At 66.3% G+C, this 57,269-nt stretch carries 55 protein-coding genes, 2 tRNA genes and 1 pseudogene (1 of these 58 running past the window's edge); 20 read left to right on the top strand and 38 right to left on the bottom strand.

From position 1 onward, the window contains the following. From BKY59_RS08555 to BKY59_RS08565, 3 genes and pseudogenes are all read left to right on the top strand, one after another. Positions 1-1,354: pseudogene (locus BKY59_RS08555) on the top strand (hypothetical protein); the annotation flags it as partial. 72 nt (positions 1,355-1,426) lie between these two features. Beyond that, a complete protein-coding gene (locus BKY59_RS08560) occupies positions 1,427-1,870 on the top strand; it encodes a DUF3597 domain-containing protein (RefSeq protein WP_076070643.1) in 444 nt (147 codons plus the stop codon). Positions 1,871-1,909: 39 nt separating this feature from the next. Further along, a complete protein-coding gene (locus BKY59_RS08565; RefSeq protein WP_076070645.1) occupies positions 1,910-2,368 on the top strand; it encodes a PA2169 family four-helix-bundle protein in 459 nt (152 codons plus the stop codon). A gap of 93 nt (positions 2,369-2,461) precedes the next feature. On the opposite strand, the gene BKY59_RS17660 is transcribed toward BKY59_RS08565, so the two are convergent. Then, positions 2,462-2,617: a hypothetical protein gene (locus tag BKY59_RS17660; protein WP_165374815.1), complete on the bottom strand. Its 156-nt coding sequence runs from the start codon at positions 2,615-2,617 to the stop codon at positions 2,462-2,464. 115 nt (positions 2,618-2,732) lie between these two features. Here BKY59_RS17660 and BKY59_RS08570 point away from each other — a divergent pair, with 115 nt between their 5' ends. From BKY59_RS08570 to BKY59_RS08595, 6 genes are all read left to right on the top strand, one after another. Next, entirely contained in the window at positions 2,733-4,025 is a 1,293-nt protein-coding gene (locus tag BKY59_RS08570) for a homoserine dehydrogenase (RefSeq protein WP_076070647.1), read from the top strand. A gap of 208 nt (positions 4,026-4,233) precedes the next feature. Then, positions 4,234-5,202 (top strand): class II fructose-bisphosphatase, encoded by a 969-nt coding sequence (glpX, locus tag BKY59_RS08575; protein WP_076070648.1) that lies wholly within the window; start codon positions 4,234-4,236, stop codon positions 5,200-5,202. A gap of 50 nt (positions 5,203-5,252) precedes the next feature. Continuing rightward, entirely contained in the window at positions 5,253-7,028 is a 1,776-nt protein-coding gene (recJ, locus tag BKY59_RS08580; protein WP_076070650.1) for a single-stranded-DNA-specific exonuclease RecJ, read from the top strand. A 57-nt stretch (positions 7,029-7,085) separates the two neighbouring features. Then, positions 7,086-7,161: transfer RNA gene (locus tag BKY59_RS08585), tRNA-Glu, on the top strand. 245 nt (positions 7,162-7,406) lie between these two features. Continuing rightward, entirely contained in the window at positions 7,407-9,758 is a 2,352-nt protein-coding gene (locus BKY59_RS08590) for a TonB-dependent receptor (RefSeq protein WP_129586305.1), read from the top strand. Between the two features lie 22 nt (positions 9,759-9,780). Further along, entirely contained in the window at positions 9,781-11,409 is a 1,629-nt protein-coding gene (locus BKY59_RS08595) for an alkaline phosphatase D family protein (RefSeq protein ID WP_076070654.1), read from the top strand. Between the two features lie 162 nt (positions 11,410-11,571). On the opposite strand, the gene BKY59_RS17365 is transcribed toward BKY59_RS08595, so the two are convergent. The 5 genes from BKY59_RS17365 to BKY59_RS17370 all read right to left on the bottom strand — a co-directional run bounded on the left by BKY59_RS17365 (position 11,572) and on the right by BKY59_RS17370 (position 16,024). Next, positions 11,572-11,838, bottom strand: a complete 267-nt coding sequence (locus tag BKY59_RS17365; RefSeq protein ID WP_129586306.1) for a hypothetical protein — start codon at positions 11,836-11,838, stop codon at positions 11,572-11,574. A gap of 680 nt (positions 11,839-12,518) precedes the next feature. Then, positions 12,519-12,695, bottom strand: coding sequence for a hypothetical protein (locus tag BKY59_RS17665; protein ID WP_165374816.1), 177 nt, complete (start codon positions 12,693-12,695; stop codon positions 12,519-12,521). Positions 12,696-13,994: 1,299 nt separating this feature from the next. Then, positions 13,995-14,519: a CAP domain-containing protein gene (locus BKY59_RS08600; protein WP_076070656.1), complete on the bottom strand. Its 525-nt coding sequence runs from the start codon at positions 14,517-14,519 to the stop codon at positions 13,995-13,997. Between the two features lie 90 nt (positions 14,520-14,609). Continuing rightward, positions 14,610-15,200, bottom strand: a complete 591-nt coding sequence (locus tag BKY59_RS08605; RefSeq protein ID WP_240500034.1) for a L,D-transpeptidase family protein — start codon at positions 15,198-15,200, stop codon at positions 14,610-14,612. Between the two features lie 14 nt (positions 15,201-15,214). Then, a complete protein-coding gene (locus BKY59_RS17370; RefSeq protein WP_129586307.1) occupies positions 15,215-16,024 on the bottom strand; it encodes a PEP-CTERM sorting domain-containing protein in 810 nt (269 codons plus the stop codon). Between the two features lie 220 nt (positions 16,025-16,244). On the opposite strand from BKY59_RS17370, the gene xrtV reads away from it, so the two are divergent. Together xrtV and BKY59_RS08620 are read left to right on the top strand one after the other, a co-directional pair. Next, the gene (xrtV, locus tag BKY59_RS08615; protein ID WP_165374817.1) at positions 16,245-17,117 is read left to right on the top strand and encodes an exosortase V; all 873 of its coding nucleotides are present in this window, start codon (positions 16,245-16,247) and stop codon (positions 17,115-17,117) included. A gap of 43 nt (positions 17,118-17,160) precedes the next feature. Next, positions 17,161-17,811 (top strand): exosortase C-terminal domain/associated protein EpsI, encoded by a 651-nt coding sequence (locus tag BKY59_RS08620; RefSeq protein ID WP_276205499.1) that lies wholly within the window; start codon positions 17,161-17,163, stop codon positions 17,809-17,811. On the opposite strand, the gene BKY59_RS08625 is transcribed toward BKY59_RS08620, so the two are convergent. Further along, a complete protein-coding gene (locus BKY59_RS08625; protein ID WP_076070664.1) occupies positions 17,808-18,065 on the bottom strand; it encodes an XrtV sorting system accessory protein in 258 nt (85 codons plus the stop codon). The two genes, BKY59_RS08620 and BKY59_RS08625, sit on opposite strands and share 4 nt — an antisense overlap. Positions 18,066-18,120: 55 nt before the next feature. Here BKY59_RS08625 and BKY59_RS17375 point away from each other — a divergent pair, with 55 nt between their 5' ends. Together BKY59_RS17375 and BKY59_RS17380 are read left to right on the top strand one after the other, a co-directional pair. Beyond that, positions 18,121-18,930 (top strand): hypothetical protein, encoded by an 810-nt coding sequence (locus tag BKY59_RS17375; protein ID WP_129586308.1) that lies wholly within the window; start codon positions 18,121-18,123, stop codon positions 18,928-18,930. Between the two features lie 116 nt (positions 18,931-19,046). Next, a complete protein-coding gene (locus BKY59_RS17380) occupies positions 19,047-19,250 on the top strand; it encodes a hypothetical protein (RefSeq protein ID WP_129586309.1) in 204 nt (67 codons plus the stop codon). Positions 19,251-19,676: 426 nt separating this feature from the next. Here BKY59_RS17380 and BKY59_RS08630 read toward each other — a convergent pair whose 3' ends face one another. Both BKY59_RS08630 and BKY59_RS08635 read right to left on the bottom strand, forming a co-directional pair. Beyond that, positions 19,677-20,048: a hypothetical protein gene (locus tag BKY59_RS08630; protein WP_076070666.1), complete on the bottom strand. Its 372-nt coding sequence runs from the start codon at positions 20,046-20,048 to the stop codon at positions 19,677-19,679. A 481-nt stretch (positions 20,049-20,529) separates the two neighbouring features. Further along, a tRNA-Thr gene (locus BKY59_RS08635) sits at positions 20,530-20,605 on the bottom strand. A gap of 134 nt (positions 20,606-20,739) precedes the next feature. Between BKY59_RS08635 and BKY59_RS08640 the strand changes: the two genes are divergently transcribed. Both BKY59_RS08640 and BKY59_RS08645 read left to right on the top strand, forming a co-directional pair. Then, positions 20,740-21,759, top strand: coding sequence for a PAS domain-containing protein (locus tag BKY59_RS08640; protein WP_076070667.1), 1,020 nt, complete (start codon positions 20,740-20,742; stop codon positions 21,757-21,759). Positions 21,760-22,018: 259 nt separating this feature from the next. Further along, positions 22,019-26,665, top strand: a complete 4,647-nt coding sequence (locus BKY59_RS08645; RefSeq protein ID WP_076070800.1) for an NAD-glutamate dehydrogenase domain-containing protein — start codon at positions 22,019-22,021, stop codon at positions 26,663-26,665. A gap of 226 nt (positions 26,666-26,891) precedes the next feature. On the opposite strand, the gene BKY59_RS08650 is transcribed toward BKY59_RS08645, so the two are convergent. The 5 genes from BKY59_RS08650 to BKY59_RS08670 form a co-directional block, all read right to left on the bottom strand. Then, positions 26,892-27,119 (bottom strand): ribbon-helix-helix domain-containing protein, encoded by a 228-nt coding sequence (locus BKY59_RS08650; RefSeq protein WP_076070669.1) that lies wholly within the window; start codon positions 27,117-27,119, stop codon positions 26,892-26,894. An 11-nt stretch (positions 27,120-27,130) separates the two neighbouring features. Beyond that, positions 27,131-27,853 (bottom strand): acetoacetyl-CoA reductase, encoded by a 723-nt coding sequence (phbB, locus tag BKY59_RS08655; RefSeq protein WP_076070671.1) that lies wholly within the window; start codon positions 27,851-27,853, stop codon positions 27,131-27,133. A gap of 30 nt (positions 27,854-27,883) precedes the next feature. Continuing rightward, complete coding sequence (hemH, locus tag BKY59_RS08660) at positions 27,884-28,891, bottom strand: ferrochelatase (protein ID WP_076070673.1); 1,008 nt, start codon at positions 28,889-28,891, stop codon at positions 27,884-27,886. Between the two features lie 72 nt (positions 28,892-28,963). Further along, positions 28,964-31,171 carry a xanthine dehydrogenase family protein molybdopterin-binding subunit gene (locus tag BKY59_RS08665; protein WP_076070675.1) on the bottom strand — a complete coding sequence of 736 codons (2,208 nt, stop codon included), beginning with the start codon at positions 31,169-31,171 and terminating at the stop codon, positions 28,964-28,966. A 97-nt stretch (positions 31,172-31,268) separates the two neighbouring features. Beyond that, the gene (locus BKY59_RS08670) at positions 31,269-32,966 is read right to left on the bottom strand and encodes a class I adenylate-forming enzyme family protein (RefSeq protein ID WP_076070678.1); all 1,698 of its coding nucleotides are present in this window, start codon (positions 32,964-32,966) and stop codon (positions 31,269-31,271) included. Between the two features lie 70 nt (positions 32,967-33,036). Between BKY59_RS08670 and lgt the strand changes: the two genes are divergently transcribed. The 4 genes from lgt to BKY59_RS08690 all read left to right on the top strand — a co-directional run bounded on the left by lgt (position 33,037) and on the right by BKY59_RS08690 (position 36,504). Next, positions 33,037-33,927, top strand: a complete 891-nt coding sequence (gene lgt / locus BKY59_RS08675) for a prolipoprotein diacylglyceryl transferase (RefSeq protein ID WP_076070680.1) — start codon at positions 33,037-33,039, stop codon at positions 33,925-33,927. Between the two features lie 46 nt (positions 33,928-33,973). Then, a complete protein-coding gene (locus BKY59_RS08680; RefSeq protein WP_083672007.1) occupies positions 33,974-34,942 on the top strand; it encodes a class I SAM-dependent methyltransferase in 969 nt (322 codons plus the stop codon). A gap of 64 nt (positions 34,943-35,006) precedes the next feature. After that, entirely contained in the window at positions 35,007-35,888 is an 882-nt protein-coding gene (locus tag BKY59_RS08685) for a dienelactone hydrolase family protein (RefSeq protein ID WP_076070684.1), read from the top strand. A gap of 28 nt (positions 35,889-35,916) precedes the next feature. Further along, positions 35,917-36,504, top strand: a complete 588-nt coding sequence (locus tag BKY59_RS08690; RefSeq protein ID WP_076070686.1) for a glutathione S-transferase N-terminal domain-containing protein — start codon at positions 35,917-35,919, stop codon at positions 36,502-36,504. 58 nt (positions 36,505-36,562) lie between these two features. On the opposite strand, the gene BKY59_RS08695 is transcribed toward BKY59_RS08690, so the two are convergent. Next, positions 36,563-37,288, bottom strand: coding sequence for a Bax inhibitor-1/YccA family protein (locus tag BKY59_RS08695; protein WP_076070688.1), 726 nt, complete (start codon positions 37,286-37,288; stop codon positions 36,563-36,565). 214 nt (positions 37,289-37,502) lie between these two features. Here BKY59_RS08695 and BKY59_RS08700 point away from each other — a divergent pair, with 214 nt between their 5' ends. Beyond that, entirely contained in the window at positions 37,503-39,107 is a 1,605-nt protein-coding gene (locus BKY59_RS08700) for a spinster family MFS transporter (RefSeq protein ID WP_076070690.1), read from the top strand. 3 nt (positions 39,108-39,110) lie between these two features. Here BKY59_RS08700 and BKY59_RS08705 read toward each other — a convergent pair whose 3' ends face one another. From BKY59_RS08705 to BKY59_RS08820, 23 genes are all read right to left on the bottom strand, one after another. Then, positions 39,111-39,662, bottom strand: a complete 552-nt coding sequence (locus BKY59_RS08705) for a superoxide dismutase family protein (RefSeq protein WP_165374819.1) — start codon at positions 39,660-39,662, stop codon at positions 39,111-39,113. Positions 39,663-40,423: 761 nt separating this feature from the next. After that, positions 40,424-41,533 (bottom strand): OmpA family protein, encoded by a 1,110-nt coding sequence (locus BKY59_RS08710; protein ID WP_076070693.1) that lies wholly within the window; start codon positions 41,531-41,533, stop codon positions 40,424-40,426. Between the two features lie 198 nt (positions 41,534-41,731). Continuing rightward, on the bottom strand, positions 41,732-42,232 hold the full coding sequence (locus BKY59_RS08715; protein WP_076070695.1) for a DUF2793 domain-containing protein: 501 nt from the start codon (positions 42,230-42,232) through the stop codon (positions 41,732-41,734). 18 nt (positions 42,233-42,250) lie between these two features. After that, positions 42,251-44,449: a phage tail protein gene (locus tag BKY59_RS08720; RefSeq protein ID WP_076070697.1), complete on the bottom strand. Its 2,199-nt coding sequence runs from the start codon at positions 44,447-44,449 to the stop codon at positions 42,251-42,253. Positions 44,450-44,452: 3 nt separating this feature from the next. Continuing rightward, positions 44,453-44,860: an NlpC/P60 family protein gene (locus BKY59_RS08725; protein WP_240500035.1), complete on the bottom strand. Its 408-nt coding sequence runs from the start codon at positions 44,858-44,860 to the stop codon at positions 44,453-44,455. A 1-nt stretch (position 44,861) separates the two neighbouring features. After that, complete coding sequence (locus tag BKY59_RS08730; protein ID WP_076070699.1) at positions 44,862-45,680, bottom strand: DUF2163 domain-containing protein; 819 nt, start codon at positions 45,678-45,680, stop codon at positions 44,862-44,864. An 11-nt stretch (positions 45,681-45,691) separates the two neighbouring features. After that, the gene (locus BKY59_RS08735; RefSeq protein ID WP_083671994.1) at positions 45,692-48,004 is read right to left on the bottom strand and encodes a DUF2460 domain-containing protein; all 2,313 of its coding nucleotides are present in this window, start codon (positions 48,002-48,004) and stop codon (positions 45,692-45,694) included. A gap of 109 nt (positions 48,005-48,113) precedes the next feature. Continuing rightward, a complete protein-coding gene (locus BKY59_RS08740; RefSeq protein ID WP_076070702.1) occupies positions 48,114-48,701 on the bottom strand; it encodes a tail tape measure protein in 588 nt (195 codons plus the stop codon). Then, positions 48,694-48,960, bottom strand: a complete 267-nt coding sequence (locus BKY59_RS18350) for a phage tail assembly chaperone (protein WP_083671995.1) — start codon at positions 48,958-48,960, stop codon at positions 48,694-48,696. Before BKY59_RS18350 ends, BKY59_RS08740 begins: the two co-directional genes overlap by 8 nt. Further along, positions 48,961-49,269, bottom strand: coding sequence for a gene transfer agent family protein (locus tag BKY59_RS08750; protein WP_129586311.1), 309 nt, complete (start codon positions 49,267-49,269; stop codon positions 48,961-48,963). It lies immediately after the preceding gene. Continuing rightward, a complete protein-coding gene (locus tag BKY59_RS08755) occupies positions 49,260-49,667 on the bottom strand; it encodes a phage tail tube protein (RefSeq protein ID WP_076070707.1) in 408 nt (135 codons plus the stop codon). Before BKY59_RS08755 ends, BKY59_RS08750 begins: the two co-directional genes overlap by 10 nt. 56 nt (positions 49,668-49,723) lie before the next feature. Further along, entirely contained in the window at positions 49,724-50,119 is a 396-nt protein-coding gene (locus BKY59_RS08760; protein WP_076070709.1) for a DUF3168 domain-containing protein, read from the bottom strand. After that, positions 50,116-50,322, bottom strand: coding sequence for a hypothetical protein (locus BKY59_RS08765; protein WP_076070711.1), 207 nt, complete (start codon positions 50,320-50,322; stop codon positions 50,116-50,118). The genes BKY59_RS08760 and BKY59_RS08765 overlap by 4 nt, the downstream gene beginning before the upstream one ends. Next, on the bottom strand, positions 50,319-50,627 hold the full coding sequence (locus tag BKY59_RS08770) for a head-tail adaptor protein (protein WP_083671996.1): 309 nt from the start codon (positions 50,625-50,627) through the stop codon (positions 50,319-50,321). The genes BKY59_RS08765 and BKY59_RS08770 overlap by 4 nt, the downstream gene beginning before the upstream one ends. Further along, positions 50,624-50,890, bottom strand: coding sequence for a head-tail connector protein (locus tag BKY59_RS17105; protein WP_129586312.1), 267 nt, complete (start codon positions 50,888-50,890; stop codon positions 50,624-50,626). The genes BKY59_RS08770 and BKY59_RS17105 overlap by 4 nt, the downstream gene beginning before the upstream one ends. 129 nt (positions 50,891-51,019) lie before the next feature. Next, positions 51,020-52,045: a phage major capsid protein gene (locus tag BKY59_RS08785; protein ID WP_083671998.1), complete on the bottom strand. Its 1,026-nt coding sequence runs from the start codon at positions 52,043-52,045 to the stop codon at positions 51,020-51,022. A gap of 43 nt (positions 52,046-52,088) precedes the next feature. Next, positions 52,089-52,475, bottom strand: coding sequence for an HK97 family phage prohead protease (locus BKY59_RS08790; RefSeq protein WP_240500036.1), 387 nt, complete (start codon positions 52,473-52,475; stop codon positions 52,089-52,091). 14 nt (positions 52,476-52,489) lie between these two features. Further along, positions 52,490-52,801 (bottom strand): DUF6127 family protein, encoded by a 312-nt coding sequence (locus BKY59_RS08795; protein WP_076070717.1) that lies wholly within the window; start codon positions 52,799-52,801, stop codon positions 52,490-52,492. 67 nt (positions 52,802-52,868) lie between these two features. Beyond that, positions 52,869-54,008, bottom strand: a complete 1,140-nt coding sequence (locus tag BKY59_RS08800; RefSeq protein ID WP_076070719.1) for a phage portal protein — start codon at positions 54,006-54,008, stop codon at positions 52,869-52,871. Positions 54,009-54,099: 91 nt separating this feature from the next. Continuing rightward, positions 54,100-55,410, bottom strand: a complete 1,311-nt coding sequence (locus tag BKY59_RS08805; RefSeq protein ID WP_420822088.1) for a DNA-packaging protein — start codon at positions 55,408-55,410, stop codon at positions 54,100-54,102. 12 nt (positions 55,411-55,422) lie between these two features. Next, positions 55,423-55,896: a hypothetical protein gene (locus tag BKY59_RS08810; RefSeq protein ID WP_076070721.1), complete on the bottom strand. Its 474-nt coding sequence runs from the start codon at positions 55,894-55,896 to the stop codon at positions 55,423-55,425. Between the two features lie 143 nt (positions 55,897-56,039). Further along, positions 56,040-56,633 (bottom strand): SOUL family heme-binding protein, encoded by a 594-nt coding sequence (locus BKY59_RS08815; protein ID WP_076070723.1) that lies wholly within the window; start codon positions 56,631-56,633, stop codon positions 56,040-56,042. 159 nt (positions 56,634-56,792) lie between these two features. After that, positions 56,793-57,269, bottom strand: partial view of an ABC-F family ATP-binding cassette domain-containing protein gene (locus BKY59_RS08820; RefSeq protein ID WP_076070725.1) — the final stretch only. It continues 1,401 nt past the right edge of the window; 477 of the gene's 1,878 nt are visible here — the last part of the coding sequence; the start codon falls outside the window, past its right edge; its stop codon occupies positions 56,793-56,795.

Here is a 57,269-nt window from a genome sequence, read left to right on the forward strand (position 1 = left end):
CCGCGCCGCGCTCTTCCTGACCGCCGCCCCGCCGCAGGCCGGCCCCGCGACCCCCCTCGCCCATGCCGACCTCTGGCTACGCAGCGCTGCCGGCCCGGCGCACGACCTGGCGATGGCACGCGGTCCCGCCGCACCGGCAGCGCCCCCCGGCCCAGGCTCCGGCTTCGCCGCTGGTCAGGCCTCGGGTGACGGCGCGTCACTTCCCCCCGGTGCCGCCCTCGCCCCTGCCCCCGACCGTCATCCAGACGACAGCCGGGATCCCGATCCGGCTGGCGCCGACACGTCACCGGACGGATATTCCGGTCCCCGCCGGGACGACGCCGGCGGTATCGAAGGTGCGGATGACGCGGGTGGTCAGGACGGCGCGAACCATGCGCTTGTCCCTGACCCAGACCACCCCGCCACGAACCGTCATCCCGGCGAAAGCCGGAATTTCGCTCCGGTCGGGGACGCCCGCACCATGAACACCCACGCCTACACCGCAACTTCGACAACTTCGGCCCCGCGCGCCGTGCCGCTCCACCCCGACTACCGCGCGCACTGGACCGCGGAGGACTGGGCGCGGGCGGAGGCGGCGGGGCTGCTCGTGCTGGCCGTCCCCGTAGCGCCGACCTGCCCGACCGCCGCGGCCGAGGCGGTGTCCGACCGCACCTTCGGGCTCGGCTCCGAAACCGTATCCGAACTGATGGAGACCTTCCCCGGCCGGCTGCAGCTGCTGTCGCGCGCCATGGCCCGGCTGAACCCGCCAGATCCCGACGCCCCGCCCCGGGCGCCGGTCGTCCCCGCCCCGGCCCCGCACGTCTGGCGCGAGGAAGGCGGTATCTGGCGCACCACCTTCCCGCCGCCGCCCGGTTTCACCGGCGAGGAACAGTGCGACTATGGCGACGAGGATTATGAACGCGCGCTCACCGATGAGGAACAGGACATCGCCGAGGCATTCGAACTGCGCGATCCCGCCCGCGTCGCCCACAGCGCTCAACGCGACGCGTGGTTCGCCGGCGCCGGAGACCCCGGCCCGTCCCTGGCCGATCAAGCCGAAGAGCCTCCAGCGCAAGACACCCCAACCCCGGCCCCGAACCCGAACCGTCATTCCGGCGAAAGCCGGGATCGCCCTTCGCTCGGGGGCAACCTGTCACCAATGGAAGATCCCGGCCACCGCCGGGATGACGCATCCGGTCAGGCCGCGCCGCTCCACCATCCCGATGACCCCCGCGACGCCGAAACCCACAACCTTCCCCGGATCGGACCCGACCCCGCCACCACCGCCCACACCCCCCGTCGCGGCACGCAGAACGAAGCGGTCACGCAACATTCCTCATCCCCGGAACCGATACCCGCGCCCACCCGTCATTAAAGCGCGCCGGCCTGTGCATCCTTCACCGGTGCGGGTCGTTACGCACCCATCTCAATCGGGCAAGGGATTTCCATGAGCATCTTCGACAAGATCCAGCACGCCATCTTCGGCGACAAGGGCCTGCTCGGCACCGGCATCGGCGCGACCAAGGCCCCGGCCCCCGCCGCCGCGCCGGCATCCGCGGCACCCCGCGCGCCCGGCGTCTCGCCCGCGCCCGCCGCACCGGTCATTCCGGTGGCACCCGCCGCCGCCCCGCATCCCGTCGACGTCGAAGCCGTACTGACCGCAAAGGCCGCCGCGCTCGGCAAGCCCAGCAACTGGCGCACCTCGATCGTCGATCTCATGATGCTGCTCGGCCTCGACAGCAGCCGCCAGAACCGGACCGAACTGGCGCGCGAACTCGGCTACACCGGCAGCACGGAAGACAGCGCGGCGATGAACATCTGGCTTCATCGCCAGGTCATGACCAAGCTCGCCCAGAATGGCGGCGTCGTCCCGCCCGCGCTGCGCGACTGATTTAGCCACATCCACTCCCTACAGAACAGGAACAGACACATGGTCGACACCAGCCACGACATCCGCACCCTCAACGGCCTGATCGCCACCGTCATCGACAGTGCGGAAGGCTATAGCGAATCCGCAAAGGACATCGAAGGCGGCCGGTTCGGCGCGATCTTCACCAGCCGCGCCGCGGAACGCCGTCAGGTCGCCGCCAGCCTGCAGGGCGAAGTCGTCCGGCTCGGCGGCAATCCGGAGGATGACGGCACGATCCTCGCATCCGCACACCGCCTGTTCGTCAATCTGAAGTCTACCGTCACCGGATCGGACGACAAGGCGATCGTCGACGAGGTCGAGCGCGGCGAAGACCACATCAAGGCCAAGTTCGAGGCAGCGATGCAGGACGGCGACGTATCCCCGCAGGTTCAGTCCGTCATCAAGGACGCCTACGCCTCGGTCCGCCAGGGTCACGACCAAATGCGTGACATCAAGCACGCGATGGAAGGCCAGGCCTGACGAAAAGGGGCGGTGTCGCACAACGCGGCACCGCCCCTCTCGTTATTTCAACATCCCGGACCCGATATGGGATCTGGGGTTTTTTATTCCTCTTTACTTGCCGTCTTCTTTCTCTTCCCCCTTCACCCCGTTCACGCCCTCGACCGCCTGCTGTCCTGCCGAACCATAATCGGCCTGCCCGCCTTCCAGCATGGCGTCCTTGTCTTCCGGTTTCGGCTCGGTATCCGGGGTCGTCTTCGGATCGGTCATCGCGTCGCTCCTCTTTGGGTCACCGCAACGAAACGAGCCCCCCGCCTCGCCGTTCCGGCTTGCACCCGCCGTCCACCGCTTTAGGAAGCGGCACGAGATATCAGGGGATGACCATATGACCACGCCGCTCAGGATCGCGCTCGCCGGGCTCGGCACCGTCGGCGGTGGCGTGGTGAAGCTGCTCGATGCGAACCGCGCGCTCATCGAACGCCGCGCCGGCCGCGAAATCCGCATCGTCGCCGTCTCCGCGCGCGACCGCACCCGCGATCGCGGCGTCGACCTGTCCCGCTTCGACTGGGTCGACGACGCCGCCACGCTGTCCGCCCGCGACGATATCGACGCGGTGGTCGAACTGATCGGCGGTTCGGACGGCCCCGCCCTCACCCTCGCCCGCACCACGCTAGCCAGCGGCCGCGCCTTCGTCACCGCCAACAAGGCGATGATCGCGCATCACGGCCTCGAACTTGCCGAAACCGCCGAACGGACCGGCGCCGCGCTGAAATATGAAGCCGCGGTGGCCGGCGGCATCCCGGTCATCAAGGGCCTGCGGGAAGGGGCGGCTGCCAACGAGATCGCCCGCGTCTACGGAATCCTGAACGGCACCTGCAACTACATCCTCACCACCATGGAGTCCGAGGGCCGCGATTTCGCCGACGTCCTGGCCGACGCGCAGGCGCTCGGCTATGCCGAAACCGATCCCAGCTTCGATATCGACGGCATTGACGCGGCCCACAAATTGTCGATCCTCGCCAGCCTTTGCTTCGGCACCGCAATCGACTTCTCCGCCGTTACTGTCTCCGGCATCCGCACCATCATCGCCGCCGACATCGCGGAGGCCGCTGCCCTGGGCTACCGCGTCCGCCTGATCGGGCTTGGCGAATCAAACGCGCATGGCCTGTTCCAGCGCGTCCACCCCTGCCTCGTCCCGCTTGGCCACCCGCTGGCCCATGTCGCCGGCTCGCTCAACGCGGTGGTGGCGGAGGGCAATTTCGTCGGTCGCCTGCTGTTCGAAGGGCGCGGTGCCGGCGAAGGCCCCACCGCCTCCGCGGTCGTCGCCGACCTGATCGACGTGGCCCGCGGCGAAACCGGCCCGGCCTTCGCGATGCCGGTCGCCGCATTGACGGTCTCCGCTCCGGCCGCCCCCGGCGACCGCCGCGGACGGGCCTATCTGCGCTTCACGGTGGCGGATCGCCCGGGCGTGCTTGCCGAAATCACGGCCGCAATGCGCGACGCGGGTGTTTCCATCGAAAGCATGGTGCAGCGCGGCGCCGACACCGACGGCCGCGTCCTGCTTGTCATGGTCACTCATGTCTGTCCGGAACGTGCGGTGACGGACGCCCTCGACCGTCTGGACGGATCGCAAAGCATTACCGGCCGACCGATGCTGATGCATATTCTCGACGTCTGACCGCTTTTCCGGGTTTTCACCTTTGGTGGCCGTCACGAATTCCGATGATTTCCATCACTCGGAACGGTCGGGGTGTCGGGGGCCGACAAAGTCGCGCCTCGGCGGACACCGCTGTCATCGTCGGTCAGGCCGGGGGTAACAGCCTCGACAACTCGGACCCCCGCCTTTATCGCCACGTCCAAGAAACAGATGCGAGGATGGCAGACACATGGTGAAAGCAAGCAAGGCCCTCGATCGGGTTCTCGTCCTCGAAATGGTTCGCGTCACCGAAGCGGCGGCGATCGCCGCATCGACACTCGTCGGGCGTGGCGATGAAAAAGCCGCCGATGCCGCCGCAGTTGAAGCGATGCGCGCCGCCTTCAACGAACTGGAATTTGACGGCACCGTCGTGATCGGCGAAGGGGAACGCGACGAGGCACCGATGCTGTTCATCGGCGAAAAGGTCGGCACCGGCCGCGGTCCTAAGATCGACATTGCGCTGGATCCGCTCGAAGGCACCACCATCACGGCGAAGAACGGTCCCAACGCCCTTGCGGTTCTCGCCATTGCCGAGGAAGGCGGCCTGCTGAACGCACCGGACGTCTACATGGACAAGCTGGCGATCGGGCCGGGCTATGCGGCCGACCTCGTCTCGCTCGACAAGACACCGACCCAGAACATCACCGCGCTCGCCGCCGCCAAGGGTGTCGAGCCAAGCGAGATCATCGCCTGCGTCCTCGATCGGCCCCGTCATGAAAAACTGATCGCGGAACTCCGCGCGCTCGGTTGCGGCATCATGCTGATCCCCGACGGCGACGTGGCCGGCGTCATCGCCGTTACCGATCCGGATACCACCATCGATATCTACCTCGGCTCCGGCGGCGCTCCGGAAGGTGTGCTGGCAGCGGCGGCGCTCGCCTGCGTCGGTGGTCAGTTCCAGGGCCGGCTGCTGTTCCGCAACGATGACGAACGCGCCCGCGCTGCCAAATGGGGGGTGACCGATCTCGACCGGATCTATCACTTGCCGGATCTGGTGCGCGGCGACGCGATCTTCGCCGCCACCGGCGTCACCGACGGCTCGTTGCTGGCTGGCGTCAAGCGCAAGAAGGGCGGCGTCATGACCACGGAAAGCGTCGTGATGCGGGCCAGCTCCGGCACGGTCCGCTGGGTGAAGGGCGAACATCACAAGACGACCTGATCCGGCGCGTTAACATTTCCTAACGGACATCCATTCGCTAAGGCGGGTGGATGTCCGTTTCGGTTTTAGGCGTCGATCAATCCATTCTCGGCCAGGCGTGGCGCTGGCGCAGCACCGACAGCGGGTTCGGTACGGAGCCCGACGCCGGGTTCCGGCCCGATGATCTCGTCACGCAGTTGCTGCTGGCCCGCGGCTGCCCCCGCGATGCGGTCGAAAGCCACCGACTGCCGACCATCCGTGGTTTCATGCCCGACCCATCGATCTTCCGCGACATGGATCATGCGGCGGAACGATTGGCCGACGCGGTCTGCAAATCCGAGACCGTGGCGGTTTTTGGCGACTACGACGTCGACGGCGCAACCTCCGCCGCGCTGATGGTCCGGCTGTTACGTACGCTCGGCCTTGCCCCCACCGCCTATATCCCGGACCGCATGACCGAAGGCTACGGCCCCACGTCGACCGCGCTGCTCCGGATGGGAACGGCGGGCGCAACGCTGATAGTCACGGTCGATTGCGGTGCGCAGGCGTATGAACCGCTTGCCGCCGCGCATTCCGCCGGGATCGACGTGATCGTCGTCGATCATCACAAATGCGCGTCCGAACTACCCGTCGCCCATTCGGTCGTGAACCCGAACCGGCTGGATGAGGACGAAGGGGCCGCATTCGGTCATATGGCCGCGGTCGGCGTCGCCTTCTTGCTCGGCACCGCACTGCTGCGCACATTGCGGGCACGAAACTACTTCAACTCCCGCCCGGAACCCCGATTGCTCGACCTGCTCGATCTCGTTGCGCTCGGCACGGTCGCCGATGTCGCCTCGCTGAAGGGCATCAACCGCGCCTTCGTAACGCAAGGGCTGAAGATCATGGCCGCGCGGCGCAACATCGGCCTCTCCGCGCTGGTCGATGTCTCGCGCCTGTCGCGTGCGCCGACCTGTACCGATCTCGGCTTCGCGCTGGGCCCGCGCATCAATGCCGGCGGCCGCGTCGGACGGTCTGACCTTGGCGTCCGTTTGCTGACGACCGACGATCCTGGCGAGGCGGCCGATCTGGCGCTCGAACTTGACCGGCTGAACGGCGATCGTCGACTGATCGAGACAGCGGTCAACGAAGCAGCGGAGGCCGCGCTTCAGGGTCTGTCCGACCAGTCCGTCGCGATCGTCGCCGGGCGAACCTGGCACCCCGGCGTCATCGGGATCGTGGCCGGACGGTTGAAGGAGCGACTTGGGCGTCCGGTGATCGTCATCGCCATCGATGATGCCGGTATTGGCAAAGGGTCGGGCCGGTCGATCGCCGGTGTGGATCTGGGCGCAGCGGTTTTGGCCGCAAAGGATGCGGGCCTGCTGATCGCGGGTGGCGGGCATGCAATGGCGGCCGGCCTGTCGATCGACGCCGAACGCATACCAGCGCTGGGCGCTTTCCTGCACGACCGGCTTGGGGAACGTGTCGATCGGTCGCGGCAGGATCGGACGATGCTGTTCGACGCCGTGCTGGCCCCCGGCGGCATCACGCCGGACCTCGCCACATCACTGGATGCGGCCGGTCCTTACGGCATGGGGTGGCCGGCCCCGCGGATTGCGGCCGGCCCGGTCCGGATCGTTCGGGCCGACACGGTGGGCAATGGGCATGTCCGGGTGATCGTCGCCGGGGCCGATGGAAAATCGGTGAAAGCGGTCGCGTTCCGCCATGCCGATACGCCGCTCGGCCAGGCCCTGCTCGGGGCCCGCCCCGAACGTCGACTCTGGGTGGCGGGACGCGTCAAGGCCGATGACTGGAACGGCCGCGCGAGCGCCGAAATGCATCTGGAAGACGCCGCATGGGCCGATTGATCCGATAGCGGCTTGACCGGCCGGACAGTTGCCCCTAATCGGCGGACCTCGCTGAACGGCCCCATCGTCTAGCGGTCTAGGACGTCGCCCTTTCACGGCGAAAACACGGGTTCGATTCCCGTTGGGGTCACCATCGAAACTGTTGCACCGGCATGGTCGAGCGTCGCTCCCCCGCCCGCTTATCCGATATTTTATAGAGCAGTTAGCGTCGAGCCGGCCGCTTTTGGTCAGTCCCGCCGCCGTCACGGCGGGTCCCAACTCAATGTAATATGTCCGTCATAGAACCGCATCCGAACTGCCACATGCTCGTCGTCGAACTGAAGTTAACCACACCTACGCGCCTACCTGACGGCGAACGGCCGGTTCGGGGGAATTTGAATGTCATCTGCCTTTTGCTTGCGCGCCTGCGCCAGCCTTCTTGCGCTTGCCACCGCTTCGAACGTTAATGCAGCGGATTTACCGGTCGAAAATGAAGAAATTCTGGTGACCGCCCAGAAAATTGAGCAACGCGCCGTTGATGTGCCGATCACCATTACCGCGATCAGTGGCGAGCGTCTGCGTGAACTGGGCGTGTCGGACCTGGACGAGCTTTCAAACTATGTTCCGGGCCTGAACATTCAGGAACAGAGCGCCAACAATCCCGGTATCGTTATTCGCGGTATCACATCCGACAGCGGATCCGCGCAGCAGGCAGCCCGCGTGACGCTCTATTATAACGGCGTCGATATCTCGCGCTCCCGCGGGTCGTATCAGGACATTTACGACGTCGAACGGATCGAGGTGGTCAAGGGACCGCAGGCGACGCTTTTCGGCACGGCATCGGCGGTCGGCGCGATCAGCATCATCTCCGCCCGCCCGAAACCGGGCGTCTCGGGGCAGCTGACCGCAGGACTCGGCAATTTCGATCAGCGGTTGCTGTCCGGGTTCCTGAACGCCGGCTCCGACAAGGTTGCCGGCCGGATCGCCTTCGCGTTCAAGAAGCGCGACGGATACGTCAACAACCTGTCGACGGTGCAGGACGATCTGAACGGACAGGATCAGTTCGGCGCCCGCGCGTCGCTGCGCTTCATGCCGACGGAGACCCTGACGATCGACCTGATCGGCACCTATGACCGGCAGCGTAATCCCGGCACCGCCTTCATCAACCGTGCACTCCCGCCTGCGGGACCGAGCGGCAACGTGTTCGGCGACGCTTGGCTCGACGGATCGCCCGTCTCGCGTGCAAAGCTCGGCCTGGACAAGCTCGGCCTGCGCCGCGACGTCTATGACGGCAACGTCACACTGAACTGGGAAATGGCCGATGACTGGCAGGCGACGGCCATCGCCGGCTACCGCAAGTTCGATTCGCTCGAAGTGTTCGACGCCGATGGATCGCGCGCCTCGTGGCTTGAATTCGCAGAGGACTCGCGCGGCTGGCAGGGCAATCTCGAAGCGCGCTTCACCTACACCAGCGACACGCTGCGCGCCTCGTTCGGCGGCAACGTCTTCCACGAAAAGAACTTGCAACGCGTTCCGTTCGCGACGGAGGAAGGCACGTTCGTCAGCTGCACCGTCAACGCGCTGTTTGCGCAGGCGCAGGCCACGGTGCGGGCCAGGCTGAACCTTCCGACCACCGCATCGACCTGCATCGCGCCGGACAACAGCGTGCGGGCTCTGGCGGCGACGTCCATCCTGACCGGCGGTCGGGCCACCGCTCTGCCCTACGCCTCAGAAACTACGAACTTCGGCCGCAACGACAGCTATTCGGTATTCGCGGACGCGACCTGGATCCCGACACCGTCGGTGGAGGTCACCGGTGGCATCCGTGCGCTGATCGAGAAACGCCGCAGCGGCTATTCCGCGATCCAGCCGCTGTCCACGCTGCTGCTCGCCTCCGGCCAGCGCCGCAGCCTGACGGGCGCGGTCGATACCGGCGGCGCGATCTTCCGTACGGAAAACAGCTTCCAGGCGTTCCTGCCGCGGTTCAACATCCTCTACCGCTTCTCGGACAAGGTGAACGGGTTCGCGACGATCTCGAAGGGCCGCCGTTCGCCGACGGTCGCGCTGAGTTCGGCTGCATCGGCCACCGGCCCCGTTCCGTCGATCAATCCGATCGCAGCCGAAACTGTCTGGAACTACGAAGTCGGCCTGAAGGGCGCGGCCGGCATGGCGTCCGGTTCGATCGGGGTCTTCTACCAGACCTATGACAGCTTCCAGGTATCGATCGTCGATCCCACGACGGGGCTGTCACGCACCGCAAGTGCCGGCTCCGCCAAGAATTTCGGTGTCGAGGCCGAGCTACTCGTCAAGCCGGCCCGCTGGTTGAGCCTGTTCGGCAACATCGGCTATATCGACGGCGGTATCGACAACAAGCAGAGCATCGCGCCCAACTTCCGCAACGCGCGCTTCCGCCTGCAACCGGAAATCCAGGCATCCGGCGGCTTCACCGTCGATACGCCACTCGGCAACGGCATGCGCCTGTTCGCGACGCCCAGCATCACTCACCGCAGCCGCATCTTCTTCGAAGTGCCGAACAATTTGGCGATCAGCCAGTCCAAGGTGACCCTGGTCAACGTCCGTGCCGGCCTGTCCTTCGCCGACGAGGCGTTCGAGATCGCGGCCTTCGCGCGCAACCTGACGAACAAGGATTATCTGCTGGATGCGGGCAACACCGGCGGGTCGTTCGGCTATCCCACCTATATCCCCGCCGAACCGCGCCTGTTCGGTGCACAACTGACCGCGCGTTTTTAATGTCGGATCGAAGGACCAGACCATGACACTTTCGATCGATCGCCGGTTGCTCGTCAAGGCTTCGCTGCTGGGCCTGGCCGCACTCGCGGTACCCGGAACAGCGGCCATACTCGCCGCGCGCGGCTTCACCCACGGAGTCGCCAGCGGCGAGCCCGGACCGCGGTCCGTCCTTCTATGGACGCGCCATGTGGCCGCCAACGACAGCCGCCTGCAATGCGAAGTCGCCACCGATGCAGCGTTCACCCGCATCGTCGGCGGCGGTAGCGTCACGGCGCGCGGCATGGCCGACCACACCGCCAAGATCGTCATCGACGGTCTTTCGCCTGACACCTGGTATCACTACCGCTTCATCGCACCGGACGGCACCAAGAGTCCCGCTGGCCGCACGCGCACCCTTCCGATCGGCGACGTCGCACGCTTCGGCATCGGCCTGTTTTCCTGTTCGAACATGCCCTTCGGGCGGTTCAATGCCTATGCGCACGCTGCGGCGCGGGACGATCTCGATCTGGTCGTGCATGTCGGCGACTACATCTACGAATATGGAAACGACACCTACCCCGCGCCGGGCAAGCGCATGCCCGGCCGTGAACCGGAACCGGCACACGAAATGGTGACGCTTGCCGACTATCGCCTGCGCCATGCGTCATACCGCGCGGATCCGGATCTGCTCGCGCTGCACCAGCGTTTTCCGATGATCGCCCAGTGGGACGATCACGAATTCGCCAACGACAGTTGGGAAGGCGGCGCGCAGAACCACCAGCCTGCGACGGAAGGCGCTTGGGCCACGCGCAAGGCCATCGCGGAACGGGTTTACCGCGAATGGATGCCGGTTTCGGATCGCCTGTACGACAGTTTCCAGATCGGTACGCTTGCCACCCTGTTCCGGCCCGAAACGCGCGTGACCGGTCGAACCAAGCAGCTCGAGCTGGCCGAGGCGATCGCCGGGCGGGGTGATCTCGCACGTGCCCTGGTAGAGTTTCGCGACGGCCCATGGAGCGCTCCGGAGCGGACGTTGATGGGCATGAAGCAGGAACGCTGGCTGGACACCGAACTTGCCCGTTCGGTATCCAGCGGGACGCGCTGGCAGGTACTCGCCCAGCAGCTTGTCATGGGCACGGTCCGTTTCCCCGTCGAGGCCGAAGGCTGGATCCCCGCTACGGCACCGGAAGCCATTCGGCGCCGCACGCTGGGCCTGGCCGCCGCTTCACGCGCAGGGCTTCCGTTGAACCTCGACGCTTGGGACGGCTATCCAGCAGCACGCAGCCGCCTGCTACGTCGCGCGCAATCGACGGGCAGCAACCTCGTCGTGCTGTCGGGCGACAGTCACAACGCATGGGGCAACAACCTGATGGAAGACGGCCGCCCCGCCGGCGTCGAATTCGCAGGCCACAGCGTCACATCGCCCGGTTTCGAAGCGGCCATACCGCACATCCCGCCGGCAGACGTCGCCAAGGCGCTGCGAGCGACCAATCCCGGACTGCTGTTCGCCGATACAGCACGGCGCGGCTATGTCGCGCTGACCATGACACCGGAAAAGGTCACCGGCGAATGGCTGTTTCTCAAGGACATTCGAACCGCCGACACGACGATGGCCGCATCGCACTCCATGCACGTCCGCCACGGACGGAGGGCCTTCGACGGGTCCGCGTGAACTCCGTCGTTTAAAACAAATTGAGGGGCGTAAACTCTGGAACTACGCCCCTCCCCGCAAAAGCTTTTGACGTTCGGCGCCTTCGAAAGGCGACATTTTCCATATCGGTTCCAGCGTTGGGCATATGCCTTGGAATTATGGCCTGTAGACGTCCAGGCGGCGTCAGATGCAACGACTAGAGGCATCTGCGCCAGCTAGCCAGAGCGCCATTACCCCCAAAAACTTAGAATGCATCCAAGCGCTTGCCGCCGAGAAGCTCAGTCCATAGACGACCCTCAATATCCTTAGATACGCGCCATCCTTCTCAGCAGAAATATCGCGGCGGCTGCGAAGACATAATAGCTCCAAAGTCGAACTCGGATTGCCGGTACAGGTCTGCGCCATGCCTGCTAACGCGAAATTGAGCAGGCATACCAACTGGTCGCTCATTGCCCAGACTACAGCAGTAGCTCGAACCGTCTACTTAGCAGACGGATGAAACGCACGATATGCTCGGCGGCGCGGCCAGCTTTTTGACCACGACCTAGCCTGCTCGGTGGGTGACGCCCCGCCAACGGGTACCTTCCGGGGTGAACTTGATGACAGGGCGCGGACCGAGCGCTAACGAATACTTGTCAACGCCGGGTTAAAGTTGCTCCGCTGAATCCTTCCGGGACATTCAGCGGAGCGGCCTTCATGATTGCGTGCAGACGCTCGGATGGCAAGCAGGTCTCGGTACCGAATTGGAACGTTGCGCCGGCTCAATGTCGTTTTCCCGCTTACGGTCGGCGAAACCATTACGAGCATCACCCGCCGAACAGTATGCCATCAGTCGAGCCGTCTCACCAAGTTTAGTAGGCACAGGCCTACTGGCAGCCGGGGCTGGGTCGTCAAGATATACTGTTCGCTTGGACGCTCCTGCCACGGGCGCCCGCCCGCTGCTGCAAATGCACGCAAATGCCGCGTTCGCAGCCGGTCTTCTTCCGTTTTGTACGCGTCCGCTGAATTGATCTGCCGCTGTTCCAAAGCCCTCTCCAATCAGGGCCTTGGTACGACGGCGGCCTGAAAACATGGTTCAGGGATGTGGTTACCGAGTCAGTAACAGTTTGCACACGCACCCCCGCGCGTCGTTACGTCGCCCGCGTCCCCGGCCCATCGATGCCGACCGCGATCGTCATCAGGAACGCCAGCGCCAGCAGCTCGGCGACGCACGCCGCGAAGATCGCACCCGGCGTTGCTCGCCGGCCAGGTGGGTCTTGGGCACGGTCTCCAGCAACGGGGCGCTTGGTCGTTTTGGGGTAGATCACGGCCGCAGCGTGTCACAGTCAGATTTTACCGTCCCACTCCTAAGACCATTGCGTTGAACCGGACAGGCTGCACATGCAAAGCCACGGATTGTGTGCTGGCTGGATTTAGCTTCCTGAACGAGCACCCGTTCCTCACAGATATTCGTATAATGTCGTGAGTGTATCGTCCTAGTACGCTAGGTGGTCACAAGAGGTTCGTATATGGTAATAAGTCTCCTGCCGGGGAACGGCTACGATGTTCAAATATCGGGGCCGGTGATACACCAGTCACTGGGAGAGTGCATTGTTCTTAGCTGTGACGCTCGCGACGCAGATTGCGGTTGGCCCGTTGCTCGACGAAGGCCTGCGCCCTCCTCGTAGTGCTGAGCTCCGTGCAGTTGAGCAGCGGAATCGTCACCGGTTTGCCACCATTGTTCGTATCTGTCGGGAGGCCCTTCAAAGCGGTAAATTAGATGATCGCGTGGCGAGCTACGCCGACCAGCACGGACTTTCGACGTACGCACGGCTTGCACTTACGATGGATTGCAATCTCTACAACCAGGGACTGCAAGATGCTAAGCACCCTCCTCGTTAGCGGGGTGACCGTTTACCCGAACAACATGGCCCGCCGGATCGACGAGGCCTCCAAAACATGCCACCGAGCCGCAGACCAACGCCACGTTGGCTATGGATGCGGCCTGTCTGTCAGGGTCACCGGGATGGCGTCCCGGCAAGATCGCACCGTTCTGACGGGCTCATTACACGGTCAGTGCGCGCCATGCGCTCGGGCAACGTTGCCGTGACTGGTGATGTTCATCGTGTCATTCCAATGGCAAGGTCGCGTGGTCTTCGCTTTCAACACGCCAGCCACTTCCGCCTACATCCTGCAAAATGTTGCTGCCGCATCGCTTGCAGCGCGTGTGCCACTGGTTCGAGCTAGCCATGGCGTGACGCCAGTCCCCCTTGTGACCTAACAGCCTGCAAATACGTCCCATCACCGCTCCCTCGAATAAGATCGGCTTATGGCAGTCTCGAGTGAATGCTGGATTAAGCTCTTGTAAGCCACGCAGCGGCCTTCCCGTTGCGACCGCGACTGCGCTTGCTACATTCGTGAGATCAGTTGAGACGAGCATGTCTACGGACTGCCATTCCGATCAAAACGAAGACCGGTAACGATCTTTTTACATGCTCACGCTTGTCAGGTTTCAGCCTTCACCTGACAACAGCCTTAACCGATTTTTCGTCTTTAATGAATTAGTCGCACTAGTTACCGCTTAAAAATAAAATCAGTTAGATTACTACAATATTTACAACTATCGTTTAATACACCTTCTGTCCTATAACGTTGCCGGGATTACGATATCGGCAAACCAATATTTCTTCCGATGCACCCCGACTTAGCGCGCAACCAACCTCACCGGTCGATCTCCAGATCATCTGAGTATAATGCGCAACATCTCTGACATTACCCGTGCGACTGTTGGTCGGGAACGTCCCGGTTCGAAATTCACGCTTCTCCGACACCCATAAGTTTATCATGGATTCCGGCGTAAATGAATCTGGATCTCCACCCCAAATGTTCTCACCCAACAACTCCTCACCCTGTCTATTCGGAGAATGTGCGAACTGCCCGGTACGTGCGAGTGTGCTGGACCAATTCCGGGCTCCGACTGCAAGATCGGAACTCCATCGAAGTGCGGGAAGCCCAAGTACCGCACGCTCACCGTTATGCGCAGCAAGTATCCGACTGTCGAAGTTGCTCCTGTACCCCATGGCGCCTGTAAGACAGGACCATGCCAAAATACTACCTGCTACGACCCCAAACCGTTTCGTGATAGAAGTCATCGCCTGCTCCCATAACCAGGAACAGCGATGACAGTTTGACGTAACTGATTAGTGCATGAGGATCGTTAGCAGGCCGGTAAGTATGGCGACTCACCTGAGGATCAGGACCATATCTCCACGCTTGGCCTGTTGAAACAATCGGCGAGCAAACTCCAGCGGCAGTCCTATACATCCGTGAGTTGCTCTGCCGGATGCAACATTGCTGCCGTGGATCGCAACGCCGTCCGCGGTCAAGCGCAAGGTGTAAGGCATTGGCGCATCGTAGGTCCGGGAATGATAATCTGCTGCCTTGGAGAGAATCGGGAATTGGCCGACCGGGGTCTCGTGAGTCGCGGCACCATAGAGGATTACCGACGTGCCAATCTCATGCCCTCCGCGGAACACAGATATCAATTGCGTCCCAAGATCGACACGGACGGTCGTGCGTCCCGGACCGACGCCGCGATCATTCCAAATCCATTGACCATAGCCGAGCGGTCGATCGATGCGGAGCAGGGACCGCATCACGACCGGCCACTTGGTAGGATCTCGGGTTTCCGCCATCTGCGGCGCAGTTAGAAATACACGGCCGCCTATAGCCGGGCTGGACAACGATCTTGTGATGTCCTCGACGGATGGCTCAGCCAACACCTGCCGCTTGTGAATAACGACCGGTATTGCAAGGCTGGAGACGACAGCCATCGTCACGAGTATCGCTAAGCCTGCTCGCATGCCGACTTTGCTACCGGAGAGCGCCGGTTACGACGGAGCATGTAGCCGCAGGATCCGAAAGCAATGATCATAAGCAACCACGTTCCAGGCTCCGGAACAGCTGCGACCGGCGCGTTAGGCGTGATCCCGCCGCCGCCTCCCGGAGAACCCGAATCGCCACCGCCACTGCCGCCGCCACCGCCACTACCGCCGCCGCCGGGAGCCCCACCGCCACCGCCACCGCCACCGCCACCGCCTGGACCCCCGGCGCCCACCGGAAGGTTGCCGCCGTTGACCAGTGTGGGATTGTCGTCGGCACCGATCGTATCCGGTTGAAACGGCGGACTGAACGGAACACCGTCACCGGTCGGCACGACATCCGTCGGCGGGAAAATCTTTCCGAGCGCGCGCTGCCTGGGCGGGTTGAACACTTTGCCAAGTGCGCGGGGCTGCGTTGGCGTGGCAACGCGCGCAGTCTTGATATTGACAAGCACGCCGCCAACCCGCTCACCCGGCGAGCGAAGATTCAACATCGCCAGCACGCTGTCCAGTTGGCCCACTGGACTCATGCCCGCAGGCCGCGACACAACGACGAGAGCCGACAGTCCGACTAACAGTATTACGAGCGCCAGGCTCCAACGCAGCGCTCCCCCACGCCGCGCATCACCGGCAGCCAGAACACCGGCTTGCGCCCGCTTCAGACCGTCTTCGGACGCCGGGACAGCGGTCGGCGAACTGACGACAGGCGAATCAGCGCCGAGGCCCTTCGAAAAACACTCGCGCCACATTCGGGCGATGATCTTATCTGGTCGCATATCCGCTGAACGTCCGTTACCGGGCTGACGGCCAGCGGCAGTGCCCTGATTATGAAATTATGATGACTAGACCGCCGCGGAACTGCGTCAAGTGTAGCGTATCGCCAACTGCCCTGAAATGATGCAATTTTCGTGCAGTTTGGTCGCGTCGGGCGCATGGGGTGGAAATGGGAAACGTTTCGCTGCGCTTGCCCGTGTTCCTCGGACAATGCGAACCGTCATGATGATCCAGTTTGCGGGTATGATCCGCCGGCCCCTTCCCTTCGCCCGGCTGCTGGCGATTTCGGGCATGCTTGCCATTGCGGTCCCCACCATGCTGACGGTCGCTCGGGTGCATTGGACAAGCCAGGAAGGCACGCAGGGACCAATCATTCTGGCGACTACTGCGTGGCTGCTGTGGCGGCTGCGAACCGTCCTGTCGTCGGAGTCAGCACCCCCCGTCGGGATGGCCTGGGTAATGGCGTTGGTTCCACTGGTCCTCGTTCACGCATTCTCGCGCATCTACTCGATCCTGCCAATCGAAACGGCGAGCACGTACCTGATCGGCCTTGTCGCCGCGACGGCTTATTTTGGGCTGTCGATTGTTCGCAGGTTCTGGTTTCCGTTCCTTTATCCCGCCTTCCTGATCGTCCCGCCGGTCTCCTTCGCCGCCGAACTGACCCTTCCGTTGAAACTTTGGATTTCAGCCAAATGCGTCGGCATGCTCCACGCGCTCGGCTATCCCGTCGCCCTATCCGGCGCGACGATCCAGATCGGCCAGTATGAACTTCTGGTGCGGCAGGCCTGCGCCGGGCTCGGTTCCCTCGTGACGCTCTGCGCTGTAGGCCTGTTTTACGTCCATCTTCGGCGCGAGGCGGATCTGCGTTCAAGTGTTGTCCTGCTTGTTGCGATCGTCCCGGTCGCGATCGCGGCCAATGCGGTCCGGGTGGCGATGCTGGTGCTGCTCACCTGGTATTTCGGCAACGGAGTTGGGCAGGGCGTGGCGCATGAAGCCGCCGGCCTGCTCATGTTCTGCGTCGCGATGGCGCTTATGTTTGGCATCAGCAGTGCCCTGGATGCCCTCGCCAGCGACCGCGACCCGCGCAATGGGTGACAGGCTTGCAACCGTGGCGAGGCCGACGCGACGGGATGTCATCATGGGGGCGACGTGCGGCGCGGGCGGCATACTTGCGGGACTGGTCGCCGGTGCCGATACCCCCCGCATGCTCCCCCCCGGGGGACTGGCACGATTGATACCGAAGCAGATCGGACCATGGACTTTGACCCGGACCGATGGTGTGGTGAAGGCGGACGAACCCGGCGGCCGCCGCGGCCCCTATGACGACCTGTCGACTCGCATCTATCAGGCAGACGCGTTCCTGCCTGTGACGCTGCTGGTCGCCTATGTCAGTTCGCAGCGTGGCGACGTTCGGCTTCATCGTCCGGAGACCTGTTATCCAGCCGCGGGCTTTTCATTGTCGAAACCCGAGCCGGTCCAGCTATCCTTCCCCGATACCCCGGTTGTTTCAGCGCAGATGATGTATGCGGAGTCCGCAATGCGCGACGAGTGGCTGCTGTACTGGACACGGGTCGGCGCGGCGTTCCCCACCAGCAACGTCGAGCAGGTTGAAGCAGCGGTCCGTGAGAATCTCTCGGGTCGCGTGCCGGACGGCGTCCTCGTCCGCCTGTCTGTACCTGGTCACGACCGCAGGCTTGCCGGGACCCTGTTCCAAATCTTCCTGACGGCGTTGTTAAACCGGCAGCCCGAGCTCGGCAATCTGCTGTGCGGCACACGCAGCGGACCCTAACGCCCTTCGCTGCGGGACGATCCAAACGGCGCGAGGACGTAAATGATGAAACCCAACGTCAACGCTAACGCGGTGATCGCAAGGCCATGGTGCCCCCCGTTTCCAAGCCAGTTGGCAATAGCGCATCCGGCAGATGCGACGAGATATTGCCAGAGCGCGTCGCCGGGTTCTTCGACATCGACGGATCGGTGGAGATAGAGCGTGATCAACGCGCAGAAGATGCCTACCGTCACCCAGTCGTAGATTGTCTGCATTCAGGAACCCTCCCACGGCATTCTGCCTACACGCCGCCTCTGCAGGAGAAAATCATTGAGTTTCCGGGAACTGACGAAAGTCGGGACTGTCTGCGTCCTGCTGCTGCTGTCGGCTTGTGGCAAGGCGGTTCCGAGCGGTCAGGTCGTCGCGATCGCGAATGGCGAAGAGATCACAATTGCAGAACTCCGCGCCGAAGCAGCCGATCAAAACGTTGGAACTGCCGATATCAAAGCGTCCATGCCGGAGCTGCTCAGGCAGATAGTAAACCGTAAATTATGGGCGCAAGAAGCAAAACGCGGCGAGCTAGACCGACAGATCATGTTCATCCTCGCCAAGCGTCGCGCCGAAGACCGTTTACTTGCAGATATGCAGATGCAGACAGTCAGGAATGCCGTCCAGCCGCCATCCAACAAAGAGATTGAATTATTTCTGAAAAACAATCCCAACGTTTTCGCCAGTCGGACGATCTTCGACATTGACCAAGTCAGTGTTCGACCTGCCAATCATCCGTTTCTCGAACAGAAGCTGGCGAATGCCAGCTCATTGAACGAGGTCACGCGCATCCTTGTCGACTTGGGCATCGTCAGCCAGCGAAGTCGGACGCAGTGGAACAGCATGTTCATGCCAAAGAATCTCGATGCAAAGCTGACGCGACTTCCGCCAGGCAATATATTTTTTCAACATGCGGATGATCGGCTGATCATTGCGACAGTAAACAGTATCCGTAAAAACGCGATATCTCAACGTGAGCGTTTCAATTTTGCTCGCGATAGCATCTTTAGAGAAAACTATTCTACTGCTATCGCACAGCACTTACAATATCTTCAAAGTTCAGCAGAAATTCGCATTCAACAAAACTTTTAGTCTATCTTCGAACGCCGCCTGGTTCCGCGCGATGTGCCAACGGTCACAATGCGACCCTTGACGTTGACACCTCTCGATGGGCGGCGGCAGATATCGAAAATATTGGGAGCGTATCAATGTCGAGAAAGTCCACATCGCTTTTGACGCGAATGAACTTCATGGTTCTTGGCTTTATGGTGATCGCGTTTTTGGGAATTCTGGCATTGGGCGTGCTGCCGGAAACCGGGGGAAAGCCGGCCAACGGTACGGACCCGGCCGCGCCTGCGGCATCGGCACCGGCTGCAGGTGGAGAACCGCCTGCAACTGCACCGACGCCGTAGCCGGTCCTGTCATGCGTCCTAGCGCCTGCCCGTGACTCAAGAACGGTGGAGGAAACCGATTTGCCGTCCCTCGATCGCGGAAGGATCGATACGTCAAGTGGCAGACCTGCGACCTCACATGATCCACGACGTAGCATTTTGCCAGAACCAGCATTTTGCAGCGTCATGGGCCGACGGGCGGGAAACGACCCTGCAGGTCGCCCCCCCCCCCCGACCGGATTAAAGAGCAGACAGGTGGACCATTCCGGCATCAAGGCCGCATGGTCGTCGTTTCGATGCTCCTGCCTTACGCCAATTCCCTTTTCAGCTTCGCGGCAGGCCCCTGCCCGCTTGCCGGTGCGGCCGGCGCACGGATGAGACCGGATGAGCCGCCTGACCGAACTCAAAGCCAGAAAGCCATAAGGAGCTTGTTCGTCGCGTTGCCAGCTATACCTCGCCGGTTGCTTCCCGTGCCCTGCCCCAGGGCAGGGCCACATGACGTGGGTTCAGGCCCAACCGCTTACCGATCGCGATGATGCTCGATCCGGCGGGAACTCCGTAACTGATCGAAGCGGTGATGAGAACGACGGCTTGATCGTGCTTGTTGAGACCCGCGCCGTCGGTCAGCGCCCGATGGCGCAGCTTCTTAAAGGTCAGTTCGCTAACCGAACGCCCCTTGCCGTAGTTGATGTAGCACTGGTCTTTCGACCGGACGCCTTCCTGAACCGTGAAGTCCTCGACGTCGTGGCGCGCCATGGTGGCCACCCGGTTGCACGTCTGCAACGCGCGCGGCAGCTCGCGCAGCGGGAATATGCTCATATAGTTTCTCTGGTATGAACGGGTTGTTTGCGACTAATTAAGGGAGCATCGCGTACTAATCATGCGTGCGGTAACCGACTTGCCGCGCTCCCGTCGGCGACGGTTCATCCGGCCGGCGGGGTTAATTCACGTTATGATTTGTAATAATTCGGACGTACCATTGCTCCACCGCGGGTGAGTCGGTCGCCTGCGCAGTCCCCGCCAGACCGCCCTCGTCGCGCAGGGCTGGCGGGGCATCTTTAGGTTGTGAACGGTTCAGGTGATGTGCTGCAAAGGTTGCAAGCGCAGCCGCGTTGTTGGTGCGTGTCCCGCCGGTGCCCTCGGACCGGCGGGACTTGCCCGGTCAGTCGCTCCGAACCCTGCTGAACTGCGCTGCGATCTGTTGCGTCATCTGCGATCCCTCGATGATCCCAAAATCATCGACCCGGCGCGGCTCGCGCAGAGCGTTCCAAAACATTCCAAAAATACAAATGGGTTCCGGTGGTGCCGCCTATAGGATTCGAACCTACGACCCCCGCATTACGAATGCGATGCTCTACCAACTGAGCTAAGGCGGCCCGTGCGTCGGGTGTGGGGGCCTTACCAAGGGTGGAGCGGATAGACAAGGTCCGGTTTTGCGACCGCTCTTAATGCTTCGGCAACCACGGTTGGGGCATGTCGTCTGTGAAACGCCTGGGGCCGGGACGACGACATGGATACGCTCAACAGCATGGACGCCGGTGTCCGCCGGGACGGGTCGGACGCGGAACCGTCCATGGATCCGCCGCCCGCCATCGGCAAGGACGAGCGGCGGATGCACGTCCGCGCCTATAACTATTGGGCGTCGCTGTTGCAGGGCCGGGTTTTCCCCGCGATCGACGACCTCAACCCGGAGACGATCGGCGACTTCGGTCCGCACGGCGTGCTGCTTGATTTCTCGGCCGGGAACCACGATCCGGCGATCCCCTGGCTGGGGCGTGCGCTGGCGGAGGAAGGGCGTCATGACAACGCCATCACCCGATTGCGCGACGTGCCGGACGGGTCGCTGCTGTCCCGGTTGTCGGATCATTATTCGGACGTCGTTGCCAACCGCGCGCCGATCGGGTTCGAGGCAGAATTCGACAACGTTCACGGCAACCACACGCTCTACCGCGGTATACTGATGCCCTTCTCGTCGGATGGCGCGACGATCGACTATATCTACGGTGTCATCAACTGGAAGGAAGTGGCGGACGCCGCCCTCGTCGCCGGCATTGCAGCGGAGGTCGCCAGCACCACCACCCCACCGAAACGGCCGGTGGCTGCGGCCCCCGCCTGGGCGGACGGCCCCAGCCGCCAGACGAGCGGTGTCATCAGCGACCCAGACGGCGGGACCGACCTGCTGAAAGCGGCGGTCGACGGCGCGGACCTCGCGCGGTCGACCGGCTCGCGCGCCCAGACGGCGTTATACCGTGCGCTCGGGCTGGCCTACGACCTGGCGATTGCCGAAGAGGCGACTGGCGCCGAACCCGCAAACGATCGGACGAGCCGGATCGCCGCGATTGTTGCACGAGTGTTCGGTTCGCACGCGACAATCCGCGAGCGTGCCGACTATTGCGCAGTGCTCGCGTTCGGCATGCGGACGGGGGTCGGCGCAGGCGCGCTCCGCATGGTTCTCGAACAGTATCCGGGCGGGCTGCGCGCGATGGCGCGCGCGGAGCGTCACGCCAGGCGGTCCGGGTTGGCCAACTGACGGCGGCGCTTCCTTCCAAGGATCGGCCTCGCATATCGGGGGGGTAGATACGTACCAATTCGTTGGTGCACGAGGTGATCTCACTCCCTGTCAGACGCCGCGTCCGCCGATCTGGCGCTGTCCGCCGACACGTCGCCTTTCGCCGTTGCGAACGGAACGCCGCCATCTGCCGCGACTTGTATGGCCTTGCCCGCGGGCGCATAGGCTGCCCCAAAACAGACCAGGCGGGCCCGGCCCGCGCTTGAAGGAGCGGACCGCGATGTCCATTCAACCTGAGCCGACCACCTCCGTCGAAAGCCAGCGCGACGCCATCGCCGCAGCCTTGGTAGGCGGCGCCCTGCCCGGCGAAACGGATGGGTTCGACTCCGACGCCCGCCTGTCCGCTGCCAGTTTCGTTGCCGAAGTCGCTGCGCGCCGCTTGCCGGGCGAGGCGGTCGTCCGGATCGAGTCGGCCGGATCGGATGCCGGCCGCCGCCGCATGCGTCTGGTCACGGTCAATGCGGATATGCCCTTCCTGGTCGATTCGATCGCCGGCGCGGTCGCGGCACGCGGGCTGGCCGTGCACCGCCTGCTGCATCCGGTCGTGTCGGTCCGACGGGATTCAGACGGCGTGCTGGATGCGATCCTGCCGCCCGGCACCGCCGGCGAACGCCGCGAATCGATCGTCTACATGGAGATCGAACGCGCCGATGCGCGCGACCGGCGTGGGATCGAGGACGAAATCCGTGCCGTCCTGGCCGATGTCCGCGCTGCGGTGCAGGACTGGCCGAAACTGCAGGTCGCGTTGCGCGACGAAGGCGAACGGATGCCCGATGGGGAGGGGGCGGCGCTGTTGCGCTGGCTGCTCGACCGCCATTTCACGCTGCTGGGTGCCGCGGTGGAAACGCAGGACGGGATCATCAGCGATCCGTTGGGCATCTTGCGCATTGCCCCGCGGATCATCTGGAACGACGCCGACCGCCGCAGCGCCATCGCGCATTTCGAAGGGGGTGGCGAAGCGCCGCTCGTGCTGAAGTCGGACAGCATCGCGACCGTGCACCGTCGTGCCCCGCTGGACCTGATCGTGGTGCCGGTGCGTGACGGCGGCCGTGTCGTTGCGCTGTCGATCCATGTCGGCCTGTGGACCAGTTCCGCCTTGCGCGCGCCGTCCGACAAGGTGCCCGTGCTGCGCGCGCGGTTGTCGGCGCTGGAGGAGAAATACGGGTTCGATCCTGCCGGCCACGCGGGCAAGGCGCTGCGCCATGCGCTGTCCGCGCTGCCGCACGACCTGCTGACCGGGCTGGACCGCAGTTCGCTCGAACGGGTGGCGCTGACCGCCATGTCGCTGGCGGATCGCCCCCGGCCGAAGCTCGTCCTCGTCACCACCCCGCTGCGCCGGCATGTGGTCGCCTTCGTCTGGTTGCCGCGCGACGAACTGACGACGCAACGCCGCGTCGCGGTCACCGACATGATCGCAAGCGCAGTCGGATCGCCACCGGTCAACTGGTCGCTCGATCTGGATGACGGCGATCTGGCGTTGCTGCGCCTGACCTTCGCCAGCACCGAGGCCGGCCTCGTGCCCGACGATGCGGCGCTCGATACGCAACTGGAAACGATGCTGCGTGGTTGGGCACCGGCGATCGAGAGCAGCCTGGCCGCCAGCGAAGGCGCAAGTCGCGGCGCACGCCTGGCGATCACCTATGCCAACGCCTTCCCCATCGGCTATCGCAACCGGACCGACCCTGCGGAAGGCGCGGTCGATATTCTGCGCATGGCGGCGCTTGCCGGCCCCGATGCGCGCGACGTGCGGATCAGCCGCCGCGATGGCGAACCAGCCAGCGCGCTCCACCTGAAGACATACCGGATCGGCGGGATGATTCCGCTGTCCGATGCCGTCCCGGTGCTGGAGAACTTCGGCTTCCGCGTGCTCGGGGAGACCGCGACCGCGCTGGACGAGGGCCGCGCCGGCTACATTCACGATTTCCTGCTCGACGTCGGATCGGGCGAGATCGCCGAACGCATCGCACGCGACGCGGAGGTCGCCGAAACCGCGATCGCCGCGGTGCTTGAAAGCAGGGCGGAAAATGACGAATTCAACACCCTGATCGTCGCGGTCGGCCTGCCACCGCGTGCCGTCGTGCTGCTGCGCGCTTGGTTCCGCTATCTGCGCCAGACCGGACTGTCCTACGGCCTGGCCACCGTGGTCGAGGCGTTGAAACGCGCACCACAGGCGGCGACCGGACTGATCGCACTGTTCGACGCGCTCCACGACCCGGCAGGTTCGGGCGATGCGGACGCGGCCGCGGCTGCGATCGACGCCGCGCTCGCCAATGTCGGTGCGATCGACGACGACCGCATCCTGCGTCGCATCCGCGCCGTGATCCAGGCGACGCTGCGCACCAACGCCTTCTCCCCCGCGGCGGACGAGGCGCTGGCGTTCAAGCTGGAAAGCCGTCTCATCCCCGGCCTGCCCGCCCCCGTGCCGTGGCGCGAGATCTGGGTCTATTCCCCTCGGATCGAGGGTATCCATCTGCGCGGCGGACCGATCGCGCGCGGCGGCCTGCGCTGGTCGGATCGGCGCGACGACTTCCGCACCGAAATTCTCGGTCTGATGAAGGCGCAGGTCGTCAAGAACGCTGTCATCGTGCCGACCGGGGCGAAAGGCGGCTTCTACCCCAAAGCCCTGCCCGCCCCCGGCGATCGCGACGCATGGCTGGCAGAAGGCACCGAAAGCTACCGGATCTTCATCCGGTCCTTGCTGTCCGTCACCGATAACATCGTCGACGGGGCCGTGGTGCATCCCGACGGCGTCACCATCCGCGACGGGGACGATCCCTATTTCGTCGTCGCCGCGGACAAGGGCACCGCGACCTTTTCTGACGTGGCCAACGCCATCGCGGTCGATCACGGCTTCTGGCTTGGCGATGCGTTCGCCAGCGGCGGGTCGCAGGGTTATGACCACAAGGCGATGGGTATCACCGCGAAAGGTGCCTGGGTTTCGGTCCAGCGCCATTTCGCGGAGCACGGCGTCGATGTGCAGACCGATCCGATCATCGTCGTCGGATGCGGCGACATGTCCGGCGACGTCTTCGGCAACGGCATGCTGCTGTCGAAAACGCTTAAGCTGGTCGCGGCGTTCGACCACCGCCACATCTTCCTCGATCCCGATCCGGACCCTGCCGCAAGCTGGACGGAACGCGCGCGTCTGTTCCAGCTGCCGCGCTCGTCCTGGGCCGACTATGACACGGCGCTGATTTCCCCCGGCGGCGGCATCTTTCCGCGGTCGCAGAAAGCCATTCCCTTGTCGCCCGCGGTCCGCGCCGTCCTCGACGTGACGGAGGAAACGCTCGATCCCGCCGCGCTGATCGCGGCGATCCTGAAGGCGCCTGCCGACCTGCTCTGGTTCGGCGGCATCGGCACCTATGTGAAGGCGGCGTCCGAAAGCAACGCCGAGGTCGGCGATCCAGCCAATGACGCCAACCGCGTCGATGCGGAACGGCTGCGCGTCAAGGCCATTGGCGAAGGCGCGAACCTGGGCCTGACCCAGGCCGGACGCATCGCGTTCGCGGCGCGCGGCGGACGGATCAACACCGACTTCATCGACAACTCGGCCGGCGTCGATTGTTCGGATAACGAGGTCAACATCAAGATCGCGCTGAACCGCGAGATGAACGAGGGGCGGCTGGGCTTCGACGACCGCAACGCGTTCCTCGCATCGATGACCGACGATGTCGCGGCGATCGTGCTGGAGGATAACCGGCTCCAGACGCTGGCATTGTCGCTGGCGGAACGCGGGGGTGCCGCGGCGCTGCCCAGCTATGTGCGCGTCATCGAAACGCTCGAATCGATGGGTCGGCTCGACCGCGCGGTCGAAGGTCTTGGCGGGAACGAGGATTTGCTCCGTCGCGCGCAGGACGATCACGGCCTGACCCGCCCGGAACTCGCCGTGCTGCTCAGCCATGGCAAGCTGGCGTTGCAGGCCCGCATCGAGAAGGCGAACTTCGCGCAGGATCCCGCACTCCGCCCGCTGCTCCACGCCGCCTTCCCCAAGGCGATGCGAGACCGGTTCGCTGATGCGATCGACCAGCACCGCCTGCGTCCAGAAATCATCGCCACCAAGATGGCGAACCGGGTCGTCAACCGGCTCGGTATCGTCATCCCGTTCGAACTGGCGGAGGAGGAGGGCGTCAGCATCGCCCAGGTCGCCGCGGCCTATTTCGCCGCGGATGCGATCTTTGGGTTCGAGGAAGTCTGGCACCGGATCGAAACCGAACCGCTGGCAGAGGATGCGCGACTGATGCTGTTCCGCGTGATGGCCGGCATCGCCCGCTTGCATCTGGCCGACCTGATCCGCATCGCTGCCACCGAAACCGGTCCCGGCCCGATGATCGAGCGCCTGTCACCCGGCATCGGCAGGTTGGATGCGGCGGTCGAAGCCCTGCTGCGCGACGAGGCCCGGTCACAGTCGGCGGCCCTCCGCGCGCTGATCGGTGGATATGGAGCGGACCCGGCGTTGATCGACCGCATCGTGCGACTTGCTGAACTGGACGGCGCAATCGGGACTGCAACGCTGGCTGCCGACACCGGTGTGGACGAGGTGTCTGCGACGGGTGCCTATGTCCGGCTGGGTGAAGCACTTGGGCTTGACTGGGCGAAGTCCGCCGCGATCCGCTTCGTCGCCACCGACCCGTGGGAACGGCTGCTCACCGCTGGTCTTGCCCGCGACTTCGAACAGCTCCGGCTCGATTTCCTCGAACGTCAGCGTAATCCCAATCCGCTGGCGCTCGTCGACGGCTGGCTTGACACGCATCGCAACCGCGTCCTGCAATTCCGCGCGCTGATCGACCGCGCACGCGCCGCCCCGGTCCCGACCGCGGCGATGCTGGCCCAGATCGCTGGCCAGGCACGCGTGCTGCTGGCCCGCTGACGGAAGGCGGAGCGACCGTTACTTAAAGCCCTCCCCCCATCGGGGGGAGGGTTGGGTGGGGGGCTTAGGCTAGAAAGACCTTACCTTAAGCCAAGCCCCCCGCGCCGGCCCTCCGCTGGTGGGCGGAGGGAGCGGGTCCTGCATAGCGAAGACAACAGTATCCCGGCACAGACCGGGGCCTAGGTGAAACCGTTCCGCCTAGGCCCCGGCCCGCGGCGGGGAACTCTCATCTGTCGCATAGAGCCCGCTCGAACAACCAGACCCGCAACGCACTCGTGAGGTTCGGCGGATCGACCGCCTCGATCCGCACGGCATCGATCTGCGCCACCAGTGCATTGACCGGGATGCCGGCATCCACGGCGGCACGGTCCAGCGCCGTCCAGAACACCGGCTCCAACGAAACGGACGTCGCGTGGCCAGCGATCGTCACAGAACGCTTTACCGGCCCCGCCACGTCACACAGCCTCAATACATATGCTGCCCACCGTTGATCGACAGTGTCGATCCGGTGACGAACCCGGCGTCTTCGCCGCAGAGGAATGCGACGCCGCGAGCAATCTCGCCCGCCTGCCCTAGCCGCCCGACCGGCACCTTGGCGACGATCTTGGCCAATACGTCGGCCGGCACTGCCGCCACCATGTCGGTATCGATATAGCCGGGGGCGATCGCGTTGACGGTGACACCGAACCGCGCGCCTTCCTGCGCCAGCGCCTTGGTGAATCCGTGGATCCCCGACTTGGCGGCCGCATAGTTCACCTGGCCATATTGCCCGGCCTGCCCGTTGATCGATCCGATGTTGACGATCCGCCCCCACCCGCGATCCTTCATGCCGGCGAAGGTCGCCTTGGCCATGTTGAAACAACCGCCGAGGTTGGTGTCGATCACTTCCTTCCACGCCTCGTACGTCATGCGCAGCAGCGTACCGTCGCGGGTGATGCCGGCGTTGTTCACCACGACGTCGACTGGGCCGAGCGCGGCCGCGACTTCGGCTACGCCGTCGAGGCATGCCTGATGGTCCGACACATCCCAGCGGAACGCCGGGATGCCGGTCCGTTCGGTAAAGGCCCGCGCCCGTTCGTCATTGCCTGCATAATTTGCGGCGACGGTCATGCCCGCCTCTTGCAACGCAAGGCTGATTGCCTCGCCGATGCCACGCGTTCCTCCGGTAACGATTGCGACGCGTGCCATATCTCTCTCCTGCTTTTGGTTTCCGCCACGTTAAGCGGGCCGCATCCACCCTTCAAGTTCCCGCGCGACAAGTTTTTCGAGCAGCGCGACGCCGACCGCACTGTCGTTCAGGCATGGCAGATAGGCGAACCGTTCGCCGCCGGCCTCCTCGAACGTCTCGCGCCCGCGGATCGCCATTTCCTCCAGCGTCTCCAGGCAGTCTGCCGAAAAACCTGGTGCCACGACCGCGACCGAGCGAACACCCTGCGCCGGCAATGCCGCCAGCGTCAGATCAGTCGCCGGCTCCAGCCACTTGGCCGGCCCGAACCGCGACTGGAACGCGATGGTGATCGGTCGCCCCATCGCCTCCGCCAATAGTCGCGCGGTCTTCTGGCATTGGCAGTGATACGGGTCGCCCAGCGCCAGCGTCCGCTTCGGCATCCCGTGAAAGCTGGCGATGATCCGTTCTGGCTCGAAATCCAGCGTCGCGAGGCCGGCCTCGATCGACGTTTGCAAAGCGGCGATATAGTCGGGATCGTCATGATAGGGCGGCATCGTCCGCAGCGCCGGCTGCCACCGCATACCCGCCAGCACGGCGAACGCCTGATCGTTGGCGGTCGCGGTCGTGGCGGCACAATATTGCGGATAAAGCGGCGCGAGCAGGATCCGTTCGCAGCCCGCCGCCTTCATCGCGGCCAACCGGTCCGGGATCGACGGGTTCCCGTACCGCATCGCATGATCGACCAGCACGTCCGGGCCGAACCGGCCCTTCAGGGCCTGCGATTGTGCCGTCGTGATGGCCTGCAACGGCGATCCGTCCTCGCGCCAGACCTGGGCGTAGGCATGCGCCGACTTCTTCGGCCGGACGTTCAGGATGACGCCGCGCAGGATCGGCTGCCACAGCAACGACGGGATCTCGATGACCCGCTTGTCGGACAGGAACTGCCCCAGATAGCGCTTGACCGATTTCGCGTCGGGCGCGTCGGGCGTCCCCAGGTTCATCAGCAAGACGCCGATGCGCGGCTTCGGGATCGGTGGATGGTCGGGCGGCATGGTCATGCCGTTCTAGGTAGTCGCTCGGCGCACCGAAGAAAGCGGTAATAGCCGATTACTGTAAGCATGATCCCATCGTTACACCTTCAGTGGCAACGCATGGCGCCGGTGCCCCAGCGTCGCCAGCGCGTTGGCGATCGCCGGCGCGACCGGCGGCACCGCGATCTCTCCCACCCCGCCGGGCGCGGCTGCGCTGCCGATCAGTTCCACGACGATCTCCGGCGTGTCGGCCAGCAGCGGAAGCGACAATCCATCGAAATTCCGCTGTTCCGGCACCCCGGCGACATAATCGATCGTATCGCCCAGCGTGGCGGCAATACCCCACATTATCCCGCCCTCGATCTGCGCCCGCACCATGTCGGGATGGATCAGCCGACCGGCATCGACCACTGCCGTAATCCGCTCGATCCGGATCCGCGCGCCGTCCAGCGCGACCTGCGCCACGATCGCGACATGCGATCCGAAACTGGAATGCGCCGCGATCCCCTGCCCCGACCCGCCCCCCCCGCCGTCCCATTCGCCCAGCGCGGTAGCGGTCGACAGGCACCGTGCCAGCCGCGGTTGCGCACCCAGCATGCCGATCCGATAGGAGAACGGGTCCGCCCCGCTCCGCACCGCCAGCATATCGACGAAACACTCGGTGAAGAACGCGGTGTAGCTATGCGCGACGCCGCGCCACATGCCCGTCTCGATACCGACCGAAACCGGCAGATGGTCGACCGCCAGCGCCGGTATGGCATAAGGCGGCACGGCCCCCGCCACCGCCGCACGCTCCGCCCCGCCCGGATCACCCGCCAGTCGCGGCATCATCCGCGCCACCACCTCGCCACCGCTGGACGGCGTGGCGATCCGCGCCTGCCATCCAAGGATCGTCCCGCCGGCACCCAGCCGGGCCGCAAGCTGGGCCTGCGCCGGCGGGCGGTTACGGCTGCGCATCGTCTCCTCCGCACGCGACCAGACAAGTTGCACCGGTCGGCGCATCCGGATCGCGATCAGTGCCGCCTGCACGGCGGCGTCGTTGTCCACCTTGCGGCCGAAACCGCCACCGATCGGCATCGGATAGACGACGATATCGGCCGCCGCGAACCCCGTCGCCCGCGCCACCGCATCGCGCGATGCGGCCAGCGCCTGGGTTGGCATCCAAATTTCCAGCCGGCTGCCGATGACCCGCGCCGTCGCGGTCAGCGTCTCCATCGGTGCATGCGCCGCGAACGGGACGGTGAACTGCGCGGTCAGCAGATGCGCGCCAGCGACTACGGACTCCAGATCGCCGGTCGACGCATAACGTATGCCGGCTCCACTCTTCAGCGCGGTCGCCAACGCGCGATCGACCGACGCGCCGTCCGGCACGTCGCCTTCCGCTCCGAACCGCGGGTCGATCGCGTCCAGCCCGCGGTTTGCCGCCCACCAGTTGGTCGCGACGACCGCCACCCAACCGGGGTTTTGGATCACCGCCTTCACGCCCGGAACACGCTTACCCGCCGCCACCGAAACACCGCTCAGCCGCGCCGTCCCCGCGGGTGCGCCGCGCACCGACGCGTACAGCATGTCGGGCAGCCGGACGTCGCCGGCGAACCGGATCGAGCCATCGACCTTGGCCGGCAGGTCGATCCGCGGCACGCTCCGGCCGGACAGGCCACCCGCGCCGGGCGTCCGCATCGTCAGCGTCGCGGGCAGCGTCAGCCGCGCCGCTTCCGCCGCCAGTTCGCCGAAGCGCAGCCGGTCCTCCCCGCGGACGACGAAACCGTCCCGGGTATCGCATGCCTGCCAATCGATGCTCCAGCGCCGCGCCGCCGCCATGCACAACAATGTGCGCGCGCCCGCCCCCGCCGCCCGGTATCGCGCCTCGAACCCGCGCACCGAACTCGATCCGCCGGTCAGCATGAACGCGGTCCGTCCAGCCAGCTCCCGGCCGACCCGCCCGGCGACGCCGGCCAGGGCATGCGGCGCGGCCTCGCGCGCGGCTTCCGTCATCAGGAAATCATTGGCGTAAAGCGGGTTGATCGGCGCGGGCTCTACCGACACCGTCCGCCAGTCAGCGCCCAGTTCGTCCGCCAGCATCTGCGGCAGCGCGGTCCACACGCCCTGACCCATCTCGGCCTGCGGCACCACGACTGCGACATGCCCATCGACGCCGATCTTAACGAACCCGTCAAAGATCGTCTCGCCCGGTGCCGCGAGCAGGTTGTGGCGATAGCGTCGTGGCCAGACGCCCCAGCCGACCAGCAATCCCGTCCCTATGCCACCGGCCACGAGCAGGTTCCGGCGGCTGATCCTAGCGTCCATTTCGGTGGAATAGCGTCAAGCCGACACCGAAGGAATAGTCTCGGGCAAGGACATAACGGTAGGGACTATCGTCCGGGCATCGCAACGCCCGACCATATTACCCCGTTGCCGGCATTCCCCCATACGCGCTGCGCAGGGCCTTCTTGTCGATCTTGCCGGTTCCGAGCTTGGGCAGCGGATCGGCAGAAAACCAGGTCCGTTCCGGCAACTTGAACTTCGCCAGCCGCGGCGTCAGGAAATGGCTCAGGTCCTGCGCCGACAGCATGCCATGTTCGGCCAGATGCACCACCGCCCCCGGCACTTCCCCCAACCGGTCGTCCGGCAGGCCGAAGACACACGCTTCCGCGACCGCGGGATGCGCGTAGATCGCCGCTTCCACTTCCTGGCAGCTGATATTCTCTCCGCCGCGAATGATGATGTCCTTTGCCCGATCGACGATGAACAGATATCCGTCCGGATCGAGATACCCGATATCGCCGGTCAGGAAATATGGCCCGCTGAACGCTGCCGCGGTCGCGTCCGGGTTGTTCCAGTATCCGCGGAAATTGGCACGCGAGCGGATGCCGATCTCGCCCCGCTCCCCCGGCGGGACGACGGCGCCGTCCTCGTCCAGGATCGCGACATCGACAAAGGGCGCCTGCGGCTTGCCGGTTGACGCCGGCTTGGCGACATAGTTGTTTCGGAAATTGGTACACCCAACCGCGTTCGTCTCGGTCAGGCCGTATCCGAGCATGGGCGCGCTACCCGGAAAGCTCTCGATCAGCCGGCCGACATGCGACACCGGCCGCGCCGCCCCGCCCGCCCCGATGTCCAGCAACGACGACGTATCATGCAGATCGCGGTCCGGATGCTGCATCAGCTCCAGGCTCATCGTCGGCACGCCGACGAAATATGTCACATTTTCCGCCGCAATCAGGCGCAACGCTTCGCCCGCGTCCCATTTGTGCATCAGCACCATCGTCCGCCCGATCGCAAAACTGTTCAGCATCACCGGCACTGCGCCCGTGACGTGGAACAGCGGCACCGCGACCAGCGTCGTCGGCTCATGGCGCGGCGGGCGGCCATCGGCCACCATCAGCTGCAACAGCGACGCGGTATAGGCCAGGAAGGTGTACGTCGCCGTCACGACCGCGCGATGATCCGAAACCGCGCCCTTGGCGACGCCCGTCGATCCGGACGTGAACAGGATGGTCGCATCGTCCTCCGGCGCCACTGCCGGGCGCGGTCCCTCCGCGACATCGTCGATCAACGGCTGCAACGCGTCGGGAAGGGCCGCCTCGATCGGCAGGACGACCGTCGGCACGGAAACTCCGGCGGCTGCGATCCGTCGGCCACGTTCGGCATCGGCGATCACCAGCGTGGGTGCACAAAGCGCGATACCGCCGGCCAGCTCGTCCGGCTGCCACCATCCGTTGACCAGCGTGGCGATCGCCCCCGCTTTCACCGCGCCCATATAGAGCGCGATCCATGAGGGGCAGTTCCGCATCGCGATCGCGATCCGGTCGCCCTTTGCGACACCCCACCCGCCGCTGAACGCCGCCGCCAGCCGGTCGGACCACTGGTCCAGTTCCCGGAATGTCAGCCGTTCCGTGCCCGCCACCACCGCCATCTTTTCCGCATGCAGTGCGCAGAAGTGGGCGAAGAACGCGACCAGCGTGCCGGGTGCGCCGGGTACGATGGCCTCGCCCGGGATCAGCGCGCCGCTGCCCGTAGTGGGGGCTGCGATCAGCGGGCCGTGCGCACCGGTAATTCCATCGATCGCGGATTCGACGCGGCTGTCGAGCTCGCTCGCCATAACATTCTCTCGCTCTCTTTTCGTTTCTAGTTGCGCCCTTTATGAGGGTCGAAATCGCCGGGGAAAAGCCTTGATCCTGAACCTCCTCGCCGACGCTACGGCAGCCTTGGATTTCTCTTCGCTCGGGCTGTCCCCGATCGCACTGGACCTCGGAACGTGGCGTATCGGCGGCTTCTCCATGCATCCGCAGGTGCATTGGTACTCGCTCGGCTACATCGCCGGAATCATGTTCGGCTACTGGTATCTGACGCGTCTGCTGCGCCAGCCCGGCGCGCCGATGGCCAAGCGCCATGCGGAGGACCTCGTCTTCTACGCCACGATCGGCATCCTCGCGGGCGGCCGGCTGGGCTACATCCTGTTCTACAAACCCGAAATCCTGCGCAACCCGATCGAGATCCTGTATCTGTGGCAGGGCGGGATGTCGCTCCACGGCGGGTTGATCGGGACGATCATCGCCATCCTGCTGCTGGCGCGGAAGAACGGGCTGAGTGCGCTTCGTGTCTGTGACTATGTCGCCGTATGCACGCCACCGGCGCTCGGACTCGTTCGGCTCGCGAACTTCGTCAATGGCGAGTTGTGGGGCCGCCCCACCACCTTGCCGTGGGGCGTCATCTTCCCTCGCACGGAAGACGGCATCCCGCGCCACCCGTCGCAACTTTACGAGGCCGCGCTCGAAGGCGTCCTGCTGTTCGTCGTCCTGAACGTCCTGTTCTGGCGGACGGATGCCCGCTACAAGCCCGGCTTCCTGGTCGGCAGCGGGCTGCTTGGCTACGGGATCATCCGGTTCCTGGTCGAACTGGTTCGGCAACCGGACGCCGGCCTCGAACATCTCAGCTGGGGCCTCACCATGGGTCAGACGCTCAGCGTGCCGATGCTGGCCGCGGGCCTATATCTGATGGCGACGGCCGCCGGACGCCGGGTACGCGTGGAACCGATCGTCGGGAGTGAGAGCGTCGCCTGATACGCTCGCCGATCGGCTCGCCGCCGCGATCGCCGCCGACGGCCCCATGCCGATCGACCGGTGGATGGACGCCGCGAACAGCCATTATTACGCGACACGCGACCCGCTCGGCACATCCGGCGATTTCACGACCGCGCCAGAAATCAGCCAGATGTTCGGGGAACTGGCCGGCCTCTGGCTGGCCGACCTCTGGGACCGCACCGGTCGTCCGCCCGCGGCCTATGTCGAACTCGGCCCCGGCCGCGGTACGCTCGCGGTCGATGCCCTCCGCGCGATGCGCACGGCTGGGTTGGTCCCGTTCGTCCATCTGGTCGAAACCAGTCCCGCGCTGCGCGCGGCGCAGGCCGAGCGGTTGCCGGGCGCGCACTGGCATACCGACGTCACTACCCTGCCTGCGGACTGCGCACTGCTCGTCGTCGCCAACGAGTTCTTCGATGCACTGCCGATCACTCAGGCGATCCGGACGGTCGATGGTTGGCGCGAACGCGTCGTGATCGACAACGACGGTGAATTTGCGTTTGCGATCGGCGACCCGGTCGCCGGCCCGAAAAATGCGCCGGACGCAGCGATCGTCGAAAACCGCCCCGTCGCCGGTGCCATCCTGTCCGCGCTGGCGCCCCGGATCGCATGCCAGGGCGGTAGCCTGCTGACCATCGACTATGGCTATCCCGGCCCGGCCTTCGGCGACACGCTCCAGGCCGTCCGGGCGCACCGCTTCGTCGATCCGCTCGTAACGCCGGGCGATACAGACCTGACAGCCCATGTCGATTTCACGGCCCTCGCCGCCGCGGCCGCGCCGCTGGTCGCGTCCGGCCCGGTGGATCAGGGGGAATGGCTGCTGCGCCTGGGCATCGCGACCCGTGCGGCCGCGCTTGCCCGCGCCACGCCGGACCAGGGCGAAACGATCGCCGCCGCTTATCGCCGGCTCACCGCCCCCGATGCGATGGGGCATTTGTTCAAGGTGCTCGCCCTCACCGCACCCTCCTGGCCCGAACCCGCCGGGCTGCGCGGATAGCCGACATCTTGCCACCGTCATAGGAAAGAGGGACGATAGCCCATCACCCGAACGGAGACGCCGCATGGATCCCGACGACCTGAAGGCCCGCGCGATCGCGCTGCACGATCGCTTCACCCATGAGACGCACGACCGTCGCGCTTTCATGGCTGATCTGGCGCGACTGGCGGGCGGGACCGCAGCCGCCGGCGCGCTGCTCGCCACGATCGGCGCGAACCCCGCCGCCGCTGCGGTCGTCGCGGCCGACGACAAGCGGCTGAAGACCAGCAACGTCCGCTGGACGGTGGGCGCCGGGCGCACCATGCACGGCTATATGGCACTGCCCGCCAAGGCGCGCGGCCGCCAGCCGGCCGTCATGGTGATCCACGAGAATCGCGGCCTGAACGACTATGTCCGCGATGTCGCACGCCGCGTCGCGCTTGCCGGCTATGTCGCGCTCGCACCAGATTTCCTGTCCGTCGCCGGCGGCACCCCGGCCGACCAGGACGCCGCGCGTGACCTGATCGGCAAGCTTGATCTGCCCCGAACGGTGCAGGACGGGGTCGAAACCCTGCGCTGGCTGCGCGGCAACCGATATGCCAGCGGCAAGGTGGGAGCGGTCGGGTTCTGCTGGGGTGGCGCGATGGTCAATCGGCTGGCGGTCGCCGCCGGGACGGGCCTGACTGCCGGCGTCGCCTATTACGGGCCGGCGCCAGATCCGGCCGAGGCCGCGCGCGTGAAGGCCGCGATGACCCTGCACTATGCCGGGCTGGACGATCGCGTGAACAAGACCGCGCAACCCTGGATCGACGGGCTGAAGGCCGCCGGCGTCCCGGTCGACGCCTATTTCTACCCCGGTGTGAACCACGCATTCTACAACGACACATCGGTCGATCGTTACGACCGGGCGGCGGCGGACCTGTCGTGGCAACGCACCCTCGCGGCATTCAAGGCGCGACTGGCATGACCGGAACGCTCACGCTGTACACCAACCGATGTCGCGTGGCCGCATCGCCCGGTGGATGCTGGAAGAGACGGGCGCGGCCTACGACACCGTCCTCATCGGCTACGACGGTGCGATGAAGGACCCGGCCTATCTGGCGGTCAATCCGATGGGCAAGGTTCCCGCGCTCCGTCACGGCGATACGATCGTCACCGAAACCGCGGCGATCTGCGCGTATCTGGCGGACAGTTTTCCGGACGCTGGTCTCGCGCCGCCGCTGGCGGACCGGGGAGCCTATTATCGCTGGCTGTTCTTCGCCGCCGGCCCGCTGGAGGCCGCGGTGACCAACAGCGCGCTCGGCGCGACATTCGCTGCGGACCGGAGCGCAACGCTCGGTTATGGTTCGCTGGCCGCCACGCTCGATACGCTCGAACAGGCGCTGATCGACCGGACCTACATCGCGGCCGATCATTTCACCGCGGCCGATCTCTATATCAGCGCGCATCTCGGCTGGGGCATGATGTTCGGTAGCATCCCGCCGCGCCCCGCTTTTCAAACCTACCAGACGCGCCTCTACGAGAGACCAGCGCAGTTACGTGCCGCGGCGCTGGACGATGCCGATATACCCGCACAGACCTGACGCAAAAAGGCCCGGTGGATGACTCCACCGGGCCCTTCCTTTGCCTGGGGCCGATGCGTTAGCGACGATCGCCCATGAAGCTCAGGAGGAAGCTGAACATGTTGATGAAGTCCAGATACAGCGTCAGTGCACCCATCACGACGGACTTGCCGACGAAATCCGTACCCTGAACCTGAAAGTACATGCTCTTGATCTTCTGCGTATCATACGCCGTCAGACCCGCAAACAGCAGTACGCCGATCACACTGATGACCATCTGCATCGCCGGCGACTGCAGGAAGATGTTGATGACCATCGCAATCATCAAACCCACGACACCCATGATGAGGAACGTGCCGAAACCGGACAGATCCTTCTTGGTCGTGTAGCCGAACAGGCTCAGCCCGGCGAATGCGCCCGCCGTAGCGAAGAACGTCGTCGCGATCGACGTACCGGTGTAGACGAGGAAGATCGTCGACATCGACAGGCCCATCACCGCGGCGAAGGTCCAGAACAGCGCCTGCGCGGTCGTCGTCGAAAGGCGATTGATGCCGAAGCTCAGCACCATCACGAAAACCAGCGGCGCAAAGATGATCAGGTAACGCAGCGGCGTCGTCATGACCTGCTGCGCCAGTCCACTCGACGCAAAGCCGAGCGCGACCAGACCGGTCAACAGGACGCCGGATGCCATATAGTTGTAGACCGAAAGCATGTAGGACCGCAGCCCTGCATCCCGGGCCGCGGACGCATCCCGGCCTGCCGAGCGCGGCACGGCCGTCGTACGGGGGTCAGACCAATTCGCCATCGCGATATATCTCCAAGATCAGGCGCGAAACGCGCCCTCAAGTCCATAATATCGTCGGAAGACAGCCGAATTTCAAGCCACCGGCCGCTGGGGACTGTGTCAAATCGTTGCTGGCTGCCCCGCTTCTCGCGCTGCAATCGCCGCTTTACGCCCACGTCAATGTCTTGCACACAGTTCGGTACGCGACGGCAATGATCGCGACGGGAGTGGAACGATGGATGGAGCAGCGCGGACGGGCGGCTATCGGTGGTATGTCCTCGGCCTGTTCACGGTCGTCTATGCCTTCAACTTCATCGACCGCCAGATCGTCACGATCCTTGCTCCGTATCTGAAGGCGGATCTCGGGCTGACCGATGCTCAGATCGGCCTGCTGTTCGGCACGGCGTTCGCGTTGTTCTACGCGTTGTTCGGTCTTCCGCTCGCCCGGCTGGCCGATGGCTGGAACCGCGTCCGGACGCTGTCCATCGGTCTTGGTTTCTGGTCCGCGATGACCGCCTTTTCCGGCACGGCCGCAAACTTTGGTCAGCTTGCGCTGGCTCGGGTCGGGGTGGGAGTCGGCGAAGCGAGTGCCAGCCCCTCCGCCTTCTCGATCCTGCAGGACTATTTTCCGAAGGCTCAACGCGCGACCGCGCTCGCCATCTACTCCAGCGGGATCTATCTGGGTGCCGGGGCGTCGCTGATGATCGGCGGTCATATCGTTGCACTCTGGGACAGGCTCTACCCCGCCGGTACTGCGCCATTCGACCTCGCCGGTTGGCAGGCCGCCTATATGGCCGTCGGCCTCCCCGGTCTTTTCCTCGCATTACTGGTGGTGACCACCGTCCGCGAACCGGTCCGCGGTGCCATTGACGGCCATCCACATTCGGGTGATCCGCATCCGTTCCAAGCCGCTTTCCGGGAGCTTGGTACGCTGTTTCCGCCGTTCAGCCTGCTCTCGCTCCGCCGGCTCGGTGCGACGCGCGCGCTGATCCGAACGAACCTCCTGATGCTGGCCGCGATCGTCCTGATCGCAACCGCGGTCGTCTGGCTGACCGACGGTCTGCTGGCACCGGCCAAGCGGGCACCAATTTTTGCCATGGGCAGCACGCAGATCACGACCAACATGGTGCAGTGGGCCGCCATCGCGGTGGGCGCCTATGCCGTCTGCTCGTGGATCCAGTCGATCCGACTCCGCGACCCGGAAGCGACCGAGTTGATGCTCGACTCGCCCAGTTTCGTCGCGGTCGCGATCGCGGGGGGCTTCCTCAGCTTCGGCAGTTACGGACTCAGCGCCTTCATCTATCTTTACGGCAACAGCTATCTTGGAATGGAGCCGGCGGACGGGTTCACGATCGGCGCCATCGCCGCCATCGCCGGGGGTCTTGGAACCACCCTCGGCGGCATGCTCGCCGACGCTGCCCGCCGCCGCCATCCCGGCGGCCGGCTCTATGTCGCGGCCGCAGCGGCTGGTTTGAGTGGGATGCTGACGATCGCCCAGTATCTTATCGACGATCTGACGACCTTCTACGTCCTGAACTTCACCGCCATCCTCTGCCTGACCATGTGGCTCGGTCCGGTCTTCGCGACGGGTCAGGATCATGTCCTGCCCCGCATGCGCGGCACGGCCACCGCGGTCCAGTTTCTGGGGATCAACCTGATCGGCCTTGGCCTTGGCCCCTATTGGGTCGGACTGGTCAGTGACATCACCGGCAGCCTGCGGATTGCGATCCTTAGTGCCGTCGTCCCGATCCCGATCGTGATCGTGCTATTCCTGTTCGCCGCCCGCCGCCTCCCGGCGGCGGAAGCACGCGTGGCGGCATTGGCAGCCGCCACGCGCTGAGCGTCAGGTCGGCGTTACGACGCCGCACGCCAACCGTGCGCCGCTGTTGCCGGACGGATCGGTGCGGTAGTCATCTGCCGCCGCATGGATGATCAGCGCTGCACCATCCGCATCCATCAACGGCGTTGCGCCACCGGTCAGCATCGCGCCTGCCAGTGTGGTTTCCGCGCGGCCGGTACCGTCGGCGCTGATCTCGATGTTTGGCAGGTCGCCACCATGCGGCCCGACACCCGAATCCTTGCCATGCTTCATCGCCGTCGGGTTCCAATGCCCGCCCGCGGTCGTGAAGTCCGGCGCGTCGCAGCGTCCCGTCATATGGAAATGCAGCCCCTTCGGACCGAGCGTCATCCCCATCGCAGTCACCGTCATCTGCAGCCCGGCCGCCGTCTGCCGCAACGATGCGGTTCCCTTCTGCGCGCCCGAGGCATCCAGCAGCATGACCGATGCGCCGGCCGCCGCCATGTCGCCCTGAGGCCGCCCGGTTCCCCCGTCCATCGCACAACCGCTCAACGCCACGATGCATGTCGTCGCAACACCCAAAACCAACCTGTTCATATTCAGCCTCCCAGCCATGCTATGGGGGTTGAACGCGCGCTTGGCAGCCTGGTTGCCAACGCGTACGCCGACGGTGCATCTGCGAGTCCAGCCTTAGCTGGCGATAATGGCCAACCGGCAAACCGCGTAGCCCAGCCGTGAACGCCTTTCGTGAGACCGGACCCTCGTCAAATCACCGCGCTGGCAGGACCGATGCGATACACGCGCGGGTCGGCCCGGATTCGCGTGTTCGTGACAGGACCAGATCATTCGTTCAGGTCCCGGCTCGGGCCGATCCATGAAAGTTGGGACAACCTGGCACGACCCGATTCGAACCAGTGGTGTTCGAGTCGGTCTGCACAGAGCGCGACATTCGCAACAGAATCTCGCTAACCTAGCGCGGATTTGGGCCCGCACCCGAAATTTTTGCTTGAGCAAACCGACTATCCAGATCGCAGCCGGCCATCTCTGCACGTGGAGCAGAAGGAAGCCACTGAAGTCGAATTCCACGTAACATGTGCGGCCCCTCACCAAGGCGAGAGGCCCACCTTTTGCGGGATGCCCCGGACGATACTGCCCTTGGCCCACTCAGGTTTTGAAAACTGGATAGCCACACATCAGTCCTGGCCTGGCTATCGTGTCGTCAAAATGCCCGACCGCCAGAAAGTCGACGAAACGGCAGACACCACTACGCGCATTGCCGCACACACGAAAAAGGCCGGACCCTTGCGGGACCGGCCTCTCCGTTTCGCTGTCCCTGCCCGTAAGCAAGGACAAGAAAATTACATGCCCGAACCCGGACCGTAGGTGATTTCCACGCGACGGTTCTGCGGCTCGCGCACACCATCGGCGGTTTCCACCAGCGGGCGGCTTTCGCCGAATGCTTCGGTCGTGATCGAACCTTCGCCGATGCCCTTACCCGACAGGTAGGACTTCACCGCGTCTGCACGACGCTGCGAAAGGCCGACGTTGTACTGGTCCGAACCCGACTTGTCGGCGTGACCGGCGAGCATGACCGAAGCCGAACCCGAGGTCGCGAACGCCTGTGCGGCGTTGTCGAGGATGGTGGCGGCTTCCGGCGTGATGTCCGACTTGTCCCAATCGAAGAACACGATGAACGGACCGGCCGGGATCGGCGCGACGGGCGCCGGTGCGACTGGCTCAGGCGGCAGCGGCGCAGGCGCCGGAGCCGGCTCGACCGGAGGCAGCGGTGCTGGCTCGCCGAAGTTGAACACCAAGCTGGCGAGCAGCGAGTGCGAACGGAAACGACCTTCCGCTTCCGAACCGTTGCCACCGGTGTAGCGCAGGTTGTCGACGTTGAAGAAACGGTACTTCAGACCGAAATCGACATTGTCGGTGACCGGATAGCGCACGCCGGCAATTGCCTGCCATGCGAAACGCGTGTCGCTGTCGTCAATGGCGTTCAGGCCACCGTTAAAGCGGTAGATGTTTGCCGAGACGCGAGCGATACCCGCACCACCACCGACATACCCGTTCAGGCCGTCGTCGGCACCGAAGTCGAGCAGACCGTTGACCATGAAGCTGAGCGCGTCGGTCGAACCCGAACGCTTGCTCTCGTAACGACCGTTAGGAACGCCGCCGAAGTTCTGCGGAAGACCCGACTTGGTCAGGGCTTCGTTCTCGGCCTTCTTGTAGCCGACTTCGCCTTCGATGCGGATCGGACCGAAGTCGTATCCGACGATGCCGTCGACGTCGAAACCATATTCATGGTCGACGGCCAGGCCGTTGTTGACAGTGCCGATATCGAACTGCGAATCTTCGACGAGCATCGCGCCGCCTTCGATTCCGACATACCAGGCGTTGTCCTTCGCCATGGCAGGCGTCGCGAGCGCCGTGGTAGCAAGCGCGACCGTGATGGCCAGCTTACGCATATAAATCCCCTTTCGTTCGTGTCCCGGAAGGAACCCGTGGTTTTCCTAACTAACCCGACCCCCCCACGCAAGCGTACTGGACCCGGAAGCGTTGCAAAAAGGACACTTAGGCACCAGAAGTGCCACGCTTCCATCCTGCAGACGAGGCCCTTAACACAGTAAGCGCCTCCCGGTTTCGCACGTGTCGAAAAAAAAGATTCAGGTGGCAATAAGGCCATGGTTTCGCAGTGCCAGCAAGATCGAAATGAGCGTTGCACGCGCTTCCACATCCACGGTCGTGCCGCCCGCCATGTCTGCGATCGCGGGCTGGCGGGCGCCGACCACCGGCAACCCGTCGCAAGCGAGGCCGGCCGCCGGGAAAGGGCCCGTGCTCCACGTCGTGCCCGTCCAATAGGCATGCAGCCCCCGGTCCACGACCCAGGCCAGCATACCGAGGGCCGGCAGGACGAACCGCCAGCCGCCGTCGGTCCAGCCGGCAATCTGCCCCCGCCGTCCGGCCCATGCGCCCACCGCGTCGGGCGGCACCGCCCATGCCCTGCCGATTACCGGATCGCCCGGCGGCACCGCAAGCATCAGCGTTTCGACGACTGGGTGCAGCGCCATATCGACGATCGCCAGCGCCTCGTTGTGCGTCACTTCCTTCTGCCCCTGCCCGGACAGGATCCAGGGCAACCCGAACCGTACGCTCTCATCGGCCATGTCGATTCTCCCAATGTTTCAAACGGTGAAGATCCGCCCCGCTTCCCGGGACGCGGCCAGCGTCCCCAGTTGCGCCACTGCGAACGCCAAGGCCCCCGCCCCCGCCAAACCGTCTGCGGCCTGCAGGTCCGGCGGGTACAGCCACGCGGGTCCGTCGACGGTCACCGTCCGCACCGTCCGAGCCGCGCGGGAGATGGTCAGGCGATACCGTTCCGCCTCTTCGCCTAGCGGAACGTCCACGCCGTCCGCCCACGCCCAGCCCGCGCGACTGCGCCGGGTCCAGCGGAACCATATCGTCCCGTCCACCAGGCGCGTCGCCGACAGATGCACCGGAGCCGGCGGTTGCAGTGCCAGCCCGAGGAACGGGCCGACGGCCTCGACCGGATCGGCATCGCCGATGCCGCTGGCCATGATCGTCGCCGGTGCGCCGATAGCGGTAGCCGGCAAGGCCATCGTGACAAGCCGGTCCGGCTCCACCAGCACGAACCGTTCGTCCGGGCCATGCGCGCCGATCGCCGCCTCCGTGCCATAGCGTCCGCGCAGCAGCCGCGTCAGGCGGAACCGCGCGACGCCGATCTGCTCGGCCCGACCAAACTGAATTAACTCGCCGCCGACCAGCGCCAGGTTCGCCCCGTTCAGCATCGCCGCATCGGACCGCCCCTCCAGCGCCATCGCATCGTTCAGAAGCACTATCTCGATCGCCGTCCGTGCATCGAACAGCGTCGATCCCGCGACCGGCATCGCCACCGCCACCCGGCCGATGACCGCCGCCGGGGCCGTCCGCCCGATCGGCGTCAGCGTGGCATCGCCGTCCACGCCGCCCGACAGCAGGGCGGACCGCCAACCGGGCGACACGCCTGCCGCGGCCACATGCACCCCGCCCCCGGCCGCTATGCCCGGCACGCCGGCCGGCAGTTCGAATATCGCGATCGTCGTCGGTCCGTGGGGCCGGTCCGGCTGCATCACTGCCCGCCCGGGCACCGCGGGCGGCGGCATGGCACCGCGTTCCGCCGGTTGTGCGACCAGTCGCACCTCGACCACCATCCGGTCGATCGTCACGCCGGCAACCCGCCAATCGGCAACTGGCCCCGCCCCCGGCAACCGGACGGCCGCCCCCGGCATCAATCCCATCCACCGCCACGGCAGGCGCACGACCGCTTCGTGCCGCCCCGCCCAGTCCGTCGCCAGCCGCCGCTCGGCAATGTCGCGGGCCACCGTGGCGGACATCACCGCCGGCAGCTCGACCGCCGTCACCCGTCGGCCGACGCCGCCCCGCCCGGCACGTTGCAGCCCGGCCTGATAATCGCGTTCGATCTCATAATAGGCGATCGTCACTGCATCCGCGGCCGTGCCCGCCGTGCGCCGATCGCGTTCCTGCCGCACCCCGCCCTGCAGGCCCACCGCCGTGCCCAGCGCCGTCACCGGCAGCGTCACCGGCGGTTCCCTGCCCTCGCGCAGCACCAGCCCCCCGTCGGGATCGATCAGGACCGACGGCACCGCCGCCGCCAGCGTTTCGACCGCACCGCGCACGCTGTCCCCGCTGGCGGCATAGCCCAGCACTTGCGTCATGCTGCCGTCCGCGATCGCCCCGCCCGACAGGATCGCTGCCACCGCGCCGATCGTCATCGGACCGGCATCCGCCTCCACCTCGAAACTCAGCGAGGGGATCCGATTGCCGTAAGCCGCGAGCGCCATGTCCTCGAACACGACATAGGCGATCCCGCGATAGGCCGGCGCCCGGTCGATCCCCTCCACCGCCGCGATCAGCGGGTCCACCACCTGCCCCTCCCCGCCGGGGTGGAAGCGGAAGCCGGTCACACCCTTCCAGTCGCCCGCCGCCCCGCGCAGCAACGTCCCGTCCGCCCAGATCCGGCCGATCGACCGCACCGCCCGCGCGGACAACGCGACAGCGAACGAGGCAGAATAGCTATACTGCCTAGCATCTGGCTGCCCCTTCCCGCCCCCGCCGCGCGTCATGTTCTCCTTCAGGTCGGTCGCCCAGATCACCGTACCCGCCACCCGCATCCGCCCGAACATTTTCGGGATCATGCTGCCATAGGAAGATGTCTGCACGCTCAGCTCGCCCAGCCGCGGCCCCTGCCGCCCGCCGCCGCCAAGCACGGTGCCATCGATCCGGTTGCCGATCAGCGCGCCTACCGCACCCCCGATCGGCCCGCCCACCAGCGTACCGACCGTAGTCAGGACCAAAGTCGCCATCGCCTATCCCCCTTTATATCGCCAGCACGCGATCACCGGCCACGGCACGATGCCGGGCACCGCGACGATCCGACCGATCCCGGCATCCGCGTGGACAAACCCGTCCGCCATCAGGATCAGCAAGTGGAACTGCCGCGGCCCGGCCTCGACCAGCACCACCGCGCCCGGCCCCGGCATATCGTCCAGCCGGACCAGCCCCGCCGCATTGACCTGCGCGGCCACATCGTCCGCCGTCCCGCCACGCATCGCGTAGCGCGCCGGCACCTTCTCACCCGGCAACCGCCCGGCAAAGGCGATCAGCCCGACACAGTCCAGCCCATAGGCCGGCACCCGCCCCTGCGGCCGGAACCGCACGCCGATGCAGGCATGCGCCCGCGCCACCACATCGTTCGGCACCACATCGTTCATCATCTCATTCCCCCGGATACCGCGTCAGCAGGTCGTTGCCCGGCAGATGCGGCTCCCCGCGGAAATTGGCCGCGTTGCCGAACCGGTCGCTGCACGTCGCCAGGCTCCGGTCGCACCCTTCGGTCAGCTCGACCCGGTCCCCCGCCACCGCCCCGAACGGCGGCGCATCGCGCAGGAAAAGCGTCCCGCCTTCCGACGCGGTGATCCCCACCGACAAGCCGCTGGCCGCCCCGTCCAGCCAGCGTATCCGGCCACCACCCCAGCGGCCCGGCGCGGCCCCGTCATCGGGCACCGCCATCGTCTGCACGTCCGCTACCTGCACGATCGCCGTCGTCATCACCCGACCGGCCATGTCCACGCGGCACCGCCGGTCGCCAAGCGCCGCACGGCATTCGGGGGAGGTCCGCTCGACCACCGGCCGTTCCAGCACCGCCGTCGGCCCACGCAGTTCCGCCTCGAACCCGCCGCCCCGCGTCGCCACATCGCCGATCTCGCCGCGCGCCAGCAACAGCGGCACCGCGTCCGGATCGCCCCAGTCGGTTGCGAACATCCTTACCGCCGCGCCGTCCCACCGCCCCGCGTCCAGGTCCGCCGCCGATATCCGGTCGTGCGTCAGCGCGCCTGCGACATCCAAGGTCGCCACCGCGAACCCGGCCTCTCGCGTCACGGCGGACGGCACCATTCCCGGCGCCGCGGCATAGGTCAGGCCATCCACCACCAGATCGCGATCATGCCCGGTGAACCCCAGGCTGATCCCGTCCCGCCGGTCCAGCCGCCAGCAAAAGGCGACCCGCGTCAGTTCCGCCTGCAACCAGTCCAGCATGGCTCGCTCCCTTACCCCTCGCGGATCTCGATCAGCGGCACGGACGCGATCTCGCCTGCCAGATATGTCGCGCGCGACACCTCTATCCGGTCCTCCGCGAACCGGACCGGCACGTCGAACCGATACCCTGCCGTCACCACCGCGCCGGCCGCCGGGGCCGCATCGAACGCCACCACCCCGCCCGGTTCCAGCGTCCATCCGCCGATCGCCGCAACACTGGCCACGCCGACCCGCACGCTGCCTGCCACCGGCCGCGTGATCCGCCGCACCGCCGCGTCCCCGCCGCTGCCATAGGTCTTGGTGAGCGCGAACCGCGTCGCCACCCCGTCGCCGATCCCGATCCGCTGGTCCGCGAACGCCGGCGCATCCGTCATCGCCGCCGAACTGTCGTCATAGGGGTCGCGCAGACGAAACCCCTTCGCCGCCCCGCGCCGCGCACGGAAGAACGCGATCAGCGTCTGCGCATCCGCGTCGGACCGTACCCCCGGCCCGGCATCGAACCGCATCCTTGCCTCCGCCCAGTCCGCGTTGCGTTGCTCGTGCCCCGACGCGCTCGTCACCACCGCTGTCGAAAAGCCCGGCGAAACGCTCGCCTGCCGCCCCAGCGCGATCGGGAAATCCACCTCGTCGAACGGCGTCATCGCCTCTCCTTCCGCATCCCAATGGACGAACCCGTCGCGCGCCACCTGCGGCAATGCCCAGACGAAGACGTCCGCGATCCCGCGCGCGCGTGCCGCCTCCGCCGCCGCATCGATCTCGCGCCACTGCGACGCCGCCTCGCGGTTCAGTACGAAGCCGGAGAAATACTGCTGTTCCGCGGCCGGATATCCCAGCCGCGCGGCCATCGCCGCCACGCCGCGCACGGTCGCCCCGACATTGCCGGTCGTCACCCAGTCATAATCCTCCAGCTGCAGCATATCGAACGCCGGCCGCGCCCAGCCCAGCGGCACATTGGCGCGCCGCAGCTCCGGCGCCGTCCGGTCCAGCACCGTCGGCAGATAGACGAGGAGCGCGACCTGGCATCCCGGTGCCGCCGCGCGAACCGCATCGCGCAGCGCCAGCGTGGACGCGGCCAGCATCGCGCCCGCCTGGTCCAGCATCGCCCGCTGCGCGGCATCCATCGGCGTCTTCACATCCGGGATCGACACCAGCGCCGCGCCGAATGCCGTCCGTGCGGCGACATCGTACAGGCAGGGTCGGCCGCCCGGTGCCACCCACCACCACGGCTCCCCCACCTGGAACCAAGGCGTCAGCCCGGCCTCCACTGCGATCCGTACGAACGCCCGCGCCACCTGTTGCAGATACGCCATCGCGCCGCCATGCGCCGGCGACAGCAGCGTCGACGGCGGCACCCATCCGGTCAACGCCGAGTCGCCGTCCTCAGTCCGCTGCTTCCAGTCGCCCCACGCATGCGCATCGAACAATTCATAGCTCAGCGACAGGATCACTCGATATCCCAATGCCCGTGCACGCGCGGCAAAGTCACGATGCCAACTGGCACAAGCGACGTTCAGGGCCCCGCCGGCCAGGCTCGCAAACAGCCCGTCGTCCGCCCGTTCCAGCCGGAAATAATGGCTCATCCCGACATAATGGTTGATCACTTCGCGATAGCCGAGCAGCAGCGCACCGCGCAGCACCCGTTCGGGCGTCAGGTTGTACGCATCGTCATATCCGGTCGCGATCCGCAGGCCGTGCGCCGGCACCATCGCATCGCCCAGCGCCAGCACGGATCCGGCACCGTCGCATCGCATGCCGGACAGTTCCACCCAGCCTTCGGCCGGCACCGGCAGCGGTCCACCCGCCTTGTCGTACTCGGGGGCCACCAGCGATATGAACATCCGGTCGATGTCCCCCGCCCACACCGGGTCCGCCTCCCCCGGCAACAGATATCCGCCGTCCAGCCGGGCGAAATCGACCGCGATCTCCGCATCCTGCGGGTCGCCGCGCGCATGATTCCAAAGTCGTACATACCAGGCCCGCGCGCGCCCGGCCGCGTCGCGCCCCTCGATGGTCAGCGTCGGGCCGTTGATTGCGTCCAGCGCACGAATGCCGCCGGACCGCCACCGGAACCGCAGCGTGCAATCTTGATAATCCCTGCTCGTCTCGTAACTTGCCAGCGGATGATCCCACCGATCCTCCGATGCCCAGATCAGCCCCGCCAGGTCGTCCCGGTTGTAGAACACCGCATCCACCCGCAACGCCTGCGGCCCCGTCGTCACGACCGACGCCATCACCGGCCGCGGAAAATCGACGGTCCAGAACCGCACGTCGAACCGCTTCACATACCCCGTCTCCGTCCGCTCCGTCGCCAATCGCCAGCCCATTCCAACCTCCATTCAAGAGCAACAAGGCGCCCCCTCCCCTCCAGGGGAGAGGGCTGGGGAGAGGGGCTTTTCTAGGTGCAGCGCCAGCAGACACGCATGCCCGAAACCCTCACCGCTCCGCCGCCGCCAGCGCACTGCGCACCGCCCGCGCCACCTGCCGCGACGACCGCGCCAGCGCCTCCGGTGCCGCCCCGCCCGCGACATTCACCGAAATCGCCACCCGCACCTCGCGCCCCGCCTCCGGCGCGGCCCCCGCGGCGGCCCGCACCTGACCGCTGCTCGTCGGCACGAACAGTTCCGGCCCGTGCTCGCCCACCACATAGGCCGCGCCCGGCGACACCGGTCCTCCGGTCGCCCGCCCGGGCAGCCCCGCCACCGCGCCGACCAGCGTCGCCGCCACCGACGCCAGCCCCCCGCGCTTCGGGCTGCCACCGCCCAGCACCGACGCGATCCCGCCCGACACCGCCGCCGCCGCGATCTCGCCCAGCACCGCCAGCGCCGTCCGCTTGAGGTCGTCGAACCCCAGCTTTCCCGTCTGCACCGCGCGCGCCAACGCACTCTCGATCGCGCGTCCCGCTCGATTGGCGTCCCGTTCCAACGGTCCGGCCAGCGTGTCGCGCATCGCCGCCACGTCGCGCGCAAAGCCCGCCGTGTCGGCCCGCACGCCGATCACCAGCCGCTCGATCTCGTCATCCATCCGGATCCCTTTCCCGCATCGCGTCCAGTTCTCCCGCACCCAGCGGCACGTCGACATCGCCCGCCACCACCGCCGCCAGCGCCGCCAGTTCGGCCGGCGTCGCGCGCCAGAACCGTTCCGGCCCCCACCCGAACAGCACGCCCGCCTGCCCCGCCATCCGCACCGCCGCCTCGGCGAACCGCGCACCGTCTTCCCCCCTTCCTTTCCGGGGAAGGGCGGGGGGTGCGCGCCCCACACGCAACACCTCCGGGTCTGCCATTTACCGACCCTGCAGGATCTGCAGGATCAGCGTGCGCAGCGCCGGCGTCACCGCCGCCAGCCCCGCCTCCAGGATTGCCTCGCCGATCCGCTCGCGCGTCAGGCCGGCGTCGCGATCCGCCACTACGTGCCAGAACAGCGCTGCGATCTCTGCCAGCGACAGCGTCCCCGCCGCCGCCCGCTCGACCAGCGCGAACAACGGTCCCAGCTCGCCCTCTGCTGCCACCAACGCCTCGAAACTTGGCCGCAGCGTCAGCGCCGCCCCGTCGACGGTCAGTGCCGCCTCTCCCCGCGCCGGGTTCACGACGATTGGACCTGGCCGGAAGATTCAAGTGCAAGCGTATAGGAACGCTCGCCATTGTAATCGCCGGCATAGTCCAGTCGCGCGACCAGGAACCGCCCGCGCAACCGCTCGCCACTCTCGAAGCTCAGCTCGTAATCGTCGAGCAACCCGGCCAGCGCATTCGCCTTCAACCGCGTCTCCGCGGCCGATCCCGTAAACACGCCCGCCCCCGCGACCGATACCGATCGCACGCCGGCCCCGGACAGCAACTCGCGCCATCCCCCCGACGCCTTGCTGGTGATGACCACCGCCTCGCCGTTGATCGACAGCATCGTCGTCCGCATGCCAGCCACGGTCGCATAGACCGGGCTCGCCGCCCCATCCCCGACCTTCAGCAGGAACGCACTTCCCTTCTCGACCGCCATGAAAAGCCTCCACTAAACAATTGAAACAGAGAGCCCCTCCCCTTCAGGGAAGGGGCTCAAGGCACCGGCACAGTCCGCACCCGATATTCCACCAGCCCCGCCCACGGCCGCCCGGCATCGCGCACCAGTCGCGCGCGCAGGAACAGCAGCCCCACGATGCTGTGCCCGGCCAGCTCGCGCGGCATTTCCTCGATCGCGTCCTCGGCCACCGCCATCAGCGCGTGAAGCCGAGACGGCCGCCCGCCCTCGTCCCACAGCACCACCGCGATGCGGTGTTCCCGCCCGTCGAGCCCCTTGGCGCCCCAGGCCGATGTCGTTGCCTCGCCGATCGCCGCATAGGGCAGCTTCGCCCCCGCCGGCGGCCCGTCGAATACGCCGGTCACCCGGTCGCCAAGCCCGGCCCGCAGAGCCGCAACCAGCGCTGCCTGCACCGCTCCCGCCGCATCGCTCATGTCGCATCCTCCCCGATCGTCCGACGCAGGTCGCGCAACCGCACATCGTCCAGCATCCGCCGCGACAGCCCGCACCCGACCAGCGTCACGCCGTCCGCCGCACCCACCGCGTCCAGTTCCGGAAAGGCGGCACGCAGCCGCGCCGCCACCCGCGCGATCACCTGTTGCTGCCGACGCAGCGCGATCCGCTCGACCCGCGTCACGACACTTCCTCCGCGAACAGCGTGATCCGGTCCGGCATCCGCGGATCGGCCAGCACCCGCACCACGCGCAGCACCATCCCCGCCCGCCCGATCCGGTCGCCCACCCTCACGTCGAACGGCCGCATGGCGATCCGCCAGCGCCGCTCCCCGTCCGGCACGCACCCCGCCCACACGATACCCAGCGCCACCAGGTTGCCGGACACGCCCCCCTGCGCATCGCGCGTCGCATCACCGCGCGAAACCGTCACCCGCTCCCGCAACAGCCCCGCCAGCCCTGCACCGCCCCCGCCCTGCCCCGGGCTCACAGCCGCATCTGCCGATAAGGCCGCCACAGCGCCGCCACCACGGCGGGCGGCCCCGCATCGTCGTCACGATGTGCATGGAAATGTGCCGCCAGTCGCACGATCCCTTGGCGCACCGCCGCCGGCACCTCCGTCCCCAGCGGCGCCCCCAGGAACCGTTCCGCCACGCCTTCCGCCGCCGCGACCAGCGTCGCGATCAACGCATCCTCCGCATCCGTCTCCAGGCGTAGATACGCCTTCACCTCGTCGATCCCGACCGCTGCCATCCCACCCCTCCTTCCAATGGACTCCGTTCGGTTCGCGCAAGCGCCGAGCGAAGCCGAGAACCCTGCGCAACGGCAATGTTCTCGACAGGCTCGAACCAAACGGAGGTAGGCTGTTGACATTGCCGAAGATCAGCCGGCCGAGAACCGCATCAGCTTGATCGCCTCGGCATTCACCACCGCACCCCCCACCCGCTTGGTGGCGTAGAAGTGGACGAACGGCTTGTTGGTGAACGGATCGCGCAGGATCTGCGTCTCCTGCCGTTCCGCGATCAGGTAACCGACCCGGAAATTGCCGAACGCGATACCCAGGCTGTTGGCCGCCACGTCGGGCATGTCCTCGGCCTCCACCACCGGATAGCCCAGCAGCGTATCGGGCCGCCCCTCGATCAGCCCCGCCTGCCACAGGAACGCTCCGTCCGCAGTCTTCACCTTGCGGATCAGCGACAGCGTCGCGCTGTTCATCACGAACGACGCACCCTGCCGGTACGGACTGCGCAGCGCCTGGACCAGATCGATCAGCCGGTCCTGCGCATTGCTGCCGAACCCGCCCGCCGCACCCGACGGCACATATTGCAGCGTCCCGAACGCCCGGGTCGCGTCCCCCTCCGGCGCCACCGATTCGGCCAGGAACCCGCGCGGCCGGTTCACCCCGTTTCCGGCCACGAACGCCGCCCCCTCGGCGCGCGCGAACTCGGTCGCCACCTCGTTCGCCAGCCAGTGCTCCACGTCGAACGCCGCATCGTCCAGCATCGCCTGGCTCGCCGCGGGATTGGCGTACAGCTCACCCATCGGCGGCGCGATTTCCGCGAACACCGGCGTGCCCGTCTCCGGCCGCCCCGCCGTCTCGGCCACCCAGCCGGACGGCGTCGCCCCGCGCGTCACCAGCTTGCGATACCCCGCGGTCCCGACCTTGACGACCTGCGCGATCGACCGGATCGGCGAGATGCTCGCCAACGTCGCATCGATCCGCCGGTCGATCTCCTCCGGCACGGCATAACCGCCCGCCGCATCGGTGACGCCGTTCACGCTCTTCAGCTCGACGCCCACCTCCCGCCCGGCGCGGAGATAGCCTTCCACGAACGCCGTCACCGCGCCATCCGCCCGCGCACCCGACAGGGCCGGCCGCCCAAACGCATCTGCCTTCACTTCGTACATATGTCTCTCCTGTTGAAAATCTTGCGTCGGCAAGGCGGTCGCCTCACCAGACCCGATCGACCCGGGCGCCCGGCTGCATCGGCACCGTCACCAGAGACACCTCGAGTAGGTCGACCTCTATCAGTTCACGATATGTTCCCCGGCGTTCATGCCGTGAACGGTAACCGAACGACAATCCTGTCACCGCGCCGGCCAGCAACGCCGCCGCCATCGCCGATCCCGCCGGCACCTGTCCGGCGACACGCAGCCCGCGCGCATCCTCGACCAGCGCATCGATCGTCCCGACCGGCCGCAACCCGCCATGCTGACGCAGCAACGCGACCCGCCCCGGCCGCTCCGCAAGGCTCCGCGCAAACGCCCCCGCCCGCACGATATCGCCGCCCCGGTCCACCACGTCGAACAACGCGGCATAGCCCTCGAACCGCACCATTTTCCCCGGCCGTCTCATGGCTTCAGCAGCTCGGTCAGCCCCAGCCGCGCCGCCATCGCGACCACCAGCAGCGCCAGCACGATCCGCATGACCCAGGCCAGCACCGCGTTACGGGTCGAAATCTTCGCATCGCGCCACGCTTTCAAAAGCTCGCGCAACGCACTGATATCGTTACGGGCGGACGCATCGCTCAGCCCGAGCCGCTCCAGCGCGCGGCTCGCGCCCGCCTCGCTCGCCTCCTCGATCAGGGCGCGCAGCGTCACCAGCCCCGCCCCCTCCTCCTCTGCCTGGGCTAGCAACCGGGCCAGCATCGCCACATCGGTCATCGCATCCTCCCCCACACCGTTCGTACGTTACCCGGCGAAGGCCTCGGCCTAGGTGAAACGGCGCCGTTCAGGCCCCGGCCTCCGCCGAGGCGCCCGCCGCATCCACCTCCACCGCAAACCCCAGCAATTCGCGCTTCTCAGCCCGCGACAGGAAATCCGCCGCCGCCACCTGCCCCCACAGCGCGGCGCGATCGCCCGAAAGCGCCGGCACCGCATCCAGGTCGACGACCAGCGCCAGCCCCGGCCACCATGCCGCCAGCCCTTCCGACACACCATCGAGCAACCGCGCCACCAGCGGCAGCACCGTCAGCCGCCACAGCGCGCGGCTCGCCTCCGCATAATTGGCGTAGGTATTGTCGCCCGGCAGCCCGAGCAGCATCGGCGGCACACCGAACGCCAGCGCGATCTCGCGCGCCGCCGCGGCCTTCAGCCCGACAAAATCCATATCGGCCGGCGACAGGCTCATCGCCTGCCATTTCAGCCCCCCCTCCAGCAGCATCGGCCGCCCGGCGTTGCTGGATCCCGCGAAGCTCGCCTCCATCTCCGCCTTCAACCGGTCATACTGGTCGCGGCTCAGCACCGCCCCCGGCTCGCCCGGATCATAGACCAGCGCGCCGGACGGCCGCGCCGCATTGTCGAGCAGCGCCTTGTTCCACTGCGTCGCGGCGTTGTGGATCGCCACCGGCCCCGCCGCCGCCCCCAGCGACCCTACGCCATAATGGTCGTCGAGCGGATGCAGCGCCTTCAAGTGCACGACGCCCCCCGCGCCGCCCTCCCCGGCTACCGGATAGCGCGTCGTCACCGTCCCGGCCTGATACCGGTACGCCACCGGCCACCCACCCGCATCCGCCTCCACGGTCACTCGCTCGGGCCTGAGCGGATACAGCGCCTCCGGCACCCCGTCCGCCCCGCACCCGATCAGCAGATAGGCGTTCCCGTGCAACAGCATCTGCGCCGCCACCGTCTCCAGCACCGGCTTCACGATCCGTTCCGCGACATGCCCCTGCTCGGCCGCCAGCACCGTCACGCTGCCACACGCATCCGCCACCATCCGCACCGATCGCTGCGCCACCGCATTGCCCAGATACGCCGCCCGCACCTGCGCCTCGTACCCGCGCGGCCAATCCCCCAGCACGCCGCCCCCCGCACTCCGCACCAACGCCGGACGCGCCTCCGCACGTCCGGACTTCCGCCCGAACAACCACATGATCGCGCTCCTCCAGAAAACCAAAACCGTCCATCCCGAGCGAAGTCGAGGGACCCGTCGAGCGCAGCCGAGACGCGCACAGCCTACGAGGCTACAAAACCCGCAAACCCGGCGCGCCACCCCCGCGCCCCAGCATCAGCTCGGTCATCGCCCACACCAGCGCATCCGCCCGGTCCGGCGACCGCCCCGGCCCCACATAAGCGCCGCCCGACAGCAACCCCGCCAGCTCGTCCTCAAGCCGCGGAAACGCGCCGACATGCACCGCGCGACCGGCCTCGTACAGCGCCGCCACCGGTTCCGCCCGCGCCACTTTGCCGCGGCTGGCATGGACCAGCTTCACCGGCATCGCGCGGTTCGCGGCGCGCAGCACGCTGTCGACCATCGCACCGCCGTTGTTCGCCTCCGCCACCACGCGATCCGCCCCGTGCGTCGCGGCCGCATCCGCCACCGCCTGCGCCCAGCCTTCCGGGCTTGCGCCCTGCACGCTGGCGTCCGCGATCACCTGCGCCACCCCGTCCGCGCCCAGCGTCGCCACCACGATCCCGCACGCGTCCGACGTCGCCGTCGCCCCCGCCGGCGGATCGACCGCCACCACCGTCCGCACCGCGGGCACCGCCACGTCGCGCCGGCACGCCTCGATCAGCGCGCGGCTCCACAGCGCACCGTCGATCTCCTCGATCAGCTCGCCGTCCAGCTCCTGCCGCCCCAGCCGCGTGCCGCCGTACAGCGCGTCCATCGTCGCCACGAACGAGTCCGCTAGGTTCGCGCGATTGTCCGCGGTCCGCCCGCGCGTCACCACCATGCCCGGCATCGCGACCAGCCGCCGGACCAGCGGCACCGGCCGCGGCGTCGTGGTCGCCACGATGCGGGGCAAGCGGCCCAACCGCAATCCCATCGCCAGATTGTCCCACGCCGCATCGCCCCCCTTCCATTTCGCGATCTCGTCCGCCCAGGCCACATGATGCTGCGGCCCGCGCAGCGCTTCCGGTTCGGCAGCGGAATAGACGAAGGCCGTCCCCCCGCCCGGCCACCGCAACCGGCGCAGCGACGGCTCCCAAACCGGCCGCGCGTGCGGCGGCGCGATCGCCAGCAGCCCGCTCTCCCCCTCCACCATCACCGCCCGCGCTTCCGCATAGGTCGCGCCGACCAGCGCCGCCTGCACCCCCGGCCGCCCCTCCACCTGCGCGCGCAGCCATTCCGCCCCGGCGCGCGTCTTGCCGAACCCGCGCCCGCCCAGCATCAGCCATACCCGCCAGTCGCCCGCCGGCGCACGCTGCCCCGGCCGCGCCCACAGGTCCCAGCGATGCTCCAGCCCGCGCGCACCTTCGCCCAGCCGCCGCAACATCCGCTTCCGCTCGCGATCGGGCAGTAACGCCAGCGTTTCGCCCAGCGATCGTTCCAAGGCCCGCCCCCTTCATTCCGCCACGCTTTCCAGTCGCCGCTTCATCTCCGTGAACTTCTCCTCGATCCGCTGCGCTACCACGGCCAGGTCATCGATCTCCTCGAAGATATCGGTCGCCTGCACCGCCGCCCGGTGTTGCCGCAGCAGCTGCAACCAGGTCCGCTCCTCCTGGCTGGTCGGCGCGTTGCGCTCCGCCTCTCCCCCCGCAGCGCGTTCCAGCGCGCGTTGCAGCATCCGCAGTTCCAGCCGCAGATAGCCTTCCGACAACGCGCGCAAGAACAGCGTGCGGAACTTCGAATCCATCTGCCGCCGCTGCCAAGCCCGCTTGTCGGTCGTCCCCACCGCGATCGCGGACCGCGTCACGTTGGCGGACCCGGCCAGTTCCACCAGGAACGCTTTCTCAATCGTCGCCGACCAGCTGTCGGACTTCTGCGGCTTGTCGGGCTTGTCGGGCCTGGCCTCGTCCGCGGTCGCTTTCTCTCCCACGCGTCATGCCCCCCGGACGACGAAGGGGCCGGAAAGCGTCTCCGCCCCGGCCCCTTTCGGAATTTCTCATCGTTCACGTCATGTGCCAGAACAGCGCACCGCTGTCAAGCGGTTTTAACCGATATGGTTCACTGCGTTATCTGTCAGACAACGGCCTGCCATACCTCATTATGCTTCAACGGCCCCGGAATGAACGGCGAGTTGAAGAACGCATGCTCCACGCCGCCGACCGGCTCCAGCCCGCGGGCCTTGATCCATGCCGCCAGCTGCGCGCTCTTTTCCGCCAGCAACGCATCGTCCGCCTTGCCCGCAAACCGCACCGTCGCCACCCGCCGCGCCGGGATCATGCTGATCTCGATCCCCGCGTCCGGCGTCGGCAGCGTGTCGCGCGTATAGGCCTTCGGCATCACGAAACTGACAGTCCACCCGCGCCCCTCGGTCCGCTCGGCCAGCACCGGCGCGGTCATCGCGATCTCGTCGCCCTCGCGGTGCTCGGCAAAGATGTAGCCCGCCAGCACGCCGAACCCCTGCCCCAGCGCGCGGTCGCGCCCGCCCGGCTGCACCGTCCGCGCGACCAGGATCGGCGGATAGCGCCGCAGTGCGAACGTATCTTCCTCCTCGACGGTCACATAATCCGGCTTCTCGGTCGTCCGCTCGCGCAGCCAGTACAGCCCCGCCCCCGCCACCGCGACTGCCCCGACGCCAGCCGCCCAACGCCCGATCCTGCGATAATTCATCGATTGCTCCTACGGTAAGCGCGAACACGCGCACCGTCATCCCAGCGGACGCTGGGATCCATTATCACGACGGTTGCGGCTTTCCTGCCGCCGGAGTGATAATGGATCCAGACTTTCGTCAGGATGACCGACCAAGGCGAAGGATGGCGTGCGCCAGCCTCAGACCGCCTTTTCCAGCACTTCGGTCGCCGCGACCCACACCGCCTCGGCATCGGCCAGCCCGGCCTCCGCCTCCGCGCGCTTCTTCATCAGTTCGGACATCGTCAGCTTGGCATAGGCCGCCCCGGCCGATTTCGGATCGAACATCGCCAGGTCGATCTCGCCGCGCATCGCGGAGAATTTGGCCATCTCGCGCTCCGCGGCCTGCACCGCTTTGCGCAAGCCCTGCGACCGTTCGCGCAGTTCGGCTGCCGCCTTGCGGTCCTGCTTCGACTTGTTCTTGCCGGCGCCCGACGCCGCATCGCCGGACGTCCCGCCGGACCCCTTCAGCACCATGTCGGTATAGTCGTCCAGAGATCCCGAATATTCCTGCGCCGTCCCATTGTCGACCAGCACCAGCCGGTCCGCGGTCAGCTCCAGCATGTGCCGGTCATGGCTCACCAGCACCACTGCGCCCGAATAGTCGTTCAGCGCCTG

This window comes from Sphingomonas montana (genome assembly GCF_001956315.1).
GTDB classification, from domain to species: Bacteria; Pseudomonadota; Alphaproteobacteria; order Sphingomonadales; family Sphingomonadaceae; genus Sphingomonas_R; species Sphingomonas_R montana.

Excerpts from the sequence above, each read along its gene's own strand:
- BKY59_RS08560 (WP_076070643.1), top strand. The coding sequence starts at position 1,427 with ATGAGCATCTTCGACAAGATCCAGCACGCCATCTTCGGCGACAAGGGC.
- BKY59_RS08565 (WP_076070645.1), top strand. The coding sequence starts at position 1,910 with ATGGTCGACACCAGCCACGACATCCGCACCCTCAACGGCCTGATCGCC.
- BKY59_RS17660 (WP_165374815.1), bottom strand. The coding sequence starts at position 2,617 with ATGACCGATCCGAAGACGACCCCGGATACCGAGCCGAAACCGGAAGAC.
- BKY59_RS08570 (WP_076070647.1), top strand. The coding sequence starts at position 2,733 with ATGACCACGCCGCTCAGGATCGCGCTCGCCGGGCTCGGCACCGTCGGC.
- glpX (WP_076070648.1), top strand. The coding sequence starts at position 4,234 with ATGGTGAAAGCAAGCAAGGCCCTCGATCGGGTTCTCGTCCTCGAAATG.
- recJ (WP_076070650.1), top strand. The coding sequence starts at position 5,253 with ATGTCCGTTTCGGTTTTAGGCGTCGATCAATCCATTCTCGGCCAGGCG.
- BKY59_RS08590 (WP_129586305.1), top strand. The coding sequence starts at position 7,407 with ATGTCATCTGCCTTTTGCTTGCGCGCCTGCGCCAGCCTTCTTGCGCTT.
- BKY59_RS08595 (WP_076070654.1), top strand. The coding sequence starts at position 9,781 with ATGACACTTTCGATCGATCGCCGGTTGCTCGTCAAGGCTTCGCTGCTG.
- BKY59_RS17365 (WP_129586306.1), bottom strand. The coding sequence starts at position 11,838 with ATGAGCGACCAGTTGGTATGCCTGCTCAATTTCGCGTTAGCAGGCATG.
- BKY59_RS08600 (WP_076070656.1), bottom strand. The coding sequence starts at position 14,519 with ATGACTTCTATCACGAAACGGTTTGGGGTCGTAGCAGGTAGTATTTTG.
- BKY59_RS08605 (WP_240500034.1), bottom strand. The coding sequence starts at position 15,200 with ATGGCTGTCGTCTCCAGCCTTGCAATACCGGTCGTTATTCACAAGCGG.
- BKY59_RS17370 (WP_129586307.1), bottom strand. The coding sequence starts at position 16,024 with ATGCGACCAGATAAGATCATCGCCCGAATGTGGCGCGAGTGTTTTTCG.
- xrtV (WP_165374817.1), top strand. The coding sequence starts at position 16,245 with ATGATGATCCAGTTTGCGGGTATGATCCGCCGGCCCCTTCCCTTCGCC.
- BKY59_RS08620 (WP_276205499.1), top strand. The coding sequence starts at position 17,161 with ATGGGGGCGACGTGCGGCGCGGGCGGCATACTTGCGGGACTGGTCGCC.
- BKY59_RS08625 (WP_076070664.1), bottom strand. The coding sequence starts at position 18,065 with ATGCAGACAATCTACGACTGGGTGACGGTAGGCATCTTCTGCGCGTTG.
- BKY59_RS17380 (WP_129586309.1), top strand. The coding sequence starts at position 19,047 with ATGTCGAGAAAGTCCACATCGCTTTTGACGCGAATGAACTTCATGGTT.
- BKY59_RS08630 (WP_076070666.1), bottom strand. The coding sequence starts at position 20,048 with ATGAGCATATTCCCGCTGCGCGAGCTGCCGCGCGCGTTGCAGACGTGC.
- BKY59_RS08640 (WP_076070667.1), top strand. The coding sequence starts at position 20,740 with ATGGATACGCTCAACAGCATGGACGCCGGTGTCCGCCGGGACGGGTCG.
- BKY59_RS08645 (WP_076070800.1), top strand. The coding sequence starts at position 22,019 with ATGTCCATTCAACCTGAGCCGACCACCTCCGTCGAAAGCCAGCGCGAC.
- phbB (WP_076070671.1), bottom strand. The coding sequence starts at position 27,853 with ATGGCACGCGTCGCAATCGTTACCGGAGGAACGCGTGGCATCGGCGAG.
- hemH (WP_076070673.1), bottom strand. The coding sequence starts at position 28,891 with ATGACCATGCCGCCCGACCATCCACCGATCCCGAAGCCGCGCATCGGC.
- BKY59_RS08665 (WP_076070675.1), bottom strand. The coding sequence starts at position 31,171 with ATGGACGCTAGGATCAGCCGCCGGAACCTGCTCGTGGCCGGTGGCATA.
- BKY59_RS08670 (WP_076070678.1), bottom strand. The coding sequence starts at position 32,966 with ATGGCGAGCGAGCTCGACAGCCGCGTCGAATCCGCGATCGATGGAATT.
- BKY59_RS08680 (WP_083672007.1), top strand. The coding sequence starts at position 33,974 with ATGCCGATCGACCGGTGGATGGACGCCGCGAACAGCCATTATTACGCG.
- BKY59_RS08685 (WP_076070684.1), top strand. The coding sequence starts at position 35,007 with ATGGATCCCGACGACCTGAAGGCCCGCGCGATCGCGCTGCACGATCGC.
- BKY59_RS08690 (WP_076070686.1), top strand. The coding sequence starts at position 35,917 with ATGTCGCGTGGCCGCATCGCCCGGTGGATGCTGGAAGAGACGGGCGCG.
- BKY59_RS08695 (WP_076070688.1), bottom strand. The coding sequence starts at position 37,288 with ATGGCGAATTGGTCTGACCCCCGTACGACGGCCGTGCCGCGCTCGGCA.
- BKY59_RS08700 (WP_076070690.1), top strand. The coding sequence starts at position 37,503 with ATGGATGGAGCAGCGCGGACGGGCGGCTATCGGTGGTATGTCCTCGGC.
- BKY59_RS08705 (WP_165374819.1), bottom strand. The coding sequence starts at position 39,662 with ATGAACAGGTTGGTTTTGGGTGTTGCGACGACATGCATCGTGGCGTTG.
- BKY59_RS08710 (WP_076070693.1), bottom strand. The coding sequence starts at position 41,533 with ATGCGTAAGCTGGCCATCACGGTCGCGCTTGCTACCACGGCGCTCGCG.
- BKY59_RS08715 (WP_076070695.1), bottom strand. The coding sequence starts at position 42,232 with ATGGCCGATGAGAGCGTACGGTTCGGGTTGCCCTGGATCCTGTCCGGG.
- BKY59_RS08720 (WP_076070697.1), bottom strand. The coding sequence starts at position 44,449 with ATGGCGACTTTGGTCCTGACTACGGTCGGTACGCTGGTGGGCGGGCCG.
- BKY59_RS08725 (WP_240500035.1), bottom strand. The coding sequence starts at position 44,860 with ATGATGAACGATGTGGTGCCGAACGATGTGGTGGCGCGGGCGCATGCC.
- BKY59_RS08730 (WP_076070699.1), bottom strand. The coding sequence starts at position 45,680 with ATGCTGGACTGGTTGCAGGCGGAACTGACGCGGGTCGCCTTTTGCTGG.
- BKY59_RS08735 (WP_083671994.1), bottom strand. The coding sequence starts at position 48,004 with ATGGGCTGGCGATTGGCGACGGAGCGGACGGAGACGGGGTATGTGAAG.
- BKY59_RS08740 (WP_076070702.1), bottom strand. The coding sequence starts at position 48,701 with ATGGATGACGAGATCGAGCGGCTGGTGATCGGCGTGCGGGCCGACACG.
- BKY59_RS18350 (WP_083671995.1), bottom strand. The coding sequence starts at position 48,960 with ATGGCAGACCCGGAGGTGTTGCGTGTGGGGCGCGCACCCCCCGCCCTT.
- BKY59_RS08755 (WP_076070707.1), bottom strand. The coding sequence starts at position 49,667 with ATGGCGGTCGAGAAGGGAAGTGCGTTCCTGCTGAAGGTCGGGGATGGG.
- BKY59_RS08760 (WP_076070709.1), bottom strand. The coding sequence starts at position 50,119 with ATGAGCGATGCGGCGGGAGCGGTGCAGGCAGCGCTGGTTGCGGCTCTG.
- BKY59_RS17105 (WP_129586312.1), bottom strand. The coding sequence starts at position 50,890 with ATGGCAGCGGTCGGGATCGACGAGGTGAAGGCGTATCTACGCCTGGAG.
- BKY59_RS08785 (WP_083671998.1), bottom strand. The coding sequence starts at position 52,045 with ATGTACGAAGTGAAGGCAGATGCGTTTGGGCGGCCGGCCCTGTCGGGT.
- BKY59_RS08790 (WP_240500036.1), bottom strand. The coding sequence starts at position 52,475 with ATGGTGCGGTTCGAGGGCTATGCCGCGTTGTTCGACGTGGTGGACCGG.
- BKY59_RS08795 (WP_076070717.1), bottom strand. The coding sequence starts at position 52,801 with ATGACCGATGTGGCGATGCTGGCCCGGTTGCTAGCCCAGGCAGAGGAG.
- BKY59_RS08800 (WP_076070719.1), bottom strand. The coding sequence starts at position 54,008 with ATGTGGTTGTTCGGGCGGAAGTCCGGACGTGCGGAGGCGCGTCCGGCG.
- BKY59_RS08815 (WP_076070723.1), bottom strand. The coding sequence starts at position 56,633 with ATGAATTATCGCAGGATCGGGCGTTGGGCGGCTGGCGTCGGGGCAGTC.